49 protein-coding genes (2 of these 49 only partly in view) are annotated in these 57,671 nt (G+C 40.5%); 23 read left to right on the top strand and 26 right to left on the bottom strand.

Annotated features, from left to right (window positions below):
* Positions 1–13, bottom strand: partial view of a CDP-alcohol phosphatidyltransferase family protein gene (locus tag ABJF11_RS13630; RefSeq protein WP_348120427.1) — the 5' portion only. Its footprint begins 941 nt before the window's first position; the window shows 13 of its 954 coding nt (coding positions 1–13); the start codon lies at positions 11–13; its stop codon lies off the left edge, out of view.
* Between the two features lie 93 nt (positions 14–106).
* Positions 107–1,225, bottom strand: coding sequence for a phosphatidylserine/phosphatidylglycerophosphate/cardiolipin synthase family protein (locus ABJF11_RS13635; protein WP_348120428.1), 1,119 nt, complete (start codon positions 1,223–1,225; stop codon positions 107–109).
* A 159-nt stretch (positions 1,226–1,384) separates the two neighbouring features.
* Between ABJF11_RS13635 and ABJF11_RS13640 the strand changes: the two genes are divergently transcribed.
* Both ABJF11_RS13640 and ABJF11_RS13645 read left to right on the top strand, forming a co-directional pair.
* Positions 1,385–2,515, top strand: a complete 1,131-nt coding sequence (locus ABJF11_RS13640) for a glycosyltransferase family 4 protein (RefSeq protein ID WP_348120429.1) — start codon at positions 1,385–1,387, stop codon at positions 2,513–2,515.
* Between the two features lie 486 nt (positions 2,516–3,001).
* Positions 3,002–8,740 (top strand): T9SS type A sorting domain-containing protein, encoded by a 5,739-nt coding sequence (locus ABJF11_RS13645; protein WP_348120430.1) that lies wholly within the window; start codon positions 3,002–3,004, stop codon positions 8,738–8,740.
* Between the two features lie 149 nt (positions 8,741–8,889).
* Here ABJF11_RS13645 and ABJF11_RS13650 read toward each other — a convergent pair whose 3' ends face one another.
* The 4 genes from ABJF11_RS13650 to ABJF11_RS13665 all read right to left on the bottom strand — a co-directional run bounded on the left by ABJF11_RS13650 (position 8,890) and on the right by ABJF11_RS13665 (position 11,807).
* Complete coding sequence (locus tag ABJF11_RS13650) at positions 8,890–9,360, bottom strand: nucleoside triphosphate pyrophosphohydrolase family protein (RefSeq protein WP_348120431.1); 471 nt, start codon at positions 9,358–9,360, stop codon at positions 8,890–8,892.
* 82 nt (positions 9,361–9,442) lie between these two features.
* Entirely contained in the window at positions 9,443–9,553 is a 111-nt protein-coding gene (locus tag ABJF11_RS13655) for a MetS family NSS transporter small subunit (protein WP_348120432.1), read from the bottom strand.
* Positions 9,550–11,043, bottom strand: coding sequence for a sodium-dependent transporter (locus tag ABJF11_RS13660; protein WP_348120433.1), 1,494 nt, complete (start codon positions 11,041–11,043; stop codon positions 9,550–9,552). Before ABJF11_RS13660 ends, ABJF11_RS13655 begins: the two co-directional genes overlap by 4 nt.
* Positions 11,044–11,228: 185 nt before the next feature.
* Positions 11,229–11,807 carry a YceI family protein gene (locus tag ABJF11_RS13665; RefSeq protein ID WP_348120434.1) on the bottom strand — a complete coding sequence of 193 codons (579 nt, stop codon included), beginning with the start codon at positions 11,805–11,807 and terminating at the stop codon, positions 11,229–11,231.
* Positions 11,808–11,903: 96 nt separating this feature from the next.
* On the opposite strand from ABJF11_RS13665, the gene ABJF11_RS13670 reads away from it, so the two are divergent.
* The 10 genes from ABJF11_RS13670 to ABJF11_RS13715 all read left to right on the top strand — a co-directional run bounded on the left by ABJF11_RS13670 (position 11,904) and on the right by ABJF11_RS13715 (position 20,891).
* Positions 11,904–12,407, top strand: coding sequence for a TlpA disulfide reductase family protein (locus ABJF11_RS13670; RefSeq protein WP_348120435.1), 504 nt, complete (start codon positions 11,904–11,906; stop codon positions 12,405–12,407).
* A gap of 1 nt (position 12,408) precedes the next feature.
* Entirely contained in the window at positions 12,409–13,893 is a 1,485-nt protein-coding gene (locus ABJF11_RS13675) for a Na+/H+ antiporter NhaC family protein (protein WP_348120436.1), read from the top strand.
* On the top strand, positions 13,893–14,462 hold the full coding sequence (locus ABJF11_RS13680; RefSeq protein WP_348120437.1) for a GNAT family acetyltransferase: 570 nt from the start codon (positions 13,893–13,895) through the stop codon (positions 14,460–14,462). Before ABJF11_RS13675 ends, ABJF11_RS13680 begins: the two co-directional genes overlap by 1 nt.
* 134 nt (positions 14,463–14,596) lie before the next feature.
* Complete coding sequence (locus ABJF11_RS13685) at positions 14,597–15,385, top strand: Fic family protein (RefSeq protein ID WP_348120438.1); 789 nt, start codon at positions 14,597–14,599, stop codon at positions 15,383–15,385.
* Positions 15,378–16,268, top strand: a complete 891-nt coding sequence (locus tag ABJF11_RS13690; RefSeq protein WP_348120439.1) for a YitT family protein — start codon at positions 15,378–15,380, stop codon at positions 16,266–16,268. The genes ABJF11_RS13685 and ABJF11_RS13690 overlap by 8 nt, the downstream gene beginning before the upstream one ends.
* 46 nt (positions 16,269–16,314) lie before the next feature.
* Entirely contained in the window at positions 16,315–16,548 is a 234-nt protein-coding gene (locus tag ABJF11_RS13695; protein ID WP_348120440.1) for a hypothetical protein, read from the top strand.
* Between the two features lie 190 nt (positions 16,549–16,738).
* The gene (locus ABJF11_RS13700) at positions 16,739–17,914 is read left to right on the top strand and encodes a hypothetical protein (RefSeq protein WP_348120441.1); all 1,176 of its coding nucleotides are present in this window, start codon (positions 16,739–16,741) and stop codon (positions 17,912–17,914) included.
* A 98-nt stretch (positions 17,915–18,012) separates the two neighbouring features.
* The gene (locus tag ABJF11_RS13705) at positions 18,013–18,435 is read left to right on the top strand and encodes a hypothetical protein (protein ID WP_348120442.1); all 423 of its coding nucleotides are present in this window, start codon (positions 18,013–18,015) and stop codon (positions 18,433–18,435) included.
* Between the two features lie 284 nt (positions 18,436–18,719).
* Entirely contained in the window at positions 18,720–19,544 is an 825-nt protein-coding gene (locus ABJF11_RS13710) for a hypothetical protein (RefSeq protein WP_348120443.1), read from the top strand.
* A gap of 180 nt (positions 19,545–19,724) precedes the next feature.
* Positions 19,725–20,891 carry a PIN domain-containing protein gene (locus tag ABJF11_RS13715; protein ID WP_348120444.1) on the top strand — a complete coding sequence of 389 codons (1,167 nt, stop codon included), beginning with the start codon at positions 19,725–19,727 and terminating at the stop codon, positions 20,889–20,891.
* 587 nt (positions 20,892–21,478) lie between these two features.
* On the opposite strand, the gene ABJF11_RS13720 is transcribed toward ABJF11_RS13715, so the two are convergent.
* A complete protein-coding gene (locus tag ABJF11_RS13720; protein ID WP_348120445.1) occupies positions 21,479–22,477 on the bottom strand; it encodes a metal-dependent hydrolase in 999 nt (332 codons plus the stop codon).
* A gap of 4 nt (positions 22,478–22,481) precedes the next feature.
* Complete coding sequence (locus tag ABJF11_RS13725; RefSeq protein WP_348120446.1) at positions 22,482–23,531, bottom strand: LD-carboxypeptidase; 1,050 nt, start codon at positions 23,529–23,531, stop codon at positions 22,482–22,484.
* A gap of 117 nt (positions 23,532–23,648) precedes the next feature.
* On the opposite strand from ABJF11_RS13725, the gene ABJF11_RS13730 reads away from it, so the two are divergent.
* Positions 23,649–24,311 (top strand): SemiSWEET transporter, encoded by a 663-nt coding sequence (locus ABJF11_RS13730; protein WP_348120447.1) that lies wholly within the window; start codon positions 23,649–23,651, stop codon positions 24,309–24,311.
* Between the two features lie 67 nt (positions 24,312–24,378).
* Here ABJF11_RS13730 and ABJF11_RS13735 read toward each other — a convergent pair whose 3' ends face one another.
* The 5 genes from ABJF11_RS13735 to ABJF11_RS13755 form a co-directional block, all read right to left on the bottom strand.
* The gene (locus tag ABJF11_RS13735) at positions 24,379–25,215 is read right to left on the bottom strand and encodes a DUF4625 domain-containing protein (protein ID WP_348120448.1); all 837 of its coding nucleotides are present in this window, start codon (positions 25,213–25,215) and stop codon (positions 24,379–24,381) included.
* A 45-nt stretch (positions 25,216–25,260) separates the two neighbouring features.
* The gene (locus tag ABJF11_RS13740; protein ID WP_348120449.1) at positions 25,261–27,621 is read right to left on the bottom strand and encodes a TonB-dependent receptor; all 2,361 of its coding nucleotides are present in this window, start codon (positions 27,619–27,621) and stop codon (positions 25,261–25,263) included.
* Between the two features lie 4 nt (positions 27,622–27,625).
* Complete coding sequence (locus ABJF11_RS13745) at positions 27,626–28,054, bottom strand: transcriptional repressor (protein ID WP_348120450.1); 429 nt, start codon at positions 28,052–28,054, stop codon at positions 27,626–27,628.
* Positions 28,055–28,132: 78 nt separating this feature from the next.
* A complete protein-coding gene (locus ABJF11_RS13750) occupies positions 28,133–30,397 on the bottom strand; it encodes a T9SS type A sorting domain-containing protein (protein ID WP_348120451.1) in 2,265 nt (754 codons plus the stop codon).
* A gap of 259 nt (positions 30,398–30,656) precedes the next feature.
* On the bottom strand, positions 30,657–34,769 hold the full coding sequence (locus tag ABJF11_RS13755) for a T9SS type A sorting domain-containing protein (RefSeq protein WP_348120452.1): 4,113 nt from the start codon (positions 34,767–34,769) through the stop codon (positions 30,657–30,659).
* Between the two features lie 443 nt (positions 34,770–35,212).
* On the opposite strand from ABJF11_RS13755, the gene ABJF11_RS13760 reads away from it, so the two are divergent.
* From ABJF11_RS13760 to ABJF11_RS13775, 4 genes are all read left to right on the top strand, one after another.
* Complete coding sequence (locus ABJF11_RS13760) at positions 35,213–35,590, top strand: BlaI/MecI/CopY family transcriptional regulator (protein ID WP_348120453.1); 378 nt, start codon at positions 35,213–35,215, stop codon at positions 35,588–35,590.
* Positions 35,583–36,812, top strand: a complete 1,230-nt coding sequence (locus ABJF11_RS13765; protein ID WP_348120454.1) for a M56 family metallopeptidase — start codon at positions 35,583–35,585, stop codon at positions 36,810–36,812. Before ABJF11_RS13760 ends, ABJF11_RS13765 begins: the two co-directional genes overlap by 8 nt.
* Before the next feature lie 135 nt (positions 36,813–36,947).
* Positions 36,948–37,742: a hypothetical protein gene (locus tag ABJF11_RS13770; RefSeq protein WP_348120455.1), complete on the top strand. Its 795-nt coding sequence runs from the start codon at positions 36,948–36,950 to the stop codon at positions 37,740–37,742.
* Positions 37,735–38,250 (top strand): hypothetical protein, encoded by a 516-nt coding sequence (locus ABJF11_RS13775; RefSeq protein ID WP_348120456.1) that lies wholly within the window; start codon positions 37,735–37,737, stop codon positions 38,248–38,250. Before ABJF11_RS13770 ends, ABJF11_RS13775 begins: the two co-directional genes overlap by 8 nt.
* A 14-nt stretch (positions 38,251–38,264) precedes the next feature.
* On the opposite strand, the gene ABJF11_RS13780 is transcribed toward ABJF11_RS13775, so the two are convergent.
* The 11 genes from ABJF11_RS13780 to infC form a co-directional block, all read right to left on the bottom strand.
* The gene (locus ABJF11_RS13780; RefSeq protein WP_348120457.1) at positions 38,265–39,422 is read right to left on the bottom strand and encodes a DUF2235 domain-containing protein; all 1,158 of its coding nucleotides are present in this window, start codon (positions 39,420–39,422) and stop codon (positions 38,265–38,267) included.
* 24 nt (positions 39,423–39,446) lie between these two features.
* Complete coding sequence (locus ABJF11_RS13785) at positions 39,447–40,097, bottom strand: hypothetical protein (RefSeq protein ID WP_348120458.1); 651 nt, start codon at positions 40,095–40,097, stop codon at positions 39,447–39,449.
* 11 nt (positions 40,098–40,108) lie between these two features.
* Positions 40,109–40,741, bottom strand: coding sequence for a DUF998 domain-containing protein (locus ABJF11_RS13790; RefSeq protein ID WP_348120459.1), 633 nt, complete (start codon positions 40,739–40,741; stop codon positions 40,109–40,111).
* 222 nt (positions 40,742–40,963) lie between these two features.
* Positions 40,964–41,929 (bottom strand): hypothetical protein, encoded by a 966-nt coding sequence (locus ABJF11_RS13795; RefSeq protein ID WP_348120460.1) that lies wholly within the window; start codon positions 41,927–41,929, stop codon positions 40,964–40,966.
* 167 nt (positions 41,930–42,096) lie between these two features.
* Entirely contained in the window at positions 42,097–42,993 is an 897-nt protein-coding gene (locus tag ABJF11_RS13800; protein WP_348120461.1) for a hypothetical protein, read from the bottom strand.
* The gene (locus ABJF11_RS13805; protein ID WP_348120462.1) at positions 42,990–43,205 is read right to left on the bottom strand and encodes a helix-turn-helix transcriptional regulator; all 216 of its coding nucleotides are present in this window, start codon (positions 43,203–43,205) and stop codon (positions 42,990–42,992) included. Before ABJF11_RS13805 ends, ABJF11_RS13800 begins: the two co-directional genes overlap by 4 nt.
* Before the next feature lie 123 nt (positions 43,206–43,328).
* On the bottom strand, positions 43,329–43,961 hold the full coding sequence (locus tag ABJF11_RS13810) for a response regulator transcription factor (protein ID WP_348120463.1): 633 nt from the start codon (positions 43,959–43,961) through the stop codon (positions 43,329–43,331).
* On the bottom strand, positions 43,958–46,012 hold the full coding sequence (locus tag ABJF11_RS13815) for a tetratricopeptide repeat protein (protein ID WP_348120464.1): 2,055 nt from the start codon (positions 46,010–46,012) through the stop codon (positions 43,958–43,960). The genes ABJF11_RS13810 and ABJF11_RS13815 overlap by 4 nt, the downstream gene beginning before the upstream one ends.
* A 168-nt stretch (positions 46,013–46,180) precedes the next feature.
* Positions 46,181–46,525, bottom strand: a complete 345-nt coding sequence (gene rplT, locus ABJF11_RS13820) for a 50S ribosomal protein L20 (RefSeq protein ID WP_348120465.1) — start codon at positions 46,523–46,525, stop codon at positions 46,181–46,183.
* Positions 46,526–46,625: 100 nt separating this feature from the next.
* Positions 46,626–46,820, bottom strand: a complete 195-nt coding sequence (gene rpmI, locus ABJF11_RS13825; RefSeq protein WP_084373962.1) for a 50S ribosomal protein L35 — start codon at positions 46,818–46,820, stop codon at positions 46,626–46,628.
* A gap of 20 nt (positions 46,821–46,840) precedes the next feature.
* Positions 46,841–47,401: a translation initiation factor IF-3 gene (gene infC / locus ABJF11_RS13830; protein WP_348120519.1), complete on the bottom strand. Its 561-nt coding sequence runs from the start codon at positions 47,399–47,401 to the stop codon at positions 46,841–46,843.
* A 317-nt stretch (positions 47,402–47,718) separates the two neighbouring features.
* Between infC and ABJF11_RS13835 the strand changes: the two genes are divergently transcribed.
* Genes ABJF11_RS13835 through ABJF11_RS13850 form a run of 4 tightly spaced genes read left to right on the top strand, consistent with a single transcriptional unit; the run spans position 47,719 to position 51,867 of the window.
* Positions 47,719–47,955 (top strand): acyl carrier protein, encoded by a 237-nt coding sequence (locus tag ABJF11_RS13835; RefSeq protein ID WP_348120466.1) that lies wholly within the window; start codon positions 47,719–47,721, stop codon positions 47,953–47,955.
* A 32-nt stretch (positions 47,956–47,987) separates the two neighbouring features.
* Entirely contained in the window at positions 47,988–49,241 is a 1,254-nt protein-coding gene (fabF, locus tag ABJF11_RS13840) for a beta-ketoacyl-ACP synthase II (RefSeq protein ID WP_348120467.1), read from the top strand.
* Between the two features lie 24 nt (positions 49,242–49,265).
* Positions 49,266–49,979, top strand: coding sequence for a ribonuclease III (rnc, locus tag ABJF11_RS13845; RefSeq protein WP_348120520.1), 714 nt, complete (start codon positions 49,266–49,268; stop codon positions 49,977–49,979).
* Between the two features lie 19 nt (positions 49,980–49,998).
* Entirely contained in the window at positions 49,999–51,867 is a 1,869-nt protein-coding gene (locus tag ABJF11_RS13850) for a nitrilase-related carbon-nitrogen hydrolase (protein ID WP_348120468.1), read from the top strand.
* Between the two features lie 479 nt (positions 51,868–52,346).
* Here ABJF11_RS13850 and ABJF11_RS13855 read toward each other — a convergent pair whose 3' ends face one another.
* Entirely contained in the window at positions 52,347–52,841 is a 495-nt protein-coding gene (locus ABJF11_RS13855) for a hypothetical protein (RefSeq protein ID WP_348120469.1), read from the bottom strand.
* 164 nt (positions 52,842–53,005) lie between these two features.
* Here ABJF11_RS13855 and ABJF11_RS13860 point away from each other — a divergent pair, with 164 nt between their 5' ends.
* On the top strand, positions 53,006–53,149 hold the full coding sequence (locus ABJF11_RS13860) for a hypothetical protein (RefSeq protein WP_348120470.1): 144 nt from the start codon (positions 53,006–53,008) through the stop codon (positions 53,147–53,149).
* Positions 53,150–53,312: 163 nt separating this feature from the next.
* Here ABJF11_RS13860 and ABJF11_RS13865 read toward each other — a convergent pair whose 3' ends face one another.
* Complete coding sequence (locus ABJF11_RS13865) at positions 53,313–55,100, bottom strand: hypothetical protein (RefSeq protein ID WP_348120471.1); 1,788 nt, start codon at positions 55,098–55,100, stop codon at positions 53,313–53,315.
* 538 nt (positions 55,101–55,638) lie between these two features.
* Between ABJF11_RS13865 and smc the strand changes: the two genes are divergently transcribed.
* Positions 55,639–57,671: the 5' portion of a chromosome segregation protein SMC gene (smc, locus tag ABJF11_RS13870; RefSeq protein WP_348120472.1), read on the top strand. It continues 1,516 nt past the right edge of the window; 2,033 of the gene's 3,549 nt are visible here — the first part of the coding sequence; the start codon lies at positions 55,639–55,641; the stop codon falls past the right edge of the window.

The following is a 57,671-nucleotide window of genomic DNA, read 5'->3' on the forward strand; positions in this document are numbered from 1 at the left end:
TGCTTTGTAACATTACTGCGTATTATTGTTGTCTGTTCGGTCTTTTTTGATCGCTGACATTTTCAAGCTGCAAATTTAGGTAAATTCAGCAACTTTCAGCCTCATCTTATACGTCTGACTTTCTAAATAGATATTTAACACTAATGATCGTCGCAACTATATGACAAAGCTTGCTGATACCAGCGAACAATAAAGGGACAACGTAACTGCGAGTATCCCCCAAACTTTTTTTCAATAAACTATTGGCTATATCCGGTTTTGATATTTTGTTGATAAAATCTTGTACTATTTCTTGATTCTCTGTTATCATAACTACTTCTTCTTCAAAGTAGTAGCTGATAAAATCAAAATTACTACTGCCGCAGATCAATTTCTTATCATCAATCAATATAGCCTTGAGGTGCGACATTCTGCCCTGATATTCATAGAAATTGAAATAGCCTTTCATCAGTTCGTTTGATAGAATGGCCTTGAATACGTTTTTGTTATTGATACCCGGAGATATGATATCTAGCCTGACGCTCTCCGCTTTATGTGTCCGCGTATAGGTCAGCAGGGGATCTGATACATAGGGGGAGAATATCCGGATGGATTCTTTCGCCTCGTCAATGTTTCGAAAAATGTCTTTATAAATATTCTTGCTTCTATATCCGTCCAGATAGTACATTTTGGTGTCGCCCAACTCATCGACAGTAGATTGATCATTTTCAGCGACAGACCTGTGAAAATCATTCGACAATGACTGATTCATAGCAGTGCTATTCATTTCTACCATCATATCATGCCACTCGAAATTGTGCTCGCAGAAATTGAGCCCACCTATGAAGGCTATCTCTTCATCGATGAGCACCATCTTCTTGTGGTTTCTATGTGGGTACTGCAAAAATAGAAAACCCAATGGGTTGGTGTATTTCACCTTAATACCATTTTTCCTGGCCTTTTTGATTATGGCTGATGTATTTTTCACTTCAGCACGAAAAGTTTCATCTTTCAGGTAGGCCGTACTGTAGATAAACTGGTCATTGATTACAAATTTAGAATAGGAGTCCAGACAGAGTTGAATATCTTCTGCTGGTGATGCGATCAAGGTGTCGATCAACCACTCTCCTACCGAATCGCCCTCGAATGACATGGCTTGAAGGTATATACTCTTTTTCGCCTTGGCGGCCAAATGCTCAAACCGCTCCTTGAAAGCTTCAGAATCTACTAATACTTGTCCGGTCATTCGATGTCTTCTCTTCAGATTTAAAAAATGAAGGAGCAAAACTAGCGTAAAAGCATAAATACAGGCTTGTTGAAACACACATTTACTAAAAATTGAAAACTAATGCATAGGACTCTGTAAAAAATTGTTTTTTTGCGTCACAAAAAGTACCGCTTAATTATGAAGATCGCTCAAGTATGTCCTTATGATTGGTCCCGACCCGGTGGGGTAAAGGCTCATATAGAAAATCTCGCCATCTACTTGAGAAAAATGGGCCATGAGGTAAAGATCATCGCTCCAAACGTGAACGCCGATGCTATCAAAGATCCAAATGTAAAACTCATCGGCAAAGGTAGAAGCACTAACCTGTGGGGGGGTACCGAAATAGACATCAACATCGCCAAAGGCGAAGAGATACAGGAATTGAAACGGTATCTGAAAGAGGAGCAATTCGACCTATTGCATTTTCACAATGGCTGGACACCGTTTATGACCTACCAGGTTCGGTACTATTCTAAGGCCAAGCATGTTGGTACCTTTCACGATACACCTGCTGATAATTTTTTAGCACAAAAATTTGTAGGCCCTATCCTCATGCCTCTGGCTGCGAGTCTGGTCTGGAAAGTGGCGGATCATATGATCTCTGTGTCTGAATCACAATCCAGATATGTGAAATCCTTTTTAGCTAAAAATCCGACGATCATCCCCAATGGGATCAATCCTGAGCAGTTTAATACCTCTTTTGAGCCGCTGCCAGAATATAAAGATGGAAAATTCAACCTGCTTTTCCTTGGGAGATTTGAGGAGAGAAAAGGCCTGTTTTATACATTGAAAGCCTTTCGCACACTCAAGGCCAGGTATCCTGATTTGAGATTGCTAATTGCTGGTGATGGTGAACAAAAGCAACAGGCGCTGGATTTTGTGACTGACAACAAACTGGAAGATGTGGTGTTCTTGGGTTTTATAGATGAAGAAATCAAAGCCAATTTGATTCGAACTGCTGATGTGCTGCTAGCCACAGCGATCTATGGTGAGAGTTTCGGTATTGTGCTATTGGAGGCAATGGCGTGTGGTACGCCAGTCGCTGGCTATGGCAATGAAGGATATCTCAACGTGATCCAATCTCCATGGGATGAATACTTTCCTAAACCCAGGGATCTCCAGGCCTTGACTGACAAAATTGAAAAATTGTATCTCAATGAAGATATCCGTCAGAATATGTCAGCATGGGGTATCGCTGAAGCCAAAAAGTACGAATGGGAGCATATCACTCGTAGGGTATACGAAGTTTACCAAACTGTCACCACATAATTAGATTTTCAAAGGGCACCTGGCCCTGGGGATTTTAATTAGCATTTTTAACAATCTGCTAATTAGGTTTCATTGTTCTCATTTGAGCACATAAATGAATAATTAACCAACTCTTTTCAATTGACTGAATTCCGCATAGAATCCGTATTATGCCAGTCTTCATGATGATACAAAACGATCAATTATCTACTGAAACAAATTAGTCAGAATTCAATGTCCGATTTGACTACCTAATTGTCCGAATTGTTGTGCTCTTTTCTTCAACCTTTATCCTTAATCGTATTTGATCAACTTTTTGGATTAAATCAACCCACAGTGGTAATTTTTTAACTCCCCTGATTTCAAATACATTTTTTAATCAACCATCAACCTCTATTTGAGCCTAAATAAGGTTAATGGCTTTGTTTTTTTTGGATCTTTTATTCCGTCAAATAGCAAAGCGACGAATAGCTAATTCTTTTAACTCTCCAAAGAAGAATAAACGTTATGAGATTTATTACAACCATACAATCAGCACCCTTTTTTGCGACTTTAGTCTTGATTACATTCATATCATTTGTGTGTCAATCACAAAATCCTGGTGGAATATCCAATAACCTCTCCGTATGGCTAAAAGCAGATGCCAATGCCTACTCAGATGCCGGAACTACTCTGGCCACAGATACAGATGCTGTAGAGGAATGGCACGATCAGACCTCCACAGGTGATGATGCGATCCAAACTACCTCAGGAAACCGAGCTACATATTCCGAGTCTTCTATCAACTTCAATCCTGCTCTGGACTTTGACCGATCCAGTAATAATTATTATGTACTATCGGTAGAAAGCCTAAATCTAAATAGTGACCACACGATATATGCCGTGGTTGATCGTGAAGTCAATGACAATTCTCAAATTTCAATTTTGGGTACCACTTCAGGTGCTGGTTATTATTGGGGATTTGGAACCAGAACCTCAACAAGCTTGGGTATATCATATCAAATAGGTATTCCTGGATCAGTATATCCACTACAAGGAGGAGGAGGGCTTAATATCACTTCTACAGATCCAATGATGATCAGTGCATCAAGGTCAAATGACGACTGGGATGCTCGCCTGAATGGGCTGGAAACGGCAAGCACAAATTTTGCTGTAAGCTCCGCACCAACGGCAGCTGCTGTTGAATATCGGATAGGTTTTATGAATTCAGCAAATTATTTTGACGGACGTATTGCAGAAATTATTCAATACTCGGCTGATCTTAGTGCGGATGAAGAAAGAAAAGTTGAAACTTATCTCGCACTCAAATATGGCACTACTCTCGATCATACTGCAGGGGGAGAAGCCGGAGACTATGTTAACTCTGCAAGCACAACAATCTGGGACGCTTCGGATAATAGTTTCTTTCATAATGAGGTTATAGGTATGATCAGAGATGATTTGTCAGGATTACATCAAAAACAATCCAGGAATGTTGAAAATACCGCGGGACTCACGATATACAATGGTAGTGGGTATGCCGGTACCTACCCTACTTCCAACCAGTCCAATTCGAACACCTTAACTGATTATCAATCGTTGGTCATAGGACACAATGATTCTACGGTCTCATTTTTAACGACCAATCGAATGGGTCGCATCTATAAGGTTGTTGACAATGGCAGCGTAGGCACCGTTACCTTATATTTTAACAACTCGACATTTACCAATCTAAGTACGGGAAACACATATTACATAATAACCAGTACAGATGGAGTTTTTGATGCTGATGATTCCAGCGTGGCTCTTACAGAAGATGGCACTTCAGGAAATTATTACATTGAAATCGACTTTGACAATAACTCTTCTTCTTATTTTACACTCTTAAATAATTCCATTGCATCTACCCCCGGCAATGTCTCCACCGACCTTGAGGTTTGGCTAAAGGGAGAGGCAGGAACCAATTGCTCAACGGAAGGCTGTGGCATCTCTTCCTGGACTGACCAAAGCAGTAATGGCCACGCATACTCTCAGGGTATGGTGTCTAATCAGCCAACCATTGATACTGATGGCTCTAACTTTAATCCATCTTTAAGCTTCAACGGTACCTCTGATCATATGGACGGACCCAGCCTTGATCCTACCAAAAATCTGTCTATTGTAGCCGTGGTCAAGCAGGTAGCGATTTCGAATAATCATATTTTCGCTGAAGTAACCGATGCAGATGACAAACAGTTTTCCCTCTCAATAGCATCCAATAAAGCCGAATACCACGGTGAATTCAATTCTAACAATTCTAATGTATCTGGTGCTTCTGATATTGGTACATCTATCCGTATGATCGGAACTCATGTCGACAACTCTCTAAACACAACTATCAGATTGGACGGAGTGACTGATGGCACCGGGACGCTGGCCGCAGAGCCTACCAATACAGCTGTGGCCTCTACTATTGGTACCTGGGATTATGAAGCGACTTTTTTTGATGGAGATATTGCTGAAATTATTTTGTATGATGCGGAACTTACTGGGACAGATCTCCAAAAAGTAGAATCCTACCTTGCCATCAAGCATGGAATCACCTTAGATAATACTGCCGAAGGTACGACTGGCGACTATATTAATTCACTCGGCAGCACAATATGGGATGCGTCAGTTAATAAAAATTATCACAACGGCATCATTGCCATCATCGGCGATGGCGGATCCAGTTTAAATCAAAAACAATCCAGAAGTGTTGAGGATGCCACAGGACTAACTATCTACAAAGGTAGCGGGTATGGAGGCACCTACCCTGCCTCAAACCAGTCCAATTCGAGCACCATGATTGACAATCAATCCTTGGTCATAGGACATGATGGAGATCCTACCACATTCAACACTTTAAATACCATGCAGCGTTCGTTTATTGCAGTTGACAATGGTGGTGTTAGTGCAGTGACCTTATATTTTGACAATACAACATTTACTAATCTTAGTACCGGAAACACTTATTATTTAGTTATCAGTACAGATGGAGTTTTTGACTCAGGTGATACGAGCGTAACATTAACCGAAGATGGTACATCGGGTAACTACTACGTCGAAATTGATTTTGATAATAATACTTCTAATTATTTTACACTTGCCAATAATGTTCTGCCATTTGGCCCGGGTGGCGTCAGCTCCAATCTTCTAGTCTGGCTAAAAGCAGATGCCAATGCCTACTCAGATGCCGGCACCACTCTGGCAACAGATACGGAAGAAGTACAGGAATGGCATGACCAGTCCTCCACAGGTGATGACGCCACTCAATCTACATCAGGAAACCGAGCTACCTACTCCGAGTCTTCTATCAACTTCAATCCTGCACTGGACTTTGTCCGTTCCAACAGCAATTATTATGTGCTGTCGGTAGAAAGCCTAAATCTGAACAATGACCACAGTATATACACCATGGTCGATCGTGATCTCAATGCTAATTCTCAGATTTCAATTTTGGGTACTACTTCCGGCGCTGGTTATTATTGGGGATTTGGAACCAGAACAACAAATAGCCCGGGTATATCCTATCAAATGGGTATTCCTGGAACAGTATATCCACTACAGGGAGGAGGAGGACTTAATATCACTTCTACAGGTCCAATGATGATCTGTGGTTCGAGGTCAAGTGATGACTGGGATGCTCGTCTGAATGGACTGGAAACGGCAAACACAAATTTTGCTCTGAGTACAGCTCCAACAGGAGCTACTGTTGAATATCGGGTAGGCTACATGGATTCGGGAAATTATTTTGACGGACGTATTGCCGAAATTATTGAATATTCAGTTGATCTTAGTGCAGATGATCAACGAAAAGTTGAATCTTATCTCGCACTTAAATATGGCACTACCCTCGATCATACCGCGGGAGGAGAAGCAGGAGACTATGTTAACTCAGCGGGTACGACAATCTGGGATGCCTCGACTAATGAAACTTATCAAAACGATATTACAGGCCTCATCGGGGATGGTGGTTCTGGTTTAAATCAAAAACAATCCAGGAACGTTGAAAATCCCACAGGACTCTCCGTATACCATGGGATCGAGTATGCCGGTACCTTCCCCGCTTCAAATCAGTCAAATTTGAACACCATGACTGATAATCAATCTTTAGTCATGGGACACGATGGAGCTACGACGTCATTCTTAACCACCAATCGAATGGATCGTATCTATCAAGTGGTCGATGAAGGCGGTGTGAATACTGTCACCCTATACTTCGACAACGCAACATTTACTGGTCTGAGCACAGGAAACACATATTATTTTATAACAAGTTCTGACGCGATCTTTGATATCCCTGATTCTACAATTCCAATGATCGAGCATGGCACCACAGGTAACTATTATGTAGAATTTGACTTTAGCGATAATACTTCAACATTTTTCACTCTTATCAACAATACGATTGCCACTTCTCCGGGTGGCATTGATACAAACCTTACGGTTTGGTTAAGAACTGATGCAGGAACCGATTGCTCTACAGACGGGTGTAATATCTCTTCCTGGACTGACCGTAGTGTTAATAATAATTTGTTTGTACAAAGTAATGGATCTGATCAACCGGCACTTGCTAGTAACAGTACCAACTATAACCCCTCTCTCACCTTCGATGGCACCGACGATCATATGGATGGACCTAGTTTTGACGCTACCAAAAATTTATCCATCATGGCTGTCATTAAACAAACAACAGCTCTTTCCAATCATATATTTGCTGAAGCAACTGACGTAAATGATACGCAATTTTCTCTTTCGTTGGCATCAGATAAGTTAGAATATTATGGTGAATTAACTGGTAATGATGCAAAAGTATCTGGTGCTTCTGATGTTGGTTCATCGCCACGATTGATTGGAGCTCATGTAGACAATGTACTCAATACAACTATCAGACTGGATGGAGCTTCTGATGGCACCGGAACACTGGCTGCAGAGCCTACCAATACAGCTGTGGCCTCTAGTATCGGAACCTGGAATTTTGAAGGCAACTTTTTTGATGGAGATATTGCTGAAATTATTATGTACGATGCTGAACTTACCGGTATCGACCTCCAGAAGGTTGAATCTTATCTTGCCATTAAGTATAGTATCACCTTAGATAATACCGCCGGTGGTACCGCTGGAGATTATATTAACCCGGCCGGAACCTTAATTTGGGATGCCAGTGATAACAGCTCTTATCATACTGATTTGATAGGGATTGTTCGTGATGATTTTTCCGGACTATTACAAAAGCAATCTGTTTCGATGGATGATAGCCTGCGTCTCTATGTCGGCGGCTTGGCAACTTCCAATCAACTGAACACCAGTACAATCACAAATGACCTTTCAAGCATAATTGTGGGAAACAACCAGGCACAATTAAGGTATATCGAAACAACAGAATTTCCTGCAGGTATCACCACCAGATTTGAAAGGGAATGGAAGATGACCAACACCAACTTTACAGATGATTATAGTATAGAAGTAAAATGGGACAGTATAGGAAACTTTGATATCGATGACATTAGATTATTAGTCGACGATGATGGAAATTTCAACGACGCCTCTTATTTCGGATCATCTGATGTCAATATATCCTTAGGCTCCACACCAAATTCAATTCTTGTTTCTGGTATCGGCACGAACGAAATAGCCATAAATACGACCAAATACATTACTATAGGTTCGGTTTCATCCAGTACGCAACTACCTGTAGATCTAATTTCATTTTCCGCTAAACCTACCAATGAGCGAACTGTATCCATCGTTTGGAATACGGCTTCTGAGATAAATAATGACTACTTCTCAATTGAAAGATCATTGGATGCCTTAGAATGGAAAAGGATTGCAACTATCAATAGTCGTGGTGACTCGAATTATGCCTCAAACTATACTACGGTTGACAAAAATCCCTATGAAAATGTTTCTTATTATCGATTAAAGCAAACTGACAAAGATGGAGGGCACAAGTATTTTGATCCTGTCATGGTTGACCTTAAGTCAAGTTCAGAAATTGATGACGTAGTTCTTTTTCCTAATCCGGTTACAGGAGATGAGATTTTCCTTGACTTTGATGCTAGAGGTTCAGAGCCTGTTTATATAGAGTTTTATGATCTAATTGGACGTAATATTCGGAATACTCAAATAACAAATACTATTGACTCGGAATCAATCCCAGTTGGTTCTCTGTTTAACGGTGTATATATTCTCAAAATTAGAATAGACGAGCAGGAATTTTTAAGAAAGCTGATTATCGAGAGGTAAAAGCATTGTGGTAAGATCAATCTAATACGACTAATAGTAAATTGAATACCTATCTGATTTTTGTCAAAATGATCCTGTGTGCATCTCAAGCATTCATCAAGAATGAATCTTTCCGTAGCACACTATATACCTCGAGCACAGTAAGATAACTAACGCTCTAAAATACCTTTCAGATCTGCTGGAGAATAATTGATAGACTTGAGTGTTTTGTCGTCTTCCGATCTGTAGACCAAAAACAAACCATCGACTTCCTTGATGTAGCTGTCAGTATCTTTGTTTTCCTTGTAGTGCTTCACAGTAGCCTCAGCTTCCTCCATCGTTTTGCAAGCCTTACTCATATTGGAGCGCTGTACTTCATCGAAGAGCTCAACAAATTTATTGCCCAGTCCAAATTCCAGAACTGCACCTGATAGTACATACTGAATATCACAGAGTGCGTCGGCCACTTCCACCAAGTCGTTTTGATCTATAGCCTCTTGAAGCTCTTTCAATTCTTCAGATATCAATTCTACTCTCAACGCGCTTCTTTTTGCATCTGGAATGGCAGGTGAGTCTACCACCGGGTGCTTAAAGGTTCTGTGAAACGCTGCTACCTGATTGAGTGAGTCTATTTTATCCATGGAATTGACTGTTGTGTTAGAATATGAAAGCTCGAAATTCTTCATTCGGGATCGAAATCCCAAAAATGAATAGAACAATCTTTTAATCTTTCTTTTTGGACTCGTTTCTGATGGCCATAGAGAGAAAGTACACGAATCCACCTAGGACTATACCCAAGGTGACTATCATTCCGATGATTGCTGAGGTGCTCATTTTTTTGCTGCGAATTGGTTGTACAAAAATTTATTCATAAAGAAACCAATGATCATCACACCGATCCACTGAGTAAGTATGGATGCGTTGCTATAAACGTCGAAAAAGTTCCAGTTACCATCTGCATTAAACCATGGAAACTCACTGTAGCCTTGTGATAGCCACCAGTAGATGAGAAAGAGTGCAAGCACTATGTTTCCACTCATGCAGATCACAAAATATTGGGTGGAGATCTTGAAATCAGAATCTTCATCCACCAGTTTTTCTTTAAACTCCTTGGCACCGCTCTTGACCACGGCAAATAGTATAAATAGCCCTGTGACTATCAACCCTACACCCCAGACCCAATCTTGATTGGTGAATATATCTAATGAGTAGGCTGATGGAAATCCAAAAATGATGAAGAAAATCACCACTCTAGTCATGGTCTGCTTCCGCGTTAATCCCAAATCATTGAGGTTACGGGCAAATAGCTCAATCATAGGCAGCAAAGAACTGAAGGCAGCCAGGAAGAGAGCCGTAAAAAAGACTACCGAGAGTATTCCCCCACCTTGAAACGTGGAAAATAATTTGGGTATAATGGTAAAAGTCAAGGCTTGATTTCCAGATTGTAAATAGGAAACAGCTCCCTCATATGACGGCGCTAGAGCAAATACCGCAGGCAAAATGGCCATCCCTGCTATGAGTGAGGCGGTGTTGTTGCCAAAGGCACTAATGAAAGTATTTAATGTCACTTCTTCATTCTTTCTTGAGTAAGAAGATATGGTCATCATGAGTCCCCACCCTGCGCCTGTAGACCACGCTGACTGCGTCAAGGCCTCTATCCATATTCGCGAGTTGCTGAAATCCTGCCAGTTGATCGAAAACATGTATTCTAAGCCTAGTACGCCGTTGTCCATATTGAGTGCTATGGCCGCTATAATCAATAGGAGTACAAACAAGCTGGGTATCAAAATGCGGTTGGCTTTCTCTAATCCTTTTTGAATTCCCTTTGACAGAACAAAAACGCCTAAGAGAACATTGAGAATGTATAAGCCTACGGTTATCCAGTTGCCGTTGGATATGGTGTTCCAAAACTGATTGAGGTATTCCGGATTGGCTGTTAACTTCTCGCTGAGCGACTGCTCTGAAAACAGATTGCCAACTGAGAATCCTAAATATCGCAATGCCCAAGCCGTCACAATAGAATAATAGAATGCAATACCAAGGGTGCATATCGTAATGAAAAAGCCCATCCAAGTATATTTCTTACCTGCGAGTTGAGCATACGAGCCTATGACTCCCTTCTTAAATTTCTTACCAATAGAAAACTCTGCTAGCAGCAATGGGATGGACCAAATAAACAGAAAGAGTATCCAAAGGATAATAAAAGTGCCTCCGTACTGGCCCGCCAGTCTCGGAAATCGCCAGAGATTTCCCGCACCTATCGCCATGCCCAGTGAGGCCAAAATAATTCCCCATCTACTACTAAACTGATCTGTTTGACTCATAATTGATTAATATTTTCTGAAAGCGGCGTGATCTGCAATAGATCAGTTTTTTACATCCGTCAATATTATCGAAAAAATCGTCAGAAAAAAAGAATAGTTATATCTGCGGAGAATCGGTGAAAATAGTATCAAAAAAAAAGGCTTTCTTTCGAAAGCCCCAACCATTTCAAGTACAAATTGATTCTTTACTTTTTCACCAGTTCGAGGTTTAGCTCGACTGTGACATCTTCACCCACAATCAAGCTCCCAGTATCCAAGGTGTCGTCCCATTTGAGTTTATAATCAAAACGGTTGATTATAAAATTAGCTTTGAATGCGCTTATAGTTTTATCACCCATGGTAATCATGCCGCTATAGGTCGCCGGAAACGTAATAATTTTGCTTACATCCCTAATGGTGAGCGTACCCGTGATTTCGTATTGATCATCAGTAACTTTTTTGAATGAATCACTCACAAAGCTCATCTGAGGAAACTCTTTAGCATTGAAAAAGTCATCTTCTTTTAAATGCTTGTCTCGGGTAAGGTTCTCAGTCGAAATGCTTGCTACATTCACTTTCGCCACCACTTTTGCATCTTCAAAAGAATTCTTTCTGGCTTCCAGCTCACAGCTGAACTCAGTGAATTTTCCCGTAACAGTAGAGATTGCAAGATGGGATACTTCAAATTGGATGAAGGAATGTGCCGGATCAGCTTTCCAGGTGGTTTGAGATTGAACAGAATAAACTACAAAAAACGATAATAGTAATAGTGAAGCTCTTCTCATTTTGGTTAATGTTTGTTTCACATAATATAATCAATTTTAAAATCATTACCTATGAAAAATATGCTATGTTTGGAATTTCATAGACACACTATACACATGACTAAGACGATATTTTTTGGACTATTCACTCTGATCCTGGTCGGCTGTTCTTCTACTAAAACCCAAGAAGAATCCACCGAGTCTGAAGCATCAGTGGCCGCCGCTCAGCCAGAACATTTCATGCAAGCAACTGACGGTACCTACTACCAATTGGAGGATCTAAAGGGCAAACGTGTCTTTATCAATTTTTGGGCTACGTGGTGCAAACCGTGTATTGCAGAGATGCCAGACATCCAGGCCGCAGCCCAAATATTAAAAGACGAGAACTACGTATTCTTCCTGATTTCTGATCAGGACATGGATAAAATCAAAGCATTTGAGACTGAAAGAGGTTTCGATCTTACTTTTGCCAAACTTAGCGGCAAGGTCCAGGATCTTGGCATACAATCACTACCCACCACCTATGTCTATAATAGCAATGGGAAACGGGTGCGTAAAATCGGTGGCGCCGTCAAATGGGATAGCGAAGATATGTTGGCTAGTTTACGCGAGGTAGAATAATATGAGCGAGTACGGATTTTGGTCATTACTACCTCCGCTGGTTGCTATAGTACTGGCGCTTAAAACCAAGCAGGTTTTTTTATCTCTGACTCTGGGAATTTGGATCGGGTGGGTAATCATCAACGGTGGTAATGTACTAGCCGGATCATTCGATACCCTCAATGCTTTCGTAGCCGTATTTGAAGATGCGGGAAATACCAGAACAATCATCTTCACGCTGATTATCGGGGCATTGATCGCACTGATCCAGCGCTCAGGAGGCGTGGCAGGATTTATTACTTTAGTAAAAGCTAAACTGGAGGATCAAGGAGCAAAGCACGCGGATAAAAAAAATAGAAGATTGGTTCAGCTATTTGCTGCTTTGACAGGGTTGATCATTTTCGTTGAATCTAATATTTCCATTCTGACCGTAGGCACTTTATATCGACCCGTATTTGACAACCTAAAAATATCGAGAGAGAAGCTGGCTTATCTGGCCGATTCCAGTTCTGCTCCCTCATGTATTATTTTTCCGTTCAATGCGTGGGGTGCATACATCATGGGTTTGCTGGTCATGCAAGGTTTTGATAGGCCATTCGCCACCATGATGACTGCCTTGCCTTATAACTTCTATCCCTTTCTTGCTTTGGGGCTTGTAGGGTACACCATCTTTTCCGGCAAGGATTATGGTCCGATGAAAAAAGCTGAGACCAGAGCCAGAGAAGAGGGCAAACTACTAGCAGATGGTGCCACTCCGATGATTTCAGATGAAATCTCTATGCTGGAGGCCAAAGGCGGTGTAGCCCAAAGGAGCATAAATATGATTTTGCCAATCGTGATTATGATAATCATGATGCCAGTCATGCTGGTATATACTGGATGGGGCAGTCTGGAGTCGACAGAAGGCAGCCTCCTCACTTTGGCGTTTCAGGCTATGGGTCGCGGGTCAGGTTCCATCTCAGTACTGACTTCTGTAACGACTGCACTTGTAATCGCTATCGCTTTCTACAAGGTTCAAAGACTACTGGGCATCAAAGAAATGATTGACCTTTCGCTGAAGGGAATGTCGGGGATGGTGTCACTAGCGATTCTTATGGTCTTTGCTTTTGCCTTGGGGAGTCTGTGTAAGGAGCTCAAGACCGGACTCTATGTTGCGGAAATATCCAAAGCCTGGCTTTCGCCAAACCTCGTACCGGCCATTGTTTTTCTGGTAAGTTGTTTTATTGCTTTCAGTACAGGGACTTCATGGGGTACGTTTGCCATTATGATTTCTATTGCTGTCCCGATGGCCGAAGCCATGGGCACTGATGTGCATCTGGCGATAGCTGCCGCCATCGGTGGCGGTGTATTTGGCGATCACTGCTCTCCTATTTCAGATACCACTATTATTTCATCTATGGCCTCAGCCAGTGACCATGTAGATCACGTAAACACACAGCTGCCCTATGCTTTGACAGCTGGTGGCGTGAGTGTTCTGCTGTATTTAATTGTTGGTTTTTTAATGTAATGATTTCCAGAAAGGCAACCATACCGGATATACCAGGTATTCTGAACCTTCAAAGTCAGAACTTGATCAGTGAGCTTACCGAGGAGCAGAAAGATACAAATGGATTTGTGACAACACCTTTTACCCCTGAATTATTAGAGGAAATCATAAATCTTGGTTGGGCATTTGTAACAGAGATAGATGGACAAATAGTGGCTTATTTATTTGGTGGTTCATGGTCCTATTATGAGCAGTGGCCAATTTTTCCTTACATGACGGCCAGATTTCCACAATGGAACTTAGCAGGCCCTCAGATTACGACGGAAAACAGTTTTCAATATGGGCCTGTTTGCATAGATGCTAACCATCGGGGCAAAAAAATCATTAATGCATTATTCGAAGCCATGCGTCTGGATTTCAAAAAAACTTACCCCTTGGCTGGGACATTTATCAATCAGGCCAATCAGATTTCTACCAAAGCACATCTAAAAATCGGCTGGACGATTGTTGATGAGTTTGATTATGATGATAACCTATATTATGGATTGGCATATGATATGAGGGTAAGTGTTGTGAACCCTAGTGATTGAATAGAAAAAAACAGCATAACTTCAGTTTTTTTTCAAACGGACTCACAGATCTCAGTTTATTAGAAAAGAGCTCTGACTTGAACTTTTTTTAAGGCAATATTGTCACATGCCTAACATAAATTAGAATTTATTTAATGGAGATATTACCTGCAAGCGAGATTCGAATTGATTATAACGAAATTCAGGAAGTACAAGAAATTTTAAAATCAACATTCAGAATCATCACATTTAGCCGTGAGCACTTGGCTGATGATCTACTTAATACTTATTTAGAGAGTACCACTAATTTGCAGGAGCTTTTAAGTATAAAGAATGCTCAAATGGAAGCTCAAAACGATGAGGAAATAGTTCTTTATGAACGCTCTCTCAATTCAACATTAGCTGTCATAATTGAAGAGATTAAAAATGATGTCGATTTCACATCTGAATTACAATTGTTCCAACTGCTTAGATCTATCTCTCCAGAATCACATCTCTTTCATCCAAATAGATATAGAGATAAACTGGTTAGAATTGGAAATTATATATGCCCAGAACCTGACGAAGTTAGCTCACTAGTATCTCAACTATTCCACAATATGAATAGCATTCAAGAGCCGCTCATCAGAGCCATATATTTTCATCATGAATTGATTCGAATTCACCCATTCAGTGATGGGAATGGCCGAACTACAAGAATTGCGAAGAACTGGATTTTAATGTACAACTTGTATCCGCCAATTTTTGTCAGAGACGCAGAAGAAAAGAGAGAGTATATCGATACGCTTAGCAACAGTTTTTCTAGTCTCGAAAAAAATCCAGGTAAATGGAATAGTCATTTAGAAGATTTCTTTCATCAGGAATTGAGAAGAATTAAACAAAATGCTTCATTGGTATATGAGTCTGTTAAGAATCTAGGAGAAAGTAGAAACCAAAATGAATAATTACAAGCGCGTTTTTTCTGAAATTTTCCAAATCAGTATGGGCATACTTCTCGCCAGCTTAGGTTTGAAAGGTTTTTTACTACCTAATGGTTTTTTAGACGGAGGTGCTACTGGAATAGCCATTCTGATAAGCAAACTATATGATGTCAACATTTCTCTGGTACTCATAGCAGTCAGTTTACCGTTTCTTGTTTTGGCATGGTTCACATTAACCAAACGCATACTGATAAAGTCAGTATTGTCTATCGTCTTTTTAGCCATATTTATTCATTTTGAAAACTTTCAATCCGTCACTGATGACAAACTACTTATAGCGATTTTTGGTGGCTTACTTTTGGGCGCAGGGATCGGTTTAACGATAAAAAATGGAGCTGTTTTAGATGGCTCTGAAATATTGGGGATTTTTTTTAATAACCGATTGGGTATCAGTATCGGAAAAACGATTTTGTTCTTTAATATCATTCTTTTTGCTATCACCACCCTCTTATTATCCATAGAAGTGGCCATGTATTCTATTCTCACTTTTTTGGTAACAGCGAAAGTAATAGACCTCATGATAGAAGGATTCGAAGACTATGTGGGTCTCATGATCGTCTCAGAAAAAGTGAATGAGATTGAGCAAGAATTGGTAAAAAAAATCGGAGTTGGTATGACCTTGTACAAAGGATCCAAAGGCTATGGCAAGCGCGGCATGCAAACTGAAGGAGATATTATTCATACGGTAATAAATAGAATTGATATACGAAGAACCTATGACATGATAGATAGCATCGACAAGAATACATTTGTCATAGAATTTGATGTGAACAATATCAAAGGAGGCATTCTGAAAAAGTACTTAACCAAAGATAGTATCCAACAAACAATCAATAATATGAGCTAATATCTAACTCTGGATAGAAAAGACTATTCTTACCTAGAGAAAATATTTGACTATAAAAAAAGGATTAGACAGTACCTCCCCTGAGTCTACAGCCCCATTTGCAGGAATGGGAAATATGTACTTTGATTCCGTAAAAGACTTCGGAAAGGCTTTCGATCCGAAAGAAGAAATGTTCTTGAGTAAAAAAAGAGATGTACTGGAGATGGATCACAACAATACAGGTGTACTCACTGGTCTATTATCCAATCAAGAAATTGAGTCCTTTGATGTAAGCATATAGAATTGCATCTATCAAGCAGTAGTCAGCAAACAGACTGGTCGCAAATTTTTCACACTGCGTTTCGTACAACTAGTTTACCTTAAGAAATGATCAAGCACGCTTAACTTTTCATTAACAATTGATAAGAGAATATTAACAAAGTCTTAGGCTAACCTATCCTTTATTTGAATTCATAACAATCACAAAACCTATGAAATTCAAATTAATCGTCCTTTTAATCCTCCCAGTATTTTTCACATTTGCACAAACCCATGAGCTGATTATTCAGCCCCATATTAGATTACCACAAGACAGCGTGACCAGTCAGCTACTAATAGAGGCTCTTAATGGCTTTTTAGAGGCTGCGGCCAAACCCAATGAAGAAAACACCTGGGTGCTCGAATCTCAAAAAATAGAAACTCATATCCTGCTAGATGAGTTCAAGGACATTGAAAAAAGTAAGGCGTTCTCCGACGACAACTTCTACAAACCCTATTTGAACAATGTGATAGCACTCAATGAAAATCAATACCTCATCCAGCTTTCCTACATCGGCGTAAAGGATACCGTGAGTCACTTACGTGCTGCTTTCGAATTGATTGCGCACCAAATGAATGACACCTTCAAATTCTCCTCACCTCTATTGAGGAATACACGTAATTGGAAAACTACTGAGGTGAACAACAACATTTTTCACTATGAAGAAAACATCAATGAAGACCATGTAAATACCTTCGGTAAACTAGCGGCCAAATTCGATGAGAAACTAAAAGTCGGTGATCAGGTCACAGAATTCTACTGCACAGAAAACCTTACCTCTTTATTGAAATTGATGGGAGTAAATTATCGACTAGACTACAATGGCGTGCGTAAGGCCAACTTCAGTTCAACGCTAGACAATCGAAAGCTAATCATTCTCGGCAATGACAATGCGACTTTCCAAAATATGGATGAGCACGATCTATGGCACGACCGATTGAGTCTGGTAATTTCCAGAAGAAAAGTGAACAAACCCATAGATGAAGCTTGTGCCTATCTGTATGGTGGCAGCTGGGGAATGACCTGGGAGGAAGTTTTCAATCAATTTGATGAAAAAATAGCCAGCAATAAAAAAACAGACTGGATGAAGATCAAAGAAGAGCCTGTAAACTTCGGAGAGAGCCGCGCCACCCATCTGATGGCCGACTATGTAGTGAATGCACTCATCGTGCAAAGCATAGAAAAGGAAAAAGGCTTCGAAGGTGTTTGGCAATTGCTAAACTGTGGGCCATACGAAAAAGGTAATGGCAATTATTACTCAGCCTTACAACAATTGACAGGCATCAGCAAAGAAAACTACAATAAGGCAGTTTGGAAATTGATCAAAGAAGAAAGACAGCTTCCATAGGCAGAATAAATACACTTGATGCAACCCTTTCGTGGTATGATGCATCTGGAGTTTAGTTTTATAAATTTTTCACTTACTCATAAACTAAACTCCAAACTATGACTACCAATCTAACGCCTCCGATGTGGAGACAACATGTATTACGCGTACTATTTTTACTCATCCTTGTAGGCCTGGGGCCGGATCATTGGGTTGAGGTATTTGCGCCTGGCAAAGTACCGAGCCCCATTTCTGGGGTAACGATCAGTTTCTATGCTGCCTTCTCTTTTTTATGTCTTTTGGGTATTCGGCACCCTTTGAAGTTTATTCCTCTCCTTTTGATCCAACTGGTCTATAAATCCGCATGGATCATAGGTACTTATCTGCCCGCCAAAAGCGCTGGCCTATTGGATGAAAATTATGAATCCTGGTTTTGGTCGATGGCACCCGGCATCGTAATCGATCTATTCATTATCCCCTGGGGATATGTCTATCGAGAATACTTGAAGGACTTTTTTGTATGGAAAAAAGCCGCTGTGTAGCTTTTACGCCTTGAGACCTTCCAATCTCTTGTAATTTCCCTAAATATCCACTACTTTGATGATCGGTCTGGACAGCAGCCAGACCGTACCCGCCAATGGATGCCTACAAATGGTATCGACTGGTCTAACCGCAGCCATTCTGAGAAACATAAATAAACGTTTAAAAAAATGCTTAATCATCATTTATTTGATTTAATGCATGATCTTAAACAAATTCAGACAAGCAGGCACATATGGTAAATCATGTGCATGCACATTGATCAGACGTTATAGAGCATCGCAGAATGGACAAACCAATCAAAATAAATTCTATTGAGGAGATTAAATCCAAACTGTCTGAAATAGAAGATAAAGGAAAGAAATCACGAATTACAAGATTCATTGTTTCTGCACTAAGCAGTATTCCTTGGGTAGGTGGGTTTATTGGTGCAAGCTCAGCTTTGCATGCAGAAAAAGAACAAGGAAAAATAAATGATCTACAGAAACTCTGGATTGAAGAACATCAAAGAAAAATTGAAGAATTAGCCCACACTATTTTCCAAATCATTGACAAATTGGAGTTATCCGGAATTGATGCTAAAGAAAGGATGGAAACAGAAGAATATTTAACTCTAGTTAAGAGGGGGTTTAAAGAATGGGACAACTCTGAAACCACCGAAAAGAAAGAATACATACGCAAACTTCTTACAAATGCATGTGCAACTAATCTTTCAACTGATGACATGATTAGGCTTTTCATAGAATGGATAAGGACATACCATGAAACTCACTTTTTAGTGATCAAAGAAATTTATAAGAATCGAGGAATAACTAGAGGCCAAATTTGGAGGAAGATAAGCCAGTCGCAACCATCCGAAAATTCTGTTGAAGCTGATCTTTACAAGTTACTAATTCGCGATCTAAGTACCGGTGGCATAATAAGGCAACATAGAGAAACGGACTATTACGGAAATTTTATAAAAAAGACTCCTGCAAAAAGAGTATCTAAAACTGGAGCAGCCACTTACAAATCTGCGTTTGATGATATTGAACAATATGAACTAACTGAAATGGGTCAACGCTTTGTACACTATACAATGGAAGACGTAGTTACACAAATTGACGGATAAAAACCCTTTAACAAATGTTATGAATGAATGGGGTTTCATTGGTCAGGATAGTTTCGTGGGGATTGGAAAGTCCGCCACAATTAATATATTTATACAACGGTGCGGCTATGTACCTGAAGAGAGGTTAGTGCTTTCTAATCCCCACTCATCATAGCTGGTCCTTAGAGACAATATTTAAACATGGATAATTTCTACCTTAAAAAAGTATTTCCTGAAGCTGAGAAAATTTTCGAGTTTGAACACAAAGAATTTAACTCCATTAAGGATAACTGTATTTTCGTGTTTGACACTAATATTCTCTTCGTTCCTTTCCTCATTAGTAAACAGGGACTCAAGGATTACAAAAAAATATTCAAGTCTTTAAAAACCAAAAAGAAGCTGTTCATACCTTCTAGAGTTGCAAGAGAGTTTGCAAAAAATAGAGGTGAAAATTTGAAATCAATTTTCAGAAAACTTCATGAAGCAAGAGATAGGACAAACAAAGGCGGATTTGACCTAAGCAGTCTGCCAATCCTTGAAGAAGATGATAGCTATAAAAGAGTAAAGGAAATAGAGAAGCAAGTTTCTCTTTTAAAAGAGGAATATCGTATTAAAATTGATGAGCTCGCTGACCACATAAAGTCATGGAATTGGAATGATCCAGTTAGTACATTCTATCGTGAACTATGGGATAAGGATATGATAGTTGAAGTTAAACAAGATGAGCAAGAATTAATCAAAGATTTAGAATTCAGGCAAAAACACGAAATAGCTCCTGGTTTTAAAGACTCAAAAAAAATAGATGATGGAATTGGCGATCTCATTATATGGAGAACTGTCTTAGAACTTGCAAAAGACAAGCAAAAAAACATTGTTTTCGTAACCAATGAAGAAAAGAACGACTGGTTCTACTCTGAATTCAACACAATCCTATATCCGAAATTTGAACTCTTCGATGAATTTCGGAGGTTTACAGGAGGCCACTCAATAAGTATCATAAACTTTGAGAAATTTCTGATTGCACAAAACGCCAGTGAAGAGACCATAAAAGAAGTGAAAGAACTTCGTGCGGCCAGTGGTTTTTATATTATTGACAAGGAGGGTTTCGTATTCGAATTAGAAAAAAGCTTAAAGATTGCCAAAGATAAAAATGGCTTTGTGAGTTCTCGATTTTTCATTGAAACTGTACTCGCTGAAAAATTCTTCGATATTGGAAGTAGTTGGGAAATGTGCAACCGATTAACGGAAGAGAATGTCATCGAGCAATATCAATATGAAGACCCTAACGGACTCTATCCACCACTTAGAGCAATAAGATTGAAGCTAAAGAGCTTGGTCAATAATGACGAACCGGAACCTAAAGAATAAAAGTAAGGTCGCTAAAAACCCATAGACTAATGAGCTACTTGCAAAGGATATTTGAATCAGATACTTTTAATGAAATTAACAAAGGTCAAGCCTACAGATTTTAGCTGGGCTTTACCTTTCATTCCAGCTAAAGCAAGTTTGTCCCAGTATAAAAATCGTCCCTCCCCACAAACCACATCTCCTATTTGAGTCTTGAGCAATTGAAAGTTTTATATCATAACTACCGCAGAACGAGAGAAAAAATCGGATGGGAAGGCTACTTGAAGTGATCCTTTCTATGCATTTGAAAACAAGAATAGCAGCAGGACTGCAAAATCACAAAATAAATCTATAAGTTATCACTGCAGTATTGGCCGGATTTTTCCTGTTTACAGCTTGTAAGCTCCTCTCCTGACCGGCCGACGAGGCACTTTCGGACAACTAATACTACAACCGAGACAAAAGCGATATCTAGTACAACCGGATGGGAAATTGGTTCGAACTGGGCAATACCAAGATGAATGCTGATGTAGTCTCCTTCGAAGTACTCGGACCAGAATATGCCAAAGACAAAACCATATCTATAGAGGGAATGAAACCGTAACTGATTAATTCCCCTTCACTCGCTGCCACAAATCTGCCAGTAGTTTCTTACCATCCCGTTTGTCTTTGGGCACTTCTGTAAACGTGACATGACCGCTTGAATCTGCTATGATCTGATAGCTAAACACAAAATCCTGTGCATTTGGCTCTAGACTCAACAGCCCAAATCGCAGATCGTTGAAATACAGCTGTCCCTCCTTTTGAGTGATGGTATACCACCCTTCTGAAATGGCGATCATTCGCTGTACTGGTTCCTGATCAATTAATTCGCCCAAGAGCTGATGATTCTTAGGATAAGATTCAAAGCTGATCGGTTGTGAATCAAACAACGAATAATTCCCTAACAAATAAGCCTCTTCGGTTTCTACATTGGCGCTCCACAAAATGGTGTTCATAGGTGATGGGCGAGTATCCAGTTGCGAATAGCTGATGTTTTGCGCTTTCAAGGCGGATTCAAATTGCGCGAAAGCGATCGATTTCGGCAAAAAGGTGAGTAGTAAATACCCAGTGCTCACGCACAAACCCAGACGATTATAAAACTGACGCTTGGCTGTAGTGCGTTTTTGCAACATCGCCAAAATCAAAAACACTAAAAAAGGCAAAGTGTAGAGCGGGTCGATCACAAATATGGTTTTGAAAGCCAACCGTAGGTCAAACGGCCAAAACAACTGCGTACCCCACGTGGTATGCGCATCTAAAATGGGATGTGTAATGAAAGCCCAGAAGAACAGCCAGGACCAACTTTTGAAATCCTTGAGGGTTTCGAATCGAGAAACCAGCCACCCAAATAAGGGCGCAAAAATCACGGAAAAAACAATGGAGTGCGTAAATCCGCGATGGATTGCCAGCGCGGATACGGTATCGGTGACATGTGAAGCCATCACATCCAAGTCTGGAATGGTACCTGCTATGGCACCATAGAGCATGGCCTTGTTGCCCACTTTCTTTCCCAGCACCGCTTCACCTACAGCCGCTCCTAAAACAATTTGTGTTACAGAATCCATATAATCACTCTACCCCACTCTCTAGTAGTCTCAAACTAGCCTTTTCGACATCTAATGCTGCCCGAACACCTAAAGGCAATGTAGCATTGTCATCAATATGTCCTACTGGCAAACCATAAAGCACGGGAATTTTCAAATCGCCGAATCGGTCTTTCAAAACGTTTTCTAAACTGGTAGATAAGGCAAAATCAGGATCATCTGGTTTGGTTTCACAGCCGTTGAATACACCTAAGGCGATGCCTTTGGCTTGAGCCAGCTTGCCGGAGTTTAGTAATTGGGTAAGCATACGATCTACACGATAAGGAGATTCTCCCACATCCTCGATGAATACAATCTTGTTGGTAAAGTCAATATCATAGGGTGTACCCATCAATGAGCACATTAAACTAAGGTTTCCTCCCACGAGCGCCCCTTCGGCTGTGCCTGCTACAATTCGTAAAGTTTGATAGGCAGGATCATCCTTCTTTTCCCACTCCTTTGGTATGTCGAATTTTGCAGCCTTGCCTTTCATTAAGACTTGTTCGAATCCCTTTTCGGTAAATGCTGAGTACTCAGACGCCCCTACGGGTCCGTGAAAACAAACCAGCCCGGTTTTTTGATGAATTCCATAGAGCAATGCCGTGATGTCGCTATAGCCAATCAGCACTTTCGGATTAGCTTTGATTAGTTCATAATTAATGTCTGATAGCAGGCGTCCAGATCCATACCCACCTCGTGCACAAACGATTCCTGCGATAGAGGAGTCTTCGAACATGAGATGGAGATCGTCGAGTCGTTGCTTGTCGGTACCCGCTAGAAAACCTTTGCGCACACTCATATTTTCGGTAAAACGCACGTTGAAACCCATATCTTCTAAGTTTTCCACGGCCTTTTCGAACGCTTGTCTCGTCACAGCACTAGCCGGAGTGATCAACCCAATGGTATCTCCTTTGCGCAAAGCCTTAGGTTTTATGAGTGGTTGGCTACCGGTAGATTGTGCATTTACAGTATTGACAGTGAGTAAGGTGGCGGCTGAGGCCACCGCCGATTTCTTTACAAAACTTCTTCGATCCATAGAATCGAAAATAAAGAATTCGCGTACAAGATGAAGGTTAATGAAAAATATATTGTTAAAATTGATCTAATCTGAAATTCGAAGTGTGGGTTTGCCGCACAAATCATCAATACGAATATGGAATTTTATATCCCTTTTTTTGGCTACCTGGCGGTGGCTCTGACTACTGCCAGTTTTGTGCCGCAAGTATGGCAATCGCTAAAGACCAAGTCTGTTGAAGACCTCTCTCTCTGGACACTTATCATTTTTGTTTGCTCCTCTAGTAGTTGGCTTACATACGGAATCTTGATTTTCGATATTCCTATCATTCTTACCAATACCATAGTTTTCAGCTTGCAAATGGCACTTTTGGTACTCAAACTCAAGCATAATGGCCCAAGAAAGCTAAAAACCAAAATAGAGCATGCAGCGATGTGGGTGCAAGATCTCGACGGCATGGCTCAATTTTACGAAAAGTATTTTCAGGCCTGGAAGGGCAATAAATATGAAAACCCCACCAAGAATTTTTCATCCTATTTTCTCTCCTTTGATCATAAAAAGACAAGAATGGAGCTCATGCATAATCCAGAATATATTCCTAAATCAGAAAATGGTGCCCGATTCAATGGATTAGCTCATTTGGCATTTTCTGTCGGTTCGAAGAATCGTGTAGATGAACTGACAGCACAATTTAGAACTGACGGCTATCAGGTTCTTGGAGAGCCGCGAACCACTGGAGATGGCTACTACGAAAGTGTAATCGCCGACCCGGAGGGTAATTTGATAGAGATTACGATATAGTGCTAAAAAATAGACATAAAAAAAGGGCTAATGCCCTTTTTTTATTAACTAATTAATTATTCAACTATCAATCAAAGTGAATTTCTATAGCGTTTCTGCTGATATTGCCCTCACCATCCGTAGCCTGAACGATCAAATAAAGATGTTCTTCTTCTTCTAATTCGTCTAAGTCTGCTTGGGTAATTATAATAGATTCATTCGCTAACAAATCTTGCAATAAAACCGAAGTCTCACCCTCTACTTCATATTCTTCTTCAAAGATATTATCTTCCAATATACGTCCATGATCATGTCCATCGGCTCCCGCCTCTTCTTCGAGATGGCCAACTGAAATAAGTACATGATCCAACGTACCTGATTCATCTTCCACTTCGCCATAGATCGCAAGTGCCTCCCCTAAAGTGCCTTCTAGTTCATCGATTTCTGCATCATTTGCATCCATAAGATGAATATGCGCCATGGTTTCATTCGTAATCCAAATCTCGATCTCAATACTAGAATCATCCTGAAACGAAGTCGCATTTCCGGCTGCATCTATGGCTTCCATAATGAAATGATATGGTCCGGCTGTCGCTTCTGCATCTATATTTACCTCTTGAATCACGTGAGTATCCGTCCCTTCCACCTCATAGCTTTCGCTAAAACTAAAATTTTCTACCAATAAGCGACCATGCGCGTGTCCATCAAAGTTGTCATGGATGGTAATACTATAGGTAGCCAAATTCACGTCGTCTTCAAGGTCGGCATGTACATCCATAGCAGTACCTGCTGCTACAGCCTCTCCATTTACTGGATCCTCCAGAGTAATTTGAGGTGCTGAAGTATCCACAGTGTCATCGTCGTCACAGGAATAGAAAGCTGGTAAAATCAAAATGGCCAATAGCCAATTTTTAGTCTTTTTCATTTGAGTATATTTAAATGCAACAATATTGCAATATTAACACTATTGTTACTTAATTGCAAAAGGAATCTGAAAGGAAATAACGAAATTTCTCCCTTGCTCTGGCAGGTTAAGCAAACGATATCGGCTCAAATGATTATAATACTCCTTGTTCAATAGGTTTTGCGCTGAAAAAGAAAGTTGGCTGACAGTATTTTCCCCTAAGCGTATGCCCATGCCTGCATTCAACCCAAGCAGCCAGTAGCCAGAAGTAGTATTTTCATTTCTATCCACTCGGTTTTGATCAAATACCCATTTCGCATGGGTTCCCAAATGTATATCCTCAAGCCAATCATGATTCAACTCAAAGCCATATTCTAATTCAGTATACAACGATCCAGGAGGTGTGAAAGGCAAAGGTAATTTGGTGTCTAGATTATAGTTGTATACATATTCATAGGCTGCACGCCAATGAAGTGCTTTTAAAGGATGGAATTCCATGGCGATCTCTGCTCCTGCAAACAAGGCATCGTTTTGTCGATATTGATAAATTTGACCACTCTCTGCAGGTAGAAATGGGTTGAAGTCTGATGAAAACTGAGTGGTAGCCGCCAGATAAATAAACCCGTCAAAGTAGGAGGTAAATGGGGTGACTACCAAGCTAAAATCTTTCTCTTGATAACTTAAACCAAAATCCATTTGGACTCCTCGTTCGGTGCCAAGGCTGCTATCTCCCAGTTCATATCTAAAAGTACCATGATGAAGGCCATTAATAGATAGCTCATTGGGCGAAGGAACTCGATAACTTGTTCCAAGATTCAATTTTAGATTGATACGTTCATTTGGGTAAAAGGACATTCCCAATGCGCCAGACACATTGAAATATGTTCTGTAGATGTCTTCATTGTATTGAAAAAAGTCAGAGTCATCAGATTCGCTGTATCCGGTAATATCTCGAATAGCATAGTCCACCCGCAGCCCACCGGTGACAGTAAAACGATTGGCCCAGCTATATTCTTCATACAAAAACAACCCAATATTACTAGTCCTAAACTTGGGCAGCAAAAAAGCAAAACCACCCCAATCATGCCATTGATACTGCCCTTGTATACCAATTATCCGTGTGCGAGATTCTGATGACTGCCAAAAATAACGTGTGTTAACACTGAGCGTTTGCAAATCCAGTCCATGTTCTTTTGTACCGTCTGGCCCTTCTTGCTGTCCATGTGCCGTTGGGTCCGAATGTTCTTCTCTTTGATTTCGCTGATATCCCCAATCCATTTCAAGCCAGTGGCCTCCAATCAAAATATTGGAATTTGAAGCTACCTTCAGGTGTTTTGTTTCCTGCCTGGGTATGTCAACATTTCTATACGAACCGTCATGATCGAGCTGATAGGATCGCGGAATTCCGACAGCACCCACAAAAAGCCCTGCTTTTTGATGAAAATTACTTAGAGTAAGTGTCGAGTAGCCCCAACTCTTTTTAATGCCTGACATCAAGGTAAAATTTCTTTCCTGACCGGCTGTGTTTTTCAGACGTTCATTATAGATCGGTAATATATATCCATTGTAGGTGAATTGATCAGCAGGCACACGGTAGTCACCGAAGTCCTGTGTACTAAATCTCCCGCGATACACCCAATCATTCTTCTTACCCTGAACGACGGTGGATGAACCGACCAAATGATTATTGGATTTATAAATCCCTTGAATTGAACCTTCAATTTCCTTGTCCTGCGGTATGGCCGGTGGAAAGATATTGATAACACCACCTAAACCATCCGATCCATACATTAATGAACCTGGTCCTTTGATCACTTCTACCCTGCCCGGCTCAAACATATCAATCTCCAAACCATGATCTGTTCCCCATTGCTGACCTTCTTGTTTTACCCCTTTATCGTTCACAATTACACGGTTGAAGCTCATACCTCTTATCACAGGTTTAGATATTCCCACACCAGTATTGATTGCACTGATACCCGGAATATCTTCTAAGGAATTGACGAATGTTCCCTTGCGATTCTTAGCCAAAAATTCAGCATCAAGGATTTCCATGGATAAAGTCTGTTCCTTAGGCCCAGTCTTATAATGATTGGATTCTACTATGATTTCGTTGAGCTCTAGCGCGGTGCTTTCAAGATATACTCGTAGGTATTCTCCTTGCCCTCTTATACTCTTCACCATAGTCTGAGCTTTGAAGCCCATGTAACTAATATGCAAATGATAGGTAGCTGGCCGAATGTTCTCAAACAAAAATTTGCCTTCAATGTCTGTGACTATGCTAACATCCAACTCATGAATACTTACAATTGCTCCCGGAAGCGGCTCCTTAGATTCTGCATCATAGATCACACCAGACAGCTGTAATTGGGCCAATCCAGAGGTGCTGGCTAATAGCCCTATAATCAACCAAAAAAAACACTTCATGATATTATGCCTCAATACTACAAGTCCCACACACACCGTTCACTATTACATCTACAGCCCCCAGCTTATAATCTTGAGGAAGGCGTATGTTAGGCAACGAAACTGACTCTTCTATACACTCCAGTTGCCCGCATGTATTACATTTAAAGTGAAGATGATCATGGTGATGCTTTGTCGGGCTACATGTGTCAAAGCAAATACCATAGGAAGCAATGCCACTATCATTGGGGATTTTATGCAGTACCCCACTATCAATAAAACTATGAAGTGTGCGATAAAGGGTTACGCGATCATAAGCCGCCAAATTTTCTTCTAAGTCTTTTTGAGAAAGCGCTTGACTCTTGTTGATAAATAGATCCAATACATCCAAACGGCAGTCAGTGACTCGTAAACCATGTTTTTTAAGTATTTCCTTACGTACTCTCGTTTCCATACTTGCAAACATAGACTATTTGCAACTTAATTGCATATAATATTAGACTTTCTATTTCCAAGAATTAATGCGAAATCATTAGAGGGTCACTACTAGTTTTCTGAAGTATATCTGACTACCGGAGGATATCAGAATATTGTAAATTCCTGAGGTGATCGCGCCTCCTAGCTCAAAGGTCATAATTCCGACACCAGACTGAGTTTGATGGTCAAGTTTGGTTCCATCAGCACCAAAAATTTCGATAGTAACAGGTATTTCAAAAGATTGTGAAGATGTCAAATACAAGATTCGACCCTGACAAGGATTGGGATACAAGTTAAAAAAGTGATTCTCAACAGTATTTAGCTCAATGGTTTGCGAGTAAGTAAACTTCCCGTCATTATCGGTTTGTTTGAGTCGATAATAAACCTTGCTTTCTAGTAGGCGCTTGTCAATATAGAAATAATCACTTTTTGTATTTGTGTTACCAGCTCCGTGCAAAGTGTCAATTGAGATAAAATTGGTTGCGTCTATAGACCGTTCGAGCGTAAAATAGTCGTTGTTGATTTCACTTGCGGTGGTCCATCTAATCTCCGAACTTTGGCCAACGATCTGAGCATCAAATGACAAAAGTGTTATTGGCAACGGAGAATTTAGGTTAGACAGTGTCCAGGAGGAAAACGAATTGACACTACTCACCAAAAATGTGTTAGTGGTCACATTTACATTTCCACCAATAAGCACCCACTCATCCGTCCCTTCATCATACTGCTGAGCGACCATTTGGTCCTCTGAAAAGTTATTTCCCTGGAGGTCCACTTCGCTATAAGTGAAAGTAAGATCGGCGGTAGGATTTGTTGAATAATTATCCAAATCAATAATCCAGAATCTGTCCATGGCATTTTCAGAACTATCGTCACCGGCCTCATTGTTGGTATTAGTGACTCCGCTCGGGTAAGGGGTATTATCATTAGCAGTAGGATAGGTAGCGACCGAAAGTGTACCGGTACCACCATCATTGGTGCCAGCAGACGTCACATCAAAGGTAAAGCTGAGGTCTGTGCCATCGGACATGCCAAATGGGATGATATATATACCCGTAGTCTGATCTATCTGCCAAACGATTTTACTCATGCCATCGGTTGTTTCACTTATTATATACGAACTACCATCGAAATTAACGGCTGCTGGATTGCTATTGGCAATCGTGAGATCAAAGCTTTCAAGAGATAGCACTCCTGTATTATTCAAAATCAATGAGTTCAATGTCATATCAGCAGTCAGAGATGTATGGACAGTGCTTGAAAAAATTTCTATCCCGTCATTGTCAATAATGAGCTGGCCTTCATTCGTATCATGAGCTTCTTCTTCCAGATAGATCGTTCCGGCAGCACCGTTTTCTCCCAGACCTTCACTTTCACCACCAAATACAGAAAAAGTTATCATCATAGAAGAGAAATCTGCTGAGAGGGCCGTCAGCACAACAGCAATACGGCCTCCACCTCCTGCTCCTCCGCTATTTTCTTCATCCTCAGAAAATCCACCATCTCCTGTAATGCGACCATTACCGCTAATCGTCCCCGTGGTAATAAAAACACTCCCTCCAGAACCTCCACCAGAAGAATTAGAAGCCCCATTGGCTGAAATTGAGGTACTTGCATCCATACTCATTGCTCCGCTAATAGTCAATTTGATTGCACCTCCTCCTGAGCTGACATCACTGCCACTACCAATATTGATTGGTGCGGTTATAGATCCGTATGTAGAGGCTGTAGTACCCGTCGGAGTGCGATCACCACCTATGCCACCATAAGCTCCTCCATCTCTACTACTAGCCGTCGGTGCACCAGGTCCGTAGTCTGCATTATAGCCCAAACCATCTGCGTTGATTTCAGCCCCGTTGGCTAAAGTAAAATCACCATTTACAACAAGATCTAAGGTGTATAGCTCAATCGAAGAATTGTCAGCATGAGTAATGATACCATTATCCAAAGTGAGATCGCCATCGACGGTGATAGTTGTAGATTGTCCGGTAAATGTGCCTCCATACTGTACCCAGTGGCTACCGCCTATGGTAACATCATTCCCGAGCTGCTGAGATATATTCCCAGTATAGCCTGCACTTATATTTATGCCGGCTATATTAACAACCGCATTCAGGCTACAGTCTCCAGTACCATTGGCGTCAAAATAGGCAATATCGGAAGCACCGGGTACTGAGGAACCTCCCCCTCCTCCTGTGGTAGTAGACCAATTATTCGTATCATTCCAATTGGCATTGACTGATGAGACCCAGAATCGGTCAGCCGCAAATGAATTATGCCAAATAAGAAAAATGCTTGCTGAAATTATGATAATCCTCATGTCATAAATATTCTATATAAATTATTTATCGGTAAATGAGGAGAGGTTGGTTCAAGCGGATGAATAGGAATAAAATAGAGTAGATTAATTGCTATACATTCTCTACTTATATTTCACAATAGAAATATCAGAATATCAGTAGGACTGAATCGGACGTCGAAAGGAATAAAACGGACAAACAGGGTGGGGAAATTACCTATAGATTACTAAGGCGAAGATAGTATCCATCTATACCTAATAACTCAGCTCATCAAAATCACTATTGAGCGATTAACACCTTTCTGAAATACTTCTGACTACCCATTGAAATAATCATATGGTAGGCCCCTGGCTTAATATTATTGTCTAATTGAATAGCTATCTGGCTGCTGTTTATAAAATTTTGCTCAAGAAACTTTGTACCATCTGATCCAAAAATTTCGATAGTCACAGGAAGATCTGTTTCTTTAAAAAATTCCAGATAAATGACTGGTTCAGTACAAGGATTGGGATATAGGCTGAATAGGTGAATATCTAAAATATCTATGTCTACGACACCTGAATAGGTGTAGATACCATCTAAATCAGTTTGTTTGAGTCTGTAATAAACCTTGCTTGTGAGTAAGGTCTGATCTACATAATAATAATCTATTCTTGTATTACTATTGCCTGCTCCTGGCAAATTGGCCACAGAGTTAAAATTCGCAGCATCAGTGGATCGCTCTAAGGTAAAATAGTCATTATTGACTTCGCTAGCAGTCGTCCATCTCAGTTCTACATTTTGACCATCGACCTGAGCGTCAAAAGCTAAAAGTGCAATGGGCAACGGAGAATTCATATTAGAAAGTGTCCAAGGAGAAAACGTATTTACATTACTTACAGATAATTGGTTTGTTGTGGTATTTACATTTCCACCAACAAGTACCCACTCGTCTATATCCTTGTCATATCGTTGAGATACCATCAGTTCTTCTGAGAATTCGTTGCCCAGTAGGTCAGCTTCATCATAGGAAAAGGTGAGATCAGCAGTTGGGTTAGTTGAATAATTGATCAAATCAATAATCCAAAATCTGTCTAATGCATTTTCTGAACTATCATCACCAGCCTCATTGTTCGTGTTGGTCACCCCTGTTGGGTAGGGAGTGTTATCATCAGCCGTTGGATAAGTAGCTACTGATAGTTCCCCTGTACCACCATCATTGATACCGGATGAAGTCACGTCAAAAGTAAAGCTCAGATCGGTACCGTCTGAGGCTCCAAACGGGATAATGTAGGTGCCAGTGGTTTGATCAATTTGCCATACAAGTTTACTCGCACCATCAGTTGACTCACTGAGTACAAATGAGCTAGCATCAAAATCTATGGCATCTGGATTGCCATTGGCAATTGTGAGATCAAAGCTTTCAAGAGATATTACTCCTGCATTATTCAAAATCAATGAGCTCAATGAAACATCAGAAGTCAGCGGTGTATAGACAATACCTGGATTGACATCTAGTCCATTGTTGTCTATGATAAGTTTTCCTTCATTTGGATTGTCTTCGTCTTTTTCCAAATAAACAGTACCGGCAGCACCGTCTTTGCCAGATCCATCGCTATCTCCTCCATAGGCCGTGATTGTACCACTTACAGAGACAAAATCTGCAGATACACCTGTGAGAACAATAGCCACACGGCCTCCTCCTCCTGCACCTCGACTGTTGCCTGATCCGCCTCCATCTGCTGATATGATGCCACTGCAAGAGATCGTACCTGTGGTAATAAATACGCTACCTCCAGAACCACTGCCGCTAGCTGTGGCTCCCTGAGCAGTAATCGAGCTGGTAGCATCAATCGTCAAATCCTGACTTATTGTTAGATTGATCGCTCCTCCACCTGAGCCGCTCCTTCCCCCACTACCAATATTGACAGGCGCTAAAAATGAACCATAGACCTCTTGAGCGGTTCCGTCCGCAGCATCGTCGCCTCCTATTCCGCCATAGCTGCCTCCGTCATAGCTTCCTGCGACAGGTTTTCCAGGCCCGGCCTCGGCATCATACCCGAGGCCATCGGCATTGATGGTAGCACTTGATAAGGTAAGGTCACCGTTAATTGTTAAATCCAGCTTGTAACTTTCAGTGGTAGAATTTTTCAGATGAGTCATGCTTCCACCATTGACAATACTGACATCAGCGGTGATCGTCTTTGGTTCATTCAGACGGAGTGTCCAATTATCTATGGTGAATGTAGCCGGACATATAAGATTGCCGTCCCAGTTGATAATATTGGTTGGATCATCAGAAACTATGTTGTCATTTTGTAGATCCAGTGTAGTACCAATGGGAAATCCAAAAATACCTTTGTTTTTAATTATGAGCTCATACACAATCCAAGTATCCCCTGATGGTATTGGCGTATAGACGGCCTGATCATTTGCATACAGATCGTTGTTGTCAATGATAAGTGCTCCTGCTCCGCTACTGTCAGCTTCTTCTTCTAAGTAGACGGTACCCGCAGCTCCATCTTCTCCATTTCCATTGCTATTTCCTCCATAAGCAGAAATAGTTCCAGCTGATGCGAAGTCTGCTGACGTAGCCGTAAGGATAATAGAGATTCTACCCCCAGCACCTCCGCCGTGACTAGTTGATGCTCCTCCATTAGCTGCGATAATGCCAGTGCTACTGATTGTGCCCGTTGTAATAAAAATACTGCCTCCAGCTCCTGCACCACCATTTGCATCACTTCCGTTGACTGTAATCGAGCTGGAATTATCAATGTTTAGCAATTGGCTGACTATTAACCTGACTGCTCCACCACCTGAGGCGTGATCTCCACCACTTCCAATATTAACTGGCGCTGTAAAAGACCCATAGGCTGAGGCGGTAGTGGTGTTTAATTGATTGTCACCACCAATTCCTCCATGACCACCCCCATCATAGCTATTACCAGAAGGTGTACCTGGCCCGTATCGAGCGTCGTAACCTAAGCCATCGGCTATAATATTGCCTCCATTTGACAGGGTAAGATTGCCGTTGACGGTCAGATCAAGCGTGCTACTTTCTGCGGTAGAATTATCCTCATGAATGATACTGCCACCGTTGGTCAATGTTACATCAGAGGCTATAGTTTGTGCGCCAATTAACACAAGTGTCCAATTGTCTATGGTGAATGTTGAAGGAATCAAAAGTGTACCTTCCCATTTAAGTACATTGTCGGAGTCGTCGGAAGTAATGTTGTCATTTTTCAAATCAAGTGTGGTACCACTTGGAAACCTTAGAATTCCGTTGTTTTGAATTTTCAATTCATAGATTTCCCAGGTTTCACCTGAAGGTATGGGTGTAAAAACTACCTCTTCATCGGCAGATAAATTATTATTATCAATGATCAATTCACCACCGCCAGCAACATCTGTTTCTTCTTCCAGGTAGACCGTACCAGCTGCTCCGTCTTGCAACGATCCGTTACTATTGCCTCCATAAGTGGTGATCGGGCCGGTTGCCAATGAGAAATCAGATAACGTATTGGTAAGTATGACAGCCACACGACCACCTCCTCCTCCCCCTCTTCCATTACTTGCACCTCCACCATTACATGTGATGGATCCGCTACTTATGATACTTCCCGCCGTAATAAAAATACTGCCACCAGAGCCTCCGCCTCCGTTTGGACCGTAGGAACCGTTGGCTGTTATAGAGGAGGTAGCATCAATATTCAATGTTTGGCCCACATCAAGTAGTACGGCTCCGCCTCCGCTAATATTATTGGAATAACCAGATCCTCCACTGCCAATCGTTGTAGGAGCAATATAACTTCCATAAACTGATGAAGTCACGCCATTGTTACCTTCATCTCCACCTATCCCACCATGGCCTGCTCCATCTAAGGCACTTGATGTTCCCGGACCATTTTCTTCATCATAACCTAGTTCATTTACATCCATGGTTGCACCGTTAGATAAAGTAAGATTACCCGTAACTGTAAGATTTAGTTTATAGATTTCTGTGGAAGAATTATCCGAATGAGTAAGAGTAGCGTTGTCAAGCGTCAGATTTCCGTTCACAGTGATTAGCGTAGTCTCTGCCATAAAAATACCTCCGGACTGAATCCAGTGGTTAGCACCTACGGTAATGGAATTGCCGAGTGATTGAGTGATATTGCCTGTATAGGCTGCATCTATGTTCAGACCGTCTATATTCACGACTGCATCAATACTACAATTCCCTAATCCGTTGACATCAAAATAGACAAGATCCGAAGACCCAGGTATCGATGCTCCGCTACTTCCACCAGAAGTAGTAGACCAGTTGTCCGTATTATTCCAATTTGCACTTGTGCCTGCGATCCAGTAGCGGTCAGCGGCATAAGATTCATTACATGTGAGCAGTGTGAAAAATATTGCTGTGATAATCCTCATTTTGAAAGTTTTGATTTCAATAAAAAACCTGTGATTCTTAGGGAGAGGTCGGTTTATTGAATTAGGTAAACGTGGCTGCTGATGAGAGATTAGTAGTCTTTTCCAATCAACTGTACAGTTCGCAATATCCATAGATCGAAGGGATCAAATCAGACGTCGAAGGGAAGAAATAGGCCATTTATTACTTAAGTTTTGCCAAGTACCCACCCATGCCATAGGAATACACCTATCATATTTTTGAGCACCAATACTAAAAAGGTAATAACATGAGAATACGCTTATAACAATATGAAAAAAGCCTGATTTGCCAATATAATAACGTATACATCAGGTTGAAATGTGCAATAATTCAGAGTTGAAAACACTAATATTAATCATAATATTACATATTTAGTTTTATAACTAAATAATTAGTTGTAAATTTGACCTGAAAATTGATACACATGAAAGAACTAACTAAAGCAGAGGAACATGTCATGAAGGTCTTGTGGCAAATAGAGCGAGGAGTCGTTCACGATATCATTGCGAAATTGCCCGACCCCAAACCGGCCTACAACACGGTATCGACGATTGTCCGAATTTTAGAAACCAAAGGATTTGTAGATCATAAGGCCTATGGCAAGACTTATGAGTACTTCTCAATCATAGCAAAAAAGGATTACTCCAAATTCTATCTTTCCAACTTCATGGACGGTTACTTTGGTGGGTCATTCAAAAATCTTGTTTCTTTTTTTGCAGAAGAGAATGAATTGGACATCAATGAGATAAATGAATTGATTGCACTTGCTAAAAAAGACTCCAAATCAGACAACCATGAATAGTATTTTAAATTTTTATCTTGAATCAGGTTTCTCAATTGCATTATTGACCTTGTTCTATACCCTGGTACTCCGTCAGGAAAAATCCTTTGTGTTCAATCGGTTCTATTTGATCTCTAGTGTTCTGCTTTCTTTATTGATTCCTTTTTTGCGTATTGATTTGGACACCATTGGAAGTCAAACCGTAGGCACCACCCTACTACTCGATACCGTGGAATTTGGAAATCAACTGGATCAAAGCACATTCCTGAATCCTGGCTTATGGATCTGGCTCTATACAATAGTCTCCTCTATGCTGCTATTTAGAATATTCTATCAAGTTAGGAAATTGCTCAAACACGAGGGAATATCAGTCGACCATCATGATCATCGACTCATAACCCTAAGGGACAGTGTTGAGGCTTATAGTTTTTTGAATATGATCTATTTGGGGGATCAAATCCCTGAGGCAGAAAGATCAGCCATACTTGCCCATGAGCGCGTACATGTGATGGAAAAACATTCGATTGATGTACTACTTTTTGAAATAATCAGTGCCGTGCTATGGATCAATCCAATTTACTACTTGCTCAAGAGGTTGGCTCGTGCTAATCATGAATTTTTGGCCGATGCTCATGCTGTGAATGGCTATAATAAAGAGCAATATGTGAAAGCACTCGCCAGTCATGCCATTCAAAAACAAGGCTTGTCTCTTGCGCATCCCTTTTATACGTCATCAACCTTAAAACGAATCAAAATGATATATAGACAAAACAATAAAACTATGAAAATCAAACAAATATTACCCTTTGGATTGGCCTTCGCTCTCATTGTGATCTTTGGATGCGAAGATGCAGCACAGCAGCTGAGTGAACAAGACGATATCACTGCCGCTAAGACGATATCAGATTATACTATGAAAGATGGCGCGTATGACATGGTGGATGTCCAGCCTGCTCCCGCAGGTGGTATGACCGAATTCTACAGCTACATCACACAGAACTTAAAGTACCCTACAGCCGCAAAAGAAGCTGGTGTTGAAGGTCGCGTATTTGTGCAGTTTATTCTCGATGAGTCAGGGAATTTCAAGGATGTAAAAGCGATAAAAGGTATCGGATCTGGCTGCGATAAAGCGGCTGTAGAAATCGTCAAGAATGCACCCAAATGGACACCGGGTCTAATAGATGGCAAGGCGGTTTCAGTTCGAATGGTATTGCCGATTAGCTTCCACTTAGGCAAAGGATAAAACATTATCTATTTCAAGTAAACTCACTTCAAGATTGGAGTGAGTTTTTTAGTTTCGTATCAATCCAGGACAAAACTGACAAGAATTTGAAGTTCATATTGCAGATTGTAGTTCAATACTATTATTATTGGCGCTGTGAAAAAAATCAAGCCCCTGCTCTGGATTCTGTTTTTGCTATTTACTTGCAAGTCGTTTATCATTTCATTTTTGGATACCATGCCACCAGTATTGGCAGAGTCCTGCCTGGAGTTTAGTCGAGAGGCATCCTTTGATATACACCACCAAAGAGACTGGGAGGACTCCAAAACTGATGCCGACTTTTGTATGTCTTTTAAGATTACCAATCGGGATCTGCGCACGGCCAGCGTTCATAAAAATCAACTTAAAAACCCTAGTGCAAATTCATATACTGAATTCTGGGGCAAGTTGTATCAGCAGCTCGCAAAAGCAGACAATGACAAGATTCATTCACTGCTGGACTCCTTGGATCAAATAGCTAAAACAAATACACTAGACTACACCGAATTTGCTCATGTGGTCGTGAAAATGGTCCAAGATATTCCATATCAATATATTCTCTCTGACAAGTGCACGAGCGAACACAGTGATTATCCTTGCTACGGCAATCAACGGTTTGGCATCACTTCACCAGTTGAATTTCTATATACGCTCAAAGGAGATTGTGATTCACGTACAGTACTCATCTACACCATATTAAGCAATTTTGGCTATGACCCTGTTGTGCTGATCAGTAGAGAATATCGACACTCCATGCTGGCTTTGGACCTCCCGGCTACAGGAGAGTTTATAAAAATTAGTGGTAAAAAATACTACTTTTGGGAGACAACCGGCACGGGCTGGGAGCCAGGAATCATCCCCCCGGGAATGGACAATAAAAACTATTGGCATATAGCGCTCAAACATGAATAACGATATCTTTTTTCTCGGTGTAATAGAAATTCTGTCTGCACTAAGTATGGGACTGGTGATTCTGTCTACTACATACAAACTGCTCAAATGGTATGGCGAATGGAAATTCAACATTGGTCACAACAATGCGGCCTATAGTATTTTTATAGCCAGCGTGCTTTTTGGAATGGGACTCATGGTGAGTGGCACTATCGAGCCTATCGTGTCATCCTTTAGGCTTTTGGCCAATGCAGAGGACTCCAGTAGTGGCCTCATCCTATCGTTTTTGATGCGAGGAGGAATCTATATTCTAATCGCCTATGTGGCCGGATTGCTAATCAGTCTGATGGGTATTATGATCTACTCGGCGCTTACGCCAATCGATGAATTTGTTGAAATGAAAAACAACAACATTGGCGTTGCCATCATATCTGGGGTAATCATAGTCACCTTGATTCTGCTCACCAAGGATGGTGTCGGTCTGGTCATAGAATCATTAATTCCATATCCAGAGTTGCCTCCCAGGTAGGTAAACAAAATTAATTAACTGACTACTTCGTAATCACCACGGAGTACTTTTACATTGAATGGCATATATTGGAAATTAGTAACTTGATCTACTCGAACGCCATTGACTTTCTTCTTTTTTTCACGCACTGAATAGGTGTTGCGTTTAGAAGATATTTCGTGATAAATCTGATGAATCAAAGGTTTCTTAGATGATTTTTTTCCGTCCGACTGAGTCTTAATTTCCCTTACACTACTTTTCCAATTTAATCCCTGAAGGTGAAGGTGTACTACCTCGACACTTTCACTGACGTATTTGTCATAAGCCTCTTGATCAATTAGAAATTCTTCTATTTGATTTTCTGTATGCCAGGCCGTCAACTTCTTAAACATGTAATGAAGTGTGATTTGACCAATTTCATTGCGCAGATAACTTCCACCCACATCAGAATGCACGCCTGGAAACCAGACTTCATGAGTGACATTTTCCTTATGGTTCATTAGGGAAGGTACGAACTCATTTCTCGTTTCGTCCATAGCCAACAAATGCACCGCTCTGTTTATATTTTCTGCTATATGCTGATCCGTAAACATATCCTTTTCCCGAAATCCTAACATTCTCAGGAAATTATTAGGTGCACCGAATGAACTGACGGTGTCCCACACACCTACAAATTCTATTCTCACTTTCTTTTCTTTACTTCGGTCATACTCTACCGCATCTATTCTCTGTTCGATGACATTCGTTTCTTTGTTTACTTTAGGCTTCAGCGTAATCTTTACGCTGGCAGGTATCCCTTCCTTATGAATTTTGGAAGCCAGAATTCTAGCTGCAGCCGAACCACGACTAAAACCAAAAATGTAAATTCTATCCCCATTCTGCCACTCCTGAATAAAACGTGCATACGCGCGATCAACAATCGCATGTACTGCCTTGCCATCTGCTCCCTTCCACAGTTTGCCAAGGAGACTGTTGTCATTGTCATTGCCCACACCGCGATGATATCGCACTATTTGCTTATCATGATCTCTACGGAAAATACGCGATAGATTGACCACATTAGTTACTCTCCCATTGCCCTGTTCACCTGTTTCATCGTTCCAGGTGCCATCCAATAAGACGATATGTTTGCGCTCCTTGGGTGCTGCATCGTGGTCTTTAATATACTGTTGTACGAAGTTTAATTTTGCCATGAGGTTAAGGATGTTGGTTTAGATTTATTTTTGATATTGTTGGTCTAGTAAAAGCAAAGTATCTGAAAAGACTTTCTTTTGAATCAACCGCTCAAGCTGTTCCGAACTCCATTCCACTTCAAAAAAATCTTCCTCGCTGTTAGAAAAAACAGGATTGATACCTTGTTCTTCAAGCTGATCTATATTGGGATAGCACACAAGTATTTTATGATTGCCAAGAGCACTCATCAGAAATATCTCCCACCATTGATTATCGCTTTTCACATTGAGCATGTACTGATCGCCAACAGCCCGAAGCACAGCCTTCCTGCCCAGTTGAGCCTCTAAAACTTCTCTCGTTTGATAATACGCACTATCATTATTGACTACATAAGGATATCCTGTACCCATTATTTTTTGCTGGGCAGAATCATAAGGATACACTTTTCCATCATAAAACAGTGCATATCGAGTAGTATCTTCATTGTTATAAGGCAGAGCAATATTTTTGTATTCTATATTGGCAAAATAAAATTTGGTGACCACTATTGAATCACTCCCATCTGTCCATATCCCACGAAACTCTTCTGGGAAGACATAAATATTCCTGGCATCAATCGGCTGTGGTCGATCAAAATAGTGCTGGCTACATGAGGAAATGATCGACATCACTCCTATGAAAAAAATGTTTCGCATGGTAAAAGTGTTTAATTCGTTTTATCCGCCATGACATACCCACCTTTGGTCAGCCAGGAAAATCCAAAAGATACAAGTGCAAGCGTCTCAGCCCAAAAGGTATATTCAAATGCAGAATCACTCCATAATTTACTATATATAGGAATACTTACGATACAAAATATAATGACCCATCCACAAGCCTTATAAATTCTATCTCTGATTCTTTTTTCAGCAGTTCTGTTTGCGTCATTATCATCTTTGGTTTTTGTGAATAACACAAGCGAGAAAATGGCGAATGTTACAAATAATGAAGCAGCGCAGCCATAATGAATCCAGCCTATGGTTGTAATATCACCTTCGAGTGTCGTAGGAAACCAAGCTACTCCAAGCGCAAAAATTCCGGCAAAATTACCAGCCCAATCATCACGCCAATCAAATCCGGTATAGAAAAACATAAACAGCGCAACAGCACACAACGCACCTATAAAAACCCGCCCCATGGTACTATAATAATAATGGCTGATCGATGGCCAGGACTCACAATCGAACAAATGCGTACCAGCTAGCAGTACGAAAGGAAGACATATCCCAATCCACCCGACTGTTTTTCTCAGGGCAAGATATGAATGCGTATGATCAAGGTATTTTTTAGGTTTTGGCATAGGTTAGGTACATTGGTGAGCACTGAAAGTTAGAAAATATAGGACTAACTCACAACCAACTACTTAAGTAGTAATATCGCAACAGTCTCATAGCCACCAGTGCGATAGGACGTTGGCAATAACTTGCTCATCAGATGATCAACTAAGTGCATTGAAGAACAATATACCTCTCAACCGAACTTCACATCCGAATATATTGAAAAATAAATCTGAGTTTTTCACTTAATACACCTTATTCATTTTACTGCCATATTTGAAATAGTTATCAGTATATGATTCTATAAAATCTTCCAGATTCATACTTCCATCATATTGATAGGTAACCTTGACACCAACATACGTCTTATCACTTGGCCTAAGAGACGCCTCTGTATTACTAGCGCCGGGGTACTTACCTTTGCCTGCAGTAAACTCCTCAAAATATGTGAGATAAGCTTTCGCATTTTCTTCGCTTTCCACATATCCAGTAATGTACATTTCGAACCGATCTGAAAAATTGTAAAGATCATAAGACAATTCGAGCTTGTTGGAAGCATAAACCCAATGGCCTATTGCGCCATCAATGTCGGGTTCTTCAACAAAATCAAAAAGACTTTCATCTTCTGCATAGTATGGAAACCATTCATTATCAAGCCTTGAAAGTGGCTGCTTCAGGTTTTGCTTTTTCGTCTTCAAAAAAAGCTTCTTATGCTGAGCCACCAAACCTATATAAGCCTTGGTCATTTTATTCCCATTTTTCACCATATTCCCCATAATACCAAAAGGCTTGCTTGCCTTGAAGACTACTTTAACACTTGCAATTGGTTTCGACTTTTCTCCTTTCTCAATTTTGATAAACGAATCTTCCCCAAAGTGATGCTTCAATATATCTTCTAAGCCGTATTTTTCACTACTGATTAAATCTTCGTATAGTGTAGAGACCACAGGAGGAAAAATGGTGGTAATTATATAATGATCTCCCTTGTTCTGTAGGATATAATTCAATGTCACAGTTCTGAGCAAGTCGGGATCGGTTGGGTGCTCAGCTTCAACTTCCTGACCTACAGCATAGGTATCCTCCGAAATTTGTTTTATTTCTTTGAAATTAGTGTCAAATGATAGCAAGGCTTTTTGAAAAGTATCATTAGACACCTGCGAATAGCTAATTTGAGCTAAAACAAGGAAAAAAGTAATAAGTATGATTTTCATGATTATGTTTTTATTTCTTCGAACTTTTATAATTGGTGCCTTCACACTTAGGCTTACCTAACTCATTGTCAACAGCTGGTTAAGTGCTTACTATTCATTTTCAAGAATTACATCTTCTCTAGCCAAATGAGCCTTTTTCAGCTTCTGCTACTTGCGAATGACTCCTGTCATTTCGACTTTTCCTTTACTGCTTCAAGGTCGGCAAACATGTCATCCATTCCTTTTTTAATCATTTCCAATACATTAGCCTTATACTTTGCTTTGTCTCCTATATAATTCCACATATTGGCGCTAGCATTCAACACATCTATTTCTTTTTGTTCAACATCAGTAAAAAAGTCTTCAATTCCCTTGGCATTATTGCTACCAATATATCCTCCAACTTTTCCCTTTTGCCATGTAGTTGCCGTCAGCGTGTTAGCAGCAGTTAGTTGTGGGAATGTCCTTACGGAAGCAGTACTCCCCAATGCTGCTGACTTAAAGGTGATAAAATTGATTGTTGACGAAAACCCGGTATTGAATCCACTGAATTTTGCATCATAACACAATCCATGTGCACAGTTACCCGCAAGGGCTAGTGGTCCGGACCCAGAATATGGAATATTTTCTCCTTCAGGCCAGGCCATCATGTTATGATTCTTTTTTGTATGATTGTCTTCTATACCTCCAGTCCGAATCGTAGCCTTTCCCTTTTTTTCCGCCTTACTGTACTTTTTTGAGGCCACAATTTGAGCTATACTAGGAGATGCTACCTCCACTCCTCTTTTTTTCCATTGCGCTTTGAAATATGCATAGGCCTCATTTACAATTTCCTGAGCAAGCGTTTCGTCAATCTCTGATAAGTCAGCTCTAATGCCAACCTGAGCTCCACCTCCTCCAATATCCTCACCAAACCCGTATAGAATTAGATTAATTGAAAAATTATCGAGTACCATTTCATTGGTTTCTACCAAAAGGAGCTTGTTTTTACCCATTATAGTATTTTTTGTCTTTCCCATTTCAATCTGAGAAAACAGCGGGTTAATACACCCAGCAATTAGTACGATTGTAAATATTCGTTTCATGATCTTTTTATTTGTTTCGATTGTTTTACTTCCAATACCTTTTTCACCAAACCTACAACAGTCCGAGTACCTGTTTTCAGGTAAATGTTCTTTCTGTGACTTTCCACGGTCTTTTCACTAATTTCCAACCGCTGAGCGATAGCAGCATTTGACATTTCCACCAGTATTAGTTGAAGTACTTGATTTTCCCTATGGGTCAATGAGTTGTGCATGAGCAAGAACATTTATTCAAAGTTCTTCGATCATAAAGAAGAGTTCATCAGGGAAACACCTGATTTCCAACTAAGGGAATACCCTTAGTCACCTACAACTAGTGGATGAAGTATTTCTGGGAATTAAACCAGGTTGTGTGACAATGCAAATTTGGTCAAACCTACTGCCGAGCTTGTATTAGTTTTTCGGAAAATATTACGCTTGTGAGTCTCTACGGTTTTTTCACTAATACAAAGTTCATCGCCTATCTGACGATTAGTTCTTTCTTGTACAATGAGTTTAATAATTTCAATTTCTCGTTCACTTAAGTGATCAATTGGAGTAGGGTTTTTTATCTCATCCACGAGCATTTCAGTAATGGCATCACTCACGAATGTTTGACCGTTTGAAACTGCTTTTATAGCATCTACCAGCTCATTGTGCGTAGAGCGTTTCAAAACATATCCATCAGCTCCCAATTTCAACACCTCTTTGATTACATGTTTTTCTTCATGCATGCTCAGTGCTACGATCCTAAGATTTGAATTGATACTCTTCAATTTTGGGATCAACTCAGTCCCTCTCATTTGTGGCATGTTTACATCACAGATGGCTACATCCACTTTATGGTTACTTATGAGATCCAATGCCCTTTGATACCCCGAAGCAGTACCCACTACATGAAAGTTTTTTTTGTGATTGAGGAGCTCAACCACTCCATCAATCAATATTTGATGGTCATCGATGATAATGATATTAATAGTATCTGATATCATGCCACTTTTTTATTTTCAACCAGGTAAGGAACAATAATCGATACGGTAGAATTAGCTTGCCCAACTTGGCTGTCTATATCTACAGATCCATTCATAAGATCCAAACGAGAGACTATATTCCTCCAACCATTTCCATTACCCAAAGTGAGTACTTCTGTATCAAATCCGACACCATTATCCTCTACCAAAATATTCAACTCGCCTTCTAAACCAGTCAAGCTTATATTGACGTGTGAAGCAGAAGCATACTTCAGTATATTACTCAAAATTTCCTGCAATATTCGGTACAAGGCCACTTTATGCGAGGCAATTGCTGCTTCGTCAACCTCAAATGCCTGTACTTTAATATTAATGATTCCTAATTGATTGAGCTGATTACTCAGTTCATCCACCGCTTCAATCAATCCATGTTCTACCAAGGTTTGAGGCATCAAATTAAAAGCGATGTTCTTCAACGAATCGTACATTTTGTCTAATATTTGATTAGCCTCAGAATCTTTGCCAAAATTTTGATTTACCTTAAGTCTAAGCGCTGAAATGAGCTGACCAAAATCATCATGAAGATCCATGGCAAATCGTGCACGCTCTGCTTCTTGAGACTGAATCACTGCATTTATTTGTTCTGTCTTAGCTACATGTCGTTGAGATTCCAGAGCAATTCGCTGATGATAGATTTTCCTTTTGTAAAACATAAATCCGACGGAAAACAACAATACACTTCCTATTCCAATGGCCAAAAAGAACAACTTATTTCGCTCTATAATTGCCGCTTGCAGTCTAGTCTCATGATTGAGTAAGTTGATCCTATGCAAGTGTTTTTCATTTTGATACTTGGACTCCAAGTCTGTTACCTTTTCTTTAGTTTCCACTTTGTTTACACTATCAGATAATATAATGTGCTTTACTAGATAATCATAGGCCAAACTATTTTTCTCTATGGCCCGATTTGCTGTAGCCAGAGATTTATAACTATCAATCAACACGACAGCAAATGATAGAGAGGCAGCTTTCTGATTGGCTTCTTTCAGATTTTTTATCGCACTTTTATACTTCTTTTGAATCAAATACACTTTCCCCAGACCATTTAGAGCTGATGCTTGGTGCCATTCATCATCCAATTTTTCAGCTATAGACATTCCCAGTTGATAGTAATACCTACTACTATCCAGCAGATTCTTGGCCAAATACAAAGCACCTATATTTATGCTAGATTCAGAAATTCCAATTTCATCACCTATCTCCTTGGCTATCTGTAGGCTTCTCAAATACTGGTCTTTCGACTTCTCATATTGACCTAATTCCTTCAATGAACCAGCCAAGTTTCCCAAACCAATAGCTAAACCCTGCTTATTATCTATCAAACTGTCAATAGCTATGCTCACTTCATAATATCTTTTTGCCTCCTCAAATTCTCCAATCGAGAAAAACATATCGCCAATATTACTGTAGTCAATACCCAGATAACTAGAATCTTCAAGTGCCTCATCAATAGCAACCACAATCATATAATTTTCCATGGCCTTTTCGTACTGGCCTAATGCTCGATATATATTCCCAAGTGCGGTGTACTTTCCTGACATTCTCACACTGTCATTCCTTCCAATATCTAATGCAAGACCAGACTGAGCAAAATATAAAGCAGAATCATTGTTACCTCTTGCTTTTTCCAGATTAGCAAGGTTCAGATAAGCAGTGGAAATTTGTGAGGTATCTGACAACTGGTTCCAAATACTTAACGCCTTGCTATAAAACAATTTGCTTGAATCGTAATTTCCTTGTTTTCTATATATGACTCCAATTGTATTGTAGGAAAAACCCTGACCTTTCAGATATTTACCATCCAATGCCAGACTATTTGCTAATCGCGCATATTCCATTGCCATACCATAGTCACGATACAGATATTTCCACGCTGAATCTTCAACGATTTTGACTTGTTTGGAAATGGAGCTGTCTCTGATTTGTTCGAGCAAGGGCCTAAAATTTTGAGAATTTGCCGAAATACTCAAACCAAGAAGCCATACGGCTAAAATAAATTGTTTGATAGTCATCGAATGAGTTTTATATCTTGGTGACATAATATCTTACTTTTTAATGAATTATCAAATTTCCTCAAGGCTTCTCATTTAGAACTAACAACCGCACCGTTTCTAAAAACTGGCATAAAAAAACCCTGATGGTTACCATCAGGGTTTTAATATCTATAAAACAGTTTCAGTCTATTTCAGCTGATCTATTACAGACTTAAAAGCTTCTGGATGATTCATCGCTAAATCAGCCAATACTTTTCTATTCAGTTCGATGTTAGAGGCAGTCAATTTTCCCATAAACTGAGAATAAGACAATCCGTGCTCTCTAGCTCCTGCGTTGATTCTTTGAATCCACAATTTTCTGAATTCTCTTTTCTTAACTTTTCTGTCTCTGTATGCATAGTTGAGACCTTTTTCAACGGCATTTTTTGCTACCGTCCATACATTTTTTCTTCTTCCAAAATAGCCCTTGGCTAATTTCAGAACCTTTTTCCTGCGAGCTCTACTCGCTACTGTGTTTACCGATCTTGGCATAATTTTTAACTTTTTTTGATTATTGGCGACCTTGCTTTTGCACGATACTTATGACCAATACTCTGGTGAAAATTTGAACCTAATCTCGCCCTGGGCCAGATTAAATGTTGAGCATTTCTTTAACATTAGCTACATCCGACTTATGGACTAATCCCATTTTAGTCAGGTTTCGCTTCTGCTTGGTTTCTTTTTTAGTCAGAATGTGGCTTTTGAAAGCATGCTTTCTTTTGATTTTACCAGACCCTGTCAGTTTAAACCTCTTTTTAGCTCCTGCTTTAGTTTTAACTTTTGGCATTTGTATATATTGATAAAAAATTAATTCTTCTTTTGAACTTTAGGAGAGAGCATCAAAAACATTCGTTTTCCTTCCAACTTGGGTAGCTGCTCAACCTTGGCATAGTCTTCAAGAGATTGAGCAAATTTCAGAAGTAATATCTCCCCTCTATCCTTGAACACAATGGTTCTTCCTACGAAATGCACGTAAGCTTTCACTTTCGCACCTTCTCTTAGGAATTTGATGGCATGATTCAATTTGAAATTAAAATCATGATCATCGGTATTAGGACCAAATCTAATTTCCTTAAGCACACTTTTGTGCGCTTTCGATTTGATCTCTTTTTGTTTCTTTTTCTGTTCGTACTTAAACTTAGAGTAATCAGTAATCTTACAAACCGGAGGATCTGCATTCGGAGATATCTCTACTAAATCCAACCCTTGATCCTTGGCCATTTCGATAGCACGTGAAGTAGGATACACATCGACCTTAACGTTTTCACCTACTACCCTAACTTCTCTGGCAGTAATTCGGTCATTTACTTTGTAGGGTTCTTCAACACGACCTCTAAAGCCACGTTTTTGGAATCTTTGTTTAGCGATTTTTACTTAAGTTTTAGATTTACAAAAATTTTCGAGCTGCAAATATCGACATAATTTGCAGAAATACAACATTCGGTGTTTGTATTAGGGTAAATAAATTAGGTAGAAAAAATGAACCCTTCGTAGCCCATTGACCTACTCTCCTTGTTCGCAATATATACCTTATTATAGGGTATCCAATTTTCATATCGGAAATACATCAAAATTAGCCTGTTTTAAGCATGTTTTTGAGGCTGGTTGAGATTGCATAAAATAGTTTGGCTTTAATCGTTTAAATATCTTTCTTTGCACAGATTTTTAAACCAAACAATAATAAAATGTCTGATATAGCACAAAAAGTTAAATCAATTATTATCGACAAATTAGGAGTAGAAGAGTCTGAGGTAAACAACGAAGCAAGTTTTACTAACGATCTTGGTGCTGACTCTTTAGATACTGTCGAATTGATTATGGAATTTGAAAAAGAATTCAACATCTCAATTCCAGACGATCAAGCTGAGAATATTGGTACTGTAGGACAGGCTGTTGAATACCTAGAAGCAAACGCAAAATAAATTAAACATACCTAAACAGGGAACTAGCATTTATGCAATTAAAGCGAGTTGTAGTTACCGGCATTGGAGCTCTCACACCTATAGGAAATAATGCCGCAGAATATTGGCAGGGACTTTCTAAAGGTGTGAGCGGCGCTGCTCCCATCACCCGTTTTGACGCGGGAAAATTCAAAACCCAATTTGCATGTGAAGTGAAAAATTACGACCCAAACGATCACTTTGATCGTAAGGAAGCTCGTAAAATGGATCTATTCACTCAGTTTGCTCACATTGTGGCAGACGAAGCTATTTTGGATTCTGGTCTTGAGGTCGACAAAATCGACAGCAACAGGGCTGGAGTGATTTGGGGTGCCGGTATTGGTGGATTGAAAACCTTTCAAGACGAAGTAATGAACTTCGCCGCGGGAGATGGAACCCCACGATACAACCCGTTCTTCATACCGAAGATGATTGCTGACATTGCTCCTGGTATGATTTCTATTAAGTATGGATTTAGAGGTCCTAACTTTACCACAGTGAGTGCGTGTGCTTCTGGCACCAACGCTATCATTGACTCATACAACTACATTCGATTAGGAATGGCAGATGTATTTATTACTGGCGGATCAGAAGCTGCAGTATGCGAATCTGGCGTCGGAGGATTTAATGCACTCAAAGCATTATCCGAAAGAAATGACTCTCCAGAGACTGCTTCGAGACCATTTGACAAAGACAGAAATGGATTTGTCCTGGGAGAAGGGGCTGCTTCTCTGATTTTAGAGGATTATGACCACGCAGTAGCGCGAGGTGCAAAAATATATGCTGAATTGATCGGTGGCGGTATGTCAGCCGATGCTCACCATATGACTGCTCCTCACCCCGAAGGTATCGGCGCTACCAACGTGATGATCAATGCCCTTAAAGATGCAAACCTGAAACCCGAAGATGTGGATTATATCAATGTTCATGGGACATCGACACCACTGGGAGATATCAGCGAATCAATGGCGATTCAGAATGTGTTTAAGGAGCATGCCTACAATCTCAATATCTCGTCTACGAAATCAATGACCGGCCACCTACTTGGAGCTGCCGGAGCCATAGAGGCTGCAGCCTGCATCATGGCCATCAAAAATAGTGAGGTACCACCCACTATCAATCATTTCACAGACGATGAGCAGTTTGACTCAAAATTGAACTTCACATTTAACAAATCCCAAAAAAGAGATATTAAAGTTGCTTTGAGCAATACATTCGGATTCGGAGGCCACAATACTTCCATCATATTCCGTAAATTTGAGGGTTAATTTTGTGATATTAAGTTAAAGAAGCTGCTATTTAGAAATTCTAAGGATCGGAAATTTGCTACACTACTTAAGCGTATTGTTGGATTCAATCCGTCCAATCTAAAACTTTATGCCCTAGCCATGAGACACAGTTCCTTGGCTCAGGAGAGTAGAAAGGGATTCTTGGAATCCAACGAACGACTGGAATATCTCGGTGACGCTGTGCTGGGCATGGCCGTAGCCGAATACCTTTTTAACAAATATCCCTTCAAGCATGAAGGATTCCTCACCGAAGTACGTTCCCGACTTGTCAACCGAGAACACCTCAATCAACTCGCGAAAAAAATAGGTCTCGCCGATGTCATCAAGTACAATGGACAACTGAAGGCCAATGGACAATCGTTTAAATCCATCTACGGAGATGCACTTGAAGCCCTTGTAGGAGCCATATATCTCGACAAAGGTTATCTAAACACCAAATCCTTCATTTTCAAAAAATTAATCATCCCTCATATCGATTTGGATGAGGTCATCAGCACTGATACCAACTTTAAAAGTAAAATCATTGAATGGTCTCAGAAGGAGAATAAAGATCTTAGATTCGAGGTGGAAGAGCATTCTACAGAAAAACATTTCAAGAAATTTGAAGCCAAAGTATTTGTAGGTAAAAAGCAAATCAGCATTGGCCACGGATTGAGCAAGAAAAAAGCTGAACAGAATGCGGCCGAAAAATCCTGCGAAATTCTTAATATTGATTAGAATTTTCTAAATCATATCCATGAGCCAAGTCAGAATCGGAGGTGCCTGCCTCAATCAAACCCCACTGGATTGGGAAAACAACCTCACCAACATCGCAGCGGCGATTCGCGAGGCAAAAGCTCATCAAGTCAAAATTCTTTGCCTTCCAGAATTGTGCATCACTGCCTATGGCTGTCAGGATTTGTTTTTGCATGACTGGGTTGTCGATGAAGCAATGGCACAATTAGACCAGATTGCTCCGCTATGCTCCGACATCGCAGTAGCAGTGGGATTGCCGGTTCGCTATAATCGGAAAACATACAATACGACTTGTCTGATCCAAAATGGAGAAATCCTGGGGTTTTATGCTAAACAAATTTTGGCTAATGACGGCATTCACTATGAGCACCGTTGGTTTGCACCCTGGCAAGGAGGCGTAACCGCTACACTCGAGTATAATGGTAGAACCTATGAGATTGGCGATGTCACTTTTCATATAGAAGGTATCCACATCGGATTCGAAATCTGCGAAGACGCATGGAATCAGGAGCGGCCCGCATGCAGACTCTTGGAGAAAAACGTAGAACTGATATTGAATCCCAGCGCAAGCCACTTTGCCTTCGGTAAGCACAAAATCAGAGAAAATCTGATTGTATCAAGTAGTAAAATATTCAAATGTCACTATCTATACGTCAACCAACTCGGTAATGAATCCGGACGCGTAATATATGACGGCGATATTATTCTCGCAAGCCATGGGCAACTCTTAGCCACTATAGAAAGGCTTTCCTTTCTGCCCATTCAGCTTCTTCATTACGACATAGACACAAAATCTAGTAGCTACCCCTCGATCACTGCCACAGACCATTCTGACAACAATCATGATTTTGCGAAAGCGGCTTCTCTTGCCCTCTTTGACTACCTGCGCAAGAGTGGAGCCAAGGGTTACGCGCTTTCCTTGAGTGGCGGGGCAGATAGCTCAACTCTCGCAGTACTAGTGGCTGAGATGGTACGCAACGGTACCCAAACACTTGGGGTAGAAAGGTTTCTAAGCAGCATACAAAAGTCTATAAAATTGGACACTCAGCTTCAGGATTCCGAAGCCATCAAAAAAATCACGCATGAAATCCTGATAACGGCCTACCAAGGCACAAAAAATTCATCCGAGGATACGCTAAATTCAGCGCGACTGCTGGCAGAATCCATAGGTGCTAGTTTTAAACAATGGGAGATAGATGCTGTGGTAGAATCCAATCATGAGATCATAGAAACTGCCCTAGGCAGACGTTTGTCTTGGACGCAAGATGACATCGCCATGCAAAACATCCAAGCTCGGGTCAGGTCTCCTTTGATCTGGATGATAGCCAATATTACCGGGTCTATATTACTGACTACCTCCAATCGTAGCGAAGGTGATGTGGGTTATACTACTATGGATGGTGATACAAGTGGTAGCCTGGCACCCATTGCCGGTGTGGATAAACCATTTCTACTGCAATGGCTCCAATACGCGGAAAAAGAGCTTGGCTATACCGGGCTATCTGCAGTGAATAGCCTTACGCCTACTGCCGAACTCAGGCCCAAGAGCCAAACACAAACTGACGAGGATGATTTGATGCCTTACCCCATTTTATTACAAATAGAAAGATTGGGTATCTATCAACGAAAATCGCCTATAGAGGTGTATGAGACGCTGGTCAAAGTGCTCTCAATCGATAGAAAAGTATTAAAAGGCTACATCAGAAAGTTTTATCGCCTCTGGTCGATCAACCAATGGAAAAGAGAACGTCTGGCTCCTTCTTTTCATTTGGACGATTTCAATGTAGATCCAAAAACCTGGTGTAGATTCCCAATTTTATCCGGTGGGTTCACTGAAGAGTTGAAGAGGATGGATGAAATCCCAGATTGAGCATCCAAAAGTCATTCAATCATACTTATTTGTCATTTCGAATGGAGGCTCTGCCAGAAAGAGAAATCTATAGACAAGCTTATGGCCATGCTGATTTGAAATAGTCGATCTTGATGAATTGTATAGATTTCTCCTTGGGTCGAAATGACAAAAGAGGTCGAAATGACAAATGGCGGCCGATAGGACAATGGGCTATAAAACAATAGTACGATGAAACGACGGTGAAAGATCAAAGAAGATGCAAACAACATGCAACATTGAATTAAAGAACCAATCATACAATAATCCCCAGCTCGTACATATTTGTCATTTCGAATGGAGGCTCTGCCGGAAAGAGAAATCTATAGACAAGCTTATGGCCATGCTGATTTGAAATAGTCGATCTTGATGAATTGTATAGATTTCTCCTTGAGTCGAAATGACAAAAGGAGATCGAAATAACAAAGGAAGGCGGGGTGAAACAGACAGCAAATAGATGGTTAGTACTTCCTATCTAGGACTTCTTTGATGACTATCGCTCTTCGTATACCATCATAGTCTGCGAGCATCTCGCCCAAGTCAGCGGCCATTTCCGAATCCTCTTCTTCTACATCGAAGTGGTCATCTCTCAGAAATTCAGGTCTTTTCCTTTCTATCGGCTTGTGCGGTACAATATCTATCATTTCGTCTGGCTTGACTTCTTCGATATTTTGCTTTTGATAGTCTACCAGATCAGTGGCAAGTACGGGTTCAGGTTTGGTATGTTCGAGTGGTTTTGTTTTTTCTTTTTCCGAGAAATCTGGAATATTATCTCCTGCAAGCTCTTTTAAAATGTCTTCGAAGGTAGGAGCGGCTTTTTTCGGTCGGGCAGGTTTTTCTATTTCTTCATATTCATCAACCTCGCTCGGTATTTCTTGATTTTTCTTCTTTCCGAATAACTTACTCAGAAGGTAGATCACCCCAATCACCACATAATACAAGATAGAATCGTCCATGATTCAAATGTAGTTCAAATATTCAATTCTTACGAATTATCCTGAGGGATTGGAGGGAAGATTATTTGCATTCCGGGAAGTAGAAGATCTATTTTGATCGGTAGTCACCAATCTGATGCGTCCTTGCGAGCCTGCTCCTTCGCAGGGGAAGCAATCTCTTAATTATGAAATTCCTCGGTGGTTCGAGATCGCTTCGTTTTACTCGTGATGACGGAAACTACGAATATGAGTGCTTATTGTTTGTGCAGGATCACTTCACAGTGTTCGAGCTGACGGATACTTTGAATATGGGTGCATTCAAGCGGTGATGGCCACTATACCAAATACAGTTAATAAAAAGAAGAGCGATCCTGCAGACGGGAAAGTCAACAGGAAGCCCTTCATTCATCAGATTTACCTAGCCTAGTCTTACATTATTCTTTGGCAATTGGCATCTACCCGACCATCTTTATCTCTGCTTCTTTTAAGCCTTTATTCTTTTATCAGACTTTTCACGAGTAATTGTAGTTCATCCATTTGCTTTTGCTGTGCTTCGATCTGCTTGTTTTGCTCGATGGTATAGAGTGTGAGCTCTTCCACTTTCTTGAGCAGCTTTTGATCCATCTCTGGTAGCGACCATCCTCTCTCGGTCACTTCAGCTTTAGAAGGGATCCCTTCCAAATGGCCGTTCTTGCTAACAAAAGTCTCAACCGATGCCAATGAAGGTAACACATAGCTGCTTTCGAATACATAATCTGGCTGCGTCTCACCCCAATCATTAGAACCTGCCAAAGCCAGATCATTGGCTACCAGCCCCGAAGTAATCCACACACCAAAATTGCTATAGTAAGATTCACCAATTGATTCATTAGTAATTGGACTATATGTCGTGGTCTCGTCATTTTCGTCAGTCACGGTATAGCTGCTCACACTACCATTCTCACCACCAAACACCACTGTGCCGTCAATGCGTGCATCTATCGTGTTCGCAGTATTATCGCTTTCTATGTATAAAGACTCTTCATCAGTTCCTGACGGACCTATATGCAACTTCGCTTCGGGCTCAGTAGTACCGACGCCTACATTACCGTCCATGTTTATTATTCGATGATTGTTGTCAAATCCAGAACCCGCAATAATAAATATTTCTCCACTTCCATCTTCATTAATTGTGTTCATTATGTACCCAGTTTCGCCTACGGAGTCATTACCGAATGAAATCTGCCCACCATAATCTATTATCAAATCTCCGCTAGTTTTGATATTTCCCAAAGCAACAATACTTCCGAAAGCAATAATATCGGTTTCAGCTATAACACTACCATTGGTTGTAATATGACCGCGTACATCCAGCTTCTCGGTGGGAGCAGTTGTGCCGATGCCTACATTACCGTCCTTATGCACATAAAATTTGCTATTTTCTTTCCTTGCTGCCGAGTAGCCGATCCCCGTTGAATTCGTTGCAAATCCTATAGAAAAACCTTCGGTATTATCTGCATATGAGGTACCCGCAAACCACCCAAGAATATCGTTATTTGTAGTATTCATGAACATCCCAAGCCCACGATAGTCGTTCGCTCCTCCGTCCAGCAGAATTCGTGCACTCACCTCCTTGCTTCCAGTGTATCCTGATCCATCCAAATCGAGAGTAGTGGGTTCAATTCCGAGGCCTGTCGCCTTTACATTCCCAGCTACTTCAAGCTTTTCGGTGGGGTCCAATGTCCCGATGCCGACGTGGCCATTAGAAGAATTAATCGCTAATAATTCCTTTTCCACAACGATTTTATCATCGTAAAAACCATAAATCTGGTGTCTCAAGAGAAGCATCTGCCCATTTTCGGTACTAATATTTTCTGCAAAACTACTATTTTCGTTATCTAAATGGTTATTAACTTCTTTTTCTATACTGAAATTAAAAGTCGCAGTTCTATAAGTTGCTACCTCTTCAACGCTAAGAGTGTTAGCCCATATAGTTCGTATTGATGCCTTGGAATTTACAATCAAGGGATGGTCTAGATATACGCTTTGTTTAAACTTGATATTTTTAAAACTGACGTCTTCATTAAAAGCTACTGGCATATCCATTTCCCAGGAGTCAATGGTACCGCTCCACTGTGCAACTCCGTCTCCACTAATGTCATTATTGATGTTGAGTAGGAGTTTGTGATTAGATTGATCTCTATTAAATTTGTACTGGTTGTCGTTCCACGACTGAGCTATAGCCATGTTGGTGACCATTATCATAGAGCACACCACTCCTAGGATTTTGATTGATTTCATAGTTTTTTGTTTTATTATGTGAAAATATTTACTCACTGAATTCACTGAAAACCCTGACCTCCGACCCGAATAATACAGTGAATCAGTAATCGGGTATTTTCTTTTGCTCAGGAAAGCTACAGGTCGAGTAGAAATCACCTTCCAATTATATTATCTTATTGCATTTGCAAATTACCTTGGGCCAAGTCATGTATTCGGACTTTTTTATCAATGTATCGGTCAATTACCTAGATAAGAACTAGGCAAATAGACGTATCACTGCTTCGTCAATCACATACTGAGTCTACAAGTATAAATACCTACACAAATAGATAGTTGTAAATACAGAGGGATAATCGATGCATAAGTAATCGTCAGTCTCAATAGCCGCTGCCATGATTTTTTTTTGACGATCAATAGATTGCTTGATATGCCTAGTCAATCACCCTCATAAGCTTTTCATCATTGTGGTTTAAATGTTAATAAGTTTGAGATTTCTCCACGTTGACCTTTGGGAAATAATTTTAAATTTGGGGGTTCTGAAAAAAGTGATTATTCAATGCAACTGACCAAGTTAGAGATTAAAGGATTCAAGAGTTTTGGTGACAAAGTCGTTATCAATTTTGATGAGGGGATTACCGGGATCGTGGGTCCCAATGGCTGTGGTAAATCTAACGTGGTGGATTCGATCCGCTGGGTGCTGGGTGAGCAAAAGGTGAAGTCGCTTCGCTCTGAGAAAATGGACAATATTATATTTAACGGTACCAAAAACCGTAAACCCACGCAGCTTGCAGAAGTATCGCTGTCCTTTAAGAATACTAAAAACCTGCTCCCTACCGAATATTCCAATGTAACCATCACTCGTCGCTATTATCGCTCGGGGGAGAGTGAATATCAGCTCAATGGCGTTACCTGCCGACTGAAGGATATCACGAGCTTGTTTTTGGATACCGGGATCGCGTCCAATAGCTATGCGATCATCGAGCTGGGGATGGTGGACAACATACTCAACGACAAGGACAACTCTCGGAGAGGCTTGTTTGAAGAGGCCGCAGGAATTTCAAAATTCAAAATCAGAAAAAAAGAAACGCTACGCAAGCTCAACGATACAGACGCTGATCTGGATCGTGTCGAAGATTTATTGTTTGAGATAGACAAGAATCTAAAATCGCTGGAACGACAAGCTAAGCAAGCGCAGAAATACTATCAGGTCAAGGAAGATTATAAGACCTATAGCGTAGAACTGGCAAAAAGTACGCTTCAGCAGCAGAAAAAGAAGTTGGAATCTCTGAAATCAGCGTCTGAAGGCAACAATGATAAAAAAATAAGTCTCAACAAGCAGCTAGCTGAGAAGGAGGCGCAGGCTGAGAAGGCTAAAGTCGAGCTGGTGAACAAAGAAAAAACACTGGCCACCCGCCAGAAGTCGCTCAACGAACATGTAAACAAAATCAGGCAGTACGAGAGTGAAAAGAAAATCAAAAACGAGCGACTCAGGTTTTTGAATGATAAAAGTGACAACCTAAAGGAAATCATAGAGCAGGATCGTAAAAGTAGTGAGCGGGCCTCTTTTTCTATATCAAGTCTGAGCAATGAGAAGCTGACCTCTGAGAAAATATTAAGCGAGGTATTCCATAAACTAGAGTCCCTCAAAAAAGACTTCGAAGAAGAAAAAGAAAAAAATGAGGCGTTGAAAACCGAGGGTGAAGAGCTCAACCAAAATTTTACCAGTAAAAAGGAGGAAGTCTATCAGCTGATCAAATCACTCGAGATCAAATCCATCCAAGTGAGTGCACTCAAGCAGGAGCTCGAAAAGGCCGCTACCGACACGTCCACAAAGACAGAGAATCTTCAGAATTTTGAAAAGAGAATAGCAGAGATAGACAAAGAGAAAAAAGAAAAGCAGGAACAATTCGACTATCTAAAATCAAAAGACGAAGAGCTCAAAAATAGAATCACTCACTCCGAAAAGACGATAGAAGTGATCCGGGAAGAGATGACGCAGGTGAATCGAAAGCTGGATGCGTCACAAAACGAATACAATCTAACCAAGTCACTAGTAGACAACCTGGAGGGATTTCCGGAAGCAATCAAATTTCTAAAGAAAGAAACCAGCTGGAGTAAAAATGCCCCGCTCCTCTCCGATATCCTGACCTGTCCGGAGGAGTATCGGGTGACAGTAGAGAACTACCTCGAGCCGTATATGAACTACTACATCGTAGATACGGAGGCAGAAGCTTTCAATGCAATCAATATCCTCAGTGACGCTTCAAAGGGTAAGGCTCACTTTTTTATTCTGGATAGATTCGAGAAATTCAAATCTACGCAGACAGAAATCATGCAAAATGCTGTACCTGCTACAGAAGTCGTAGAATATGATCAAAAATACAAAAAGCTGATCGGGTATATCCTCGACAATGTCTACATCAGTAACTTCGCCGACTCCGAGGGTATAGACCACAGGGACACCGTGCTAATCACCAAAAATGGAAAGGTGATCGATAGACCTTTTAGCATATCAGGTGGGTCAGTCGGGCTTTTTGAAGGTAAAAGAATAGGCAGAGCCAAAAACCTCGAAAAATTGTCGTCATCGAT

Source organism: Reichenbachiella sp. (genome assembly GCF_039941815.1).
Classification (GTDB): domain Bacteria; phylum Bacteroidota; class Bacteroidia; order Cytophagales; family Cyclobacteriaceae; genus Reichenbachiella.

Bases quoted from the DNA above. Each gene is read 5' to 3' on its own strand.
- ABJF11_RS13635 (WP_348120428.1), bottom strand. From the start codon at position 1,225: ATGACCGGACAAGTATTAGTAGATTCTGAAGCTTTCAAGGAGCGGTTT.
- ABJF11_RS13640 (WP_348120429.1), top strand. From the start codon at position 1,385: ATGAAGATCGCTCAAGTATGTCCTTATGATTGGTCCCGACCCGGTGGG.
- ABJF11_RS13645 (WP_348120430.1), top strand. From the start codon at position 3,002: ATGAGATTTATTACAACCATACAATCAGCACCCTTTTTTGCGACTTTA.
- ABJF11_RS13650 (WP_348120431.1), bottom strand. From the start codon at position 9,360: ATGGATAAAATAGACTCACTCAATCAGGTAGCAGCGTTTCACAGAACC.
- ABJF11_RS13655 (WP_348120432.1), bottom strand. From the start codon at position 9,553: ATGAGCACCTCAGCAATCATCGGAATGATAGTCACCTTGGGTATAGTC.
- ABJF11_RS13660 (WP_348120433.1), bottom strand. From the start codon at position 11,043: ATGAGTCAAACAGATCAGTTTAGTAGTAGATGGGGAATTATTTTGGCC.
- ABJF11_RS13665 (WP_348120434.1), bottom strand. From the start codon at position 11,807: ATGAGAAGAGCTTCACTATTACTATTATCGTTTTTTGTAGTTTATTCT.
- ABJF11_RS13670 (WP_348120435.1), top strand. From the start codon at position 11,904: ATGACTAAGACGATATTTTTTGGACTATTCACTCTGATCCTGGTCGGC.
- ABJF11_RS13675 (WP_348120436.1), top strand. From the start codon at position 12,409: ATGAGCGAGTACGGATTTTGGTCATTACTACCTCCGCTGGTTGCTATA.
- ABJF11_RS13680 (WP_348120437.1), top strand. From the start codon at position 13,893: ATGATTTCCAGAAAGGCAACCATACCGGATATACCAGGTATTCTGAAC.
- ABJF11_RS13685 (WP_348120438.1), top strand. From the start codon at position 14,597: ATGGAGATATTACCTGCAAGCGAGATTCGAATTGATTATAACGAAATT.
- ABJF11_RS13690 (WP_348120439.1), top strand. From the start codon at position 15,378: ATGAATAATTACAAGCGCGTTTTTTCTGAAATTTTCCAAATCAGTATG.
- ABJF11_RS13700 (WP_348120441.1), top strand. From the start codon at position 16,739: ATGAAATTCAAATTAATCGTCCTTTTAATCCTCCCAGTATTTTTCACA.
- ABJF11_RS13705 (WP_348120442.1), top strand. From the start codon at position 18,013: ATGACTACCAATCTAACGCCTCCGATGTGGAGACAACATGTATTACGC.
- ABJF11_RS13710 (WP_348120443.1), top strand. From the start codon at position 18,720: ATGGACAAACCAATCAAAATAAATTCTATTGAGGAGATTAAATCCAAA.
- ABJF11_RS13715 (WP_348120444.1), top strand. From the start codon at position 19,725: ATGGATAATTTCTACCTTAAAAAAGTATTTCCTGAAGCTGAGAAAATT.
- ABJF11_RS13720 (WP_348120445.1), bottom strand. From the start codon at position 22,477: ATGGATTCTGTAACACAAATTGTTTTAGGAGCGGCTGTAGGTGAAGCG.
- ABJF11_RS13725 (WP_348120446.1), bottom strand. From the start codon at position 23,531: ATGGATCGAAGAAGTTTTGTAAAGAAATCGGCGGTGGCCTCAGCCGCC.
- ABJF11_RS13730 (WP_348120447.1), top strand. From the start codon at position 23,649: ATGGAATTTTATATCCCTTTTTTTGGCTACCTGGCGGTGGCTCTGACT.
- ABJF11_RS13735 (WP_348120448.1), bottom strand. From the start codon at position 25,215: ATGAAAAAGACTAAAAATTGGCTATTGGCCATTTTGATTTTACCAGCT.
- ABJF11_RS13740 (WP_348120449.1), bottom strand. From the start codon at position 27,621: ATGAAGTGTTTTTTTTGGTTGATTATAGGGCTATTAGCCAGCACCTCT.
- ABJF11_RS13745 (WP_348120450.1), bottom strand. From the start codon at position 28,054: ATGGAAACGAGAGTACGTAAGGAAATACTTAAAAAACATGGTTTACGA.
- ABJF11_RS13750 (WP_348120451.1), bottom strand. From the start codon at position 30,397: ATGAGGATTATCATAATTTCAGCAAGCATTTTTCTTATTTGGCATAAT.
- ABJF11_RS13755 (WP_348120452.1), bottom strand. From the start codon at position 34,769: ATGAGGATTATCACAGCAATATTTTTCACACTGCTCACATGTAATGAA.
- ABJF11_RS13760 (WP_348120453.1), top strand. From the start codon at position 35,213: ATGAAAGAACTAACTAAAGCAGAGGAACATGTCATGAAGGTCTTGTGG.
- ABJF11_RS13765 (WP_348120454.1), top strand. From the start codon at position 35,583: ATGAATAGTATTTTAAATTTTTATCTTGAATCAGGTTTCTCAATTGCA.
- ABJF11_RS13775 (WP_348120456.1), top strand. From the start codon at position 37,735: ATGAATAACGATATCTTTTTTCTCGGTGTAATAGAAATTCTGTCTGCA.
- ABJF11_RS13780 (WP_348120457.1), bottom strand. From the start codon at position 39,422: ATGGCAAAATTAAACTTCGTACAACAGTATATTAAAGACCACGATGCA.
- ABJF11_RS13785 (WP_348120458.1), bottom strand. From the start codon at position 40,097: ATGCGAAACATTTTTTTCATAGGAGTGATGTCGATCATTTCCTCATGT.
- ABJF11_RS13790 (WP_348120459.1), bottom strand. From the start codon at position 40,741: ATGCCAAAACCTAAAAAATACCTTGATCATACGCATTCATATCTTGCC.
- ABJF11_RS13795 (WP_348120460.1), bottom strand. From the start codon at position 41,929: ATGAAAATCATACTTATTACTTTTTTCCTTGTTTTAGCTCAAATTAGC.
- ABJF11_RS13800 (WP_348120461.1), bottom strand. From the start codon at position 42,993: ATGAAACGAATATTTACAATCGTACTAATTGCTGGGTGTATTAACCCG.
- ABJF11_RS13805 (WP_348120462.1), bottom strand. From the start codon at position 43,205: ATGCACAACTCATTGACCCATAGGGAAAATCAAGTACTTCAACTAATA.
- ABJF11_RS13810 (WP_348120463.1), bottom strand. From the start codon at position 43,961: ATGATATCAGATACTATTAATATCATTATCATCGATGACCATCAAATA.
- ABJF11_RS13815 (WP_348120464.1), bottom strand. From the start codon at position 46,012: ATGACTATCAAACAATTTATTTTAGCCGTATGGCTTCTTGGTTTGAGT.
- rplT (WP_348120465.1), bottom strand. From the start codon at position 46,525: ATGCCAAGATCGGTAAACACAGTAGCGAGTAGAGCTCGCAGGAAAAAG.
- rpmI (WP_084373962.1), bottom strand. From the start codon at position 46,820: ATGCCAAAAGTTAAAACTAAAGCAGGAGCTAAAAAGAGGTTTAAACTG.
- ABJF11_RS13835 (WP_348120466.1), top strand. From the start codon at position 47,719: ATGTCTGATATAGCACAAAAAGTTAAATCAATTATTATCGACAAATTA.
- fabF (WP_348120467.1), top strand. From the start codon at position 47,988: ATGCAATTAAAGCGAGTTGTAGTTACCGGCATTGGAGCTCTCACACCT.
- ABJF11_RS13850 (WP_348120468.1), top strand. From the start codon at position 49,999: ATGAGCCAAGTCAGAATCGGAGGTGCCTGCCTCAATCAAACCCCACTG.
- ABJF11_RS13855 (WP_348120469.1), bottom strand. From the start codon at position 52,841: ATGGACGATTCTATCTTGTATTATGTGGTGATTGGGGTGATCTACCTT.
- ABJF11_RS13860 (WP_348120470.1), top strand. From the start codon at position 53,006: ATGAAATTCCTCGGTGGTTCGAGATCGCTTCGTTTTACTCGTGATGAC.
- ABJF11_RS13865 (WP_348120471.1), bottom strand. From the start codon at position 55,100: ATGAAATCAATCAAAATCCTAGGAGTGGTGTGCTCTATGATAATGGTC.